Source organism: Sphingopyxis sp. CCNWLW2 (assembly GCF_037095755.1).
GTDB lineage: Bacteria > Pseudomonadota > Alphaproteobacteria > Sphingomonadales > Sphingomonadaceae > Sphingopyxis.
Window position 1 is genome coordinate 1,075,572 of the sequence record NZ_JBAWKJ010000002.1, and the last position, 57,671, is coordinate 1,133,242.

Below are 57,671 nucleotides of genomic sequence, written 5' to 3' on the forward strand. Positions count from 1 at the left end.
CCGATCCACAGGAGGACGACAGCACTCACCAACAGCACCAAGCTCCAGAATTTCGCGAAACGGCCACGTTTGGACGTCCAGACATGCTGGATATTCCAGATCGCGCCGGCGAGCAGGCCGAGGAAAATGACCGGCGTTGCGATCTGGAGCGTGACGAGCGCCCAGTCGAGTTCGCCGCTGAGCGACGAGAAATCGGCGAGCAGGCTGGATGCGAACCACAGCCATCCGGCCATCACCGCGACCGCCAGCGCCGCAAAGCCGCGCGTCAGCCGGTAGCTTTTGAGCGCGGCGGGCGCGAGGTCGGCCTTTACACCATAGCGACGACGCGCCAGCGCCGCGGCGGGCCAGGCGATCGCGGTGAGTAGGAGCGCGCCAAGGCTGACCAGCATCGCGGGCGTGAGCCAGGCGCTCGACAGATACCAGGGCACCCGATCGAACGCGATATAGGGCGACCCCGAATCGACGCTGAAACGCACGACGCGGCCCTTTTCCACCTTGGCGGCGAGGCGCATCTTGCCCCCCTGCTCGCGCCACACGAACGGCGCGATTTCCACCCATTTGCGCGGCTGACCGCCGATACCCGGCACGGCATTGAGCCGGATGCCGCCGTCGCCATCGAGCGAGACCTTCGTCTGCCCGGCGAGTTCCATCGCCTTCAGGAAGCTCGATTCAAGCCGGCGGGTCTTGTTGTATGTGCCGACCATCATGCGCGCATGCTCGCGCGCAGCGGCGGCATCGACGCGGCCGTCGCGCTGCTCGAACGGAAAGTAGCGGTCGGCGAAGGCTTCGAACAAATGGCTGCGGATCGGCCCCGACACATTTTGCGTGCCCGCGGCGTTCATCGACATATAGATGCCGACCTTCTCCTTGGGGAATATCCAGAGCTGGCTGTGGAAATTGAGACTGTCTCCCGCGTGCGACAGTGCTTTGCGGCCATTGATATTTTGTTCGTAGAAGCCGAGCGCCATGCCGTTGAGCGGCGGGATCAGCCGCAGGATCGTGTTGTGCATCTGCGCCGCGGTCGCGGGCTTCATGAGCGCCCCGCCATCGGCGAGGTGCGCGAGCATGAAACGCCCCATGTCGGCGCCCGACGCGGTCATCGCGCCCGATGGCGTGAGACTGCTGAGCTCGAACCGCCCCGGCTTGCCCGACCCCAGCATATAGCCGCTCGCCATCAATGGCCGAAGCGCCGCGGGAAGCGGCTGGCGGAAGCTCGACCGCGTCATGCCGGCGGGCGCAAAGATGCGCCGCTCGACATAATCGTCGTAGGAGAGCCCCGACACGCGTTCGACGATATAGCCCGCCAGCGAGGTGCCATAGTTCGAATAGGCCGGCGTCGTGCCGGGCGCGTAGATGCGGTGCGGCACCTGTCGCTTGAGCGCGTCGCCGAGCGACGGGATTTTCTTCGGATCATAGCTGTTGAGCCCGCGCTGCACTTCGTCGAAGCCGCCGGTGTGCGTCATCAGGTTGCGCATCGTAACCGGCTTGCCGGCGAAGGCCGGAATCTTGAAATCGAGATAGGCGTTGATGTCGCGGTCGAGATCGATCTTGCCCTGCTCGACGAGCTGCATCACCGCGGTCCAGGTGATCAGCTTCGATACCGAGGCCTGACGAAAGAGCGTGGTTTCGGGATCTACCGGCCGGCGCGTTCCGACATCGGCATAGCCGAAGCCGCGCTGCGTCAGGACCTTGCCATCCTTGACCACCACCACGACCGCACCCGCCGCGTCGCCGCGCGCCAGCGCATAGGGCATATAGCCGTCGAGCCACGCATCGACGTCGCTCTTCACCATATCGGGAGCCGGGAGCTGGTCCACACCACGCGCGCCGGCCACCGGCTTGGCCGTCGCTTGCGCCGCGGCCTCCGTCATCGGCAGCGCCATCAACCCGGCCAGCACCGCCGCAGCCAGTGCTGCGCATGAACCTATGAACCGCATTCATCCTCCCCTTCCGATTGGCCGACCGCATGGTCGCGTCACCGAAATTTCACTTTTTGAAATATTTTCAATTCTGGATATAGGCATCCTGAATGGAAATTTGTCAATGGGGGCGCGGCACCGCGCTCACAGCACGGGAGCGTGATTTCGAGATGGAAGGATTTTTTAGATGCGGCCGAGGCGGCCCATTGGTTCGGCGGGTCGATCCGCCGACGCTGGACGCTTATCCGGCGTCGACGGGATGAAGCGCCGACTTCAGGTCGGCATCATTTGCCGAACAGACCGACAGGATACGGCACGGCCCCTCGCCGACCGCCACATATCCATGCCCCATCGACGCGTCGAAATAGGCCGAATCGCCCGTTTTCAGGCGCGACGGCGCGTACATGTCGGTGTGAAATTCGCACTCGCCTTCCAGGACGAGGACATATTCTTCGCCCGAATGGCGCATCAACTCGCCGAAATCGTCGATCGAGCGCACCTTGATGTCGATGATCATCGGATTCAGCGTCTTGTTGAGCAGATCCGCCGACGGATAGGTGTAGTTATACGTCGCCGTCTTGATCGAGGGGCCCTCGCCGGCGGGGGTGATGCTGCGCCGGCCCGTGGCGGTATGCGTGGCGGCGGGAAGCGCCGCGGCGGCGGCGAACAGCTGCGTGATATCGATTTCGAGACCCTGGCTCAGCCGCAGCAGCTTTTCATAGCTGAGCGACATCTTGCCGGTTTCAATCTTTGACAAAGTTGAAACCGGAATGCGCGTGCGTTCGCTCACCTCGGCGAGCGTCCACCCCTTTTCGGTGCGTAGTTCCCGCAGGAATACGCCCGGATTGCCGTCGACGGCGGTCCGCCGGTCGCCGCTGGTCGGAATGGGCTGGCGCGTTGCCGGCATCGGTGTCCTTTCAATCGATTTTCTCATCTAGCACATATTTGCGCATTTATCGCATCGATCAAGCCGAACGGCACAATCCGTCAGAACAATCGGCAAAGAAAATTTGCGTATCGGATAGGACCAAGATGATTGCACATAGGCCATGCCGCCGCCACTGATGCCCCGATTCGCTGGGATGACAGGATGACAAACAAGCTATCCATTCGCATTTCTCCGGAGTTTACGAGCTTCGTCGGCCGTGGCCCCTGTGACGCCGCGTTCCTGCCGCCCGACGCGCTCATCTTCGGCTTTGGCGATATTGGCGAGCCCGCCGTCTCGATGCTCCTCCCCGGCGACATTGCGGGTCTCGCCGACGATCATCTGGTTGTATTCGCGATCAGCCGCGCCGCCTGCGACCGCCTGTTCGGGCACCGCCCCAAGGCGGATGGACGCTGGTATCTCCCTGCCAATCTTCGCGGTCTCGGCCGCGCGGTGGTCGCGGTCGAAGGCGACAGCGAAGTCGACGACATGTTGCGCGGCGCGCGCAGCCAGGAACTGCTCTGCCAGCTTTTCGCCGAACTCGCCGCCGACCGCATGGTCGAAGTCGGCGGCAGCACGTCGCTGAGCGAGCTCGACATCACCCGCGTCGCCGCCGCGCACCAGCTGGTCAACGAGAAGTGGCAGGAAAAGCTGACCGTCGGCAGCGTCGCACGCCGCTGCGGCCTCAGCAAAGCCAAGCTGACGCGGGGCTTTCGCGAGCTTTATCAATGTAGCGTCGCCGAGGCGGTGAGCGAACGGCGGCTGCAACGCGCGCGCCAGCTGCTCGCGCAGAGCGATCTTCCGATATCGAGTATCGGCTATAATTGCGGCTATATGAGCAACGCCAGCTTCACGCGCGCCTTCGCGCGCCGCTTTGGCATGGCGCCGACCAAGATGCGCGGGCGCGAAGCCACGGCCTGAGCGGAACGCCGCAAGGCAGCATCTGGCGCGCCGCTATTCGCCGCCTGCCGTCCGGAGATCGTTCGGGATGTCGGCGAGTGCGGTCCATTTGGCTTCGCCGGCGCTGTTTTCGATTACCGCTTCGACGAAGGCCATCGTCCGCAGGCCATCGACGATTCCCGGGAACCAATCGGCCGTGCCAGGCAGTGGCGGGATTGGGGCGCCCGCACGAAGGGCACGGCCGAAGCCGCGATAGAGGTTAGCAAACGCCTCGATATAGCCCTCGGGATGTCCCGCCGGGGTACGCAGCCGCGCCAGCGTCAACGCATCGAGATCGGGCCCGCCGGCGCGGATCACCTCGACCGGCCGGTCCAGCCAGCGGAGCGTCAGGCTGTTCGGCTCCATCTGCGACCATTCGAGCCCGCCTTCCTCGCCATGGACGCGCAGGCGCAGGCCGTTTTCGTCGCCCGCCGCGATCTGGCTGGCCTTCAGCACGCCGCGCGCGCCGCCTTCGAATCGCAGCAACGCCGCAACATCGTCGTCGAGGCGGCGGCCCGGAACATGCGTCGTCAGCTCCGCGCTGAGCGACCCGACCGCCAGCCCGGAGACATGTTCGGCAAGCTGGAAGGCGTGGGTCCCGATGTCGCCGAGGCAGCCACCCAGCCCCGCGCGGGCAGGATCGGTGCGCCATTCGGCCTGCTTGTTGCCGTCCTGATCGATCGGCCGGCTGAGCCAGCCTTGCGAATATTCGACCTGCACCAGCCGGATCTTGCCGAAATCGCCGCGCGCGACGCGCACGCGCGCCTCTTCGATCAGCGGGTAACCGCTATAGGTGAACGCCAGGCCATAGAGCTTGCCGCTGCGAGCCACGGCCGCGGCGATCGCCTTCGCCTCGGCGAGGTTCAGCGCCATCGGCTTTTCGGACAGGACGTGGAAACCGGCATCGAGCGCGGCGATCGCCATCGGGGCGTGTAGATGATTCGGGGTGACGATCGCCAGCGCCTCCATCCGCTGATCCTCGGGCAGCGCGGCCTCGCCCGCCAGCAGGGCATCGAGCGTCGCGTACGCGCGAGCGGGATCGATTCCGAGCGTGGCGGCGCTCCGACCATTACGCTCGGCGTCGCTGCTGAACGCACCGCACACCAGCGCAAACTCGCCGTCGAGCGCCGCGGCCATCCGGTGTACCGCGCCGATGAAAGCGCCTTCGCCGCCACCGACCATGCCATAGCGCGTTTTTGACGTCGTATTCGTATTCATCGCATTCCCTTGGTCCGAATTTCCAAAATTGTTTGCACAATAGGATTTCGAACGGTTACCTGATCGCGCCGGCTGTTGCCAGACGGGAGAGGATAATGAAATTTCTGTTCGCCCTGCCACCGGCAGGAGCAATTTTGATCGCGCTGATGTTCGCACCTTCACCCGAGGTGATTGCAGCCCCTGCCCAAGGTCCCGGCGCGCAGGCCTTCGCGGCATGCCGCGCCTGCCATACGCTGGAGGCCGGCGGCAAAAGCGTCATGGGCCCCAATCTGCACGGCCTGTTCGGCCGGCAAGCCGGCACCGTTGCCGGCTTCAACTACAGCCCGGCGCTCAAGGCATCGAAAATCCGCTGGAACGACAAGACGCTCGACGAATATCTCGCCGCGCCGACCAAAAAGGTCCCCGGCACGCGCATGGTCGTCAAAGTGGCCGACCCGGCGCGCCGCGCGGCTCTGATCGCCTTTCTCAAGACCGAAACCAAGTGACGCGAAAGGCAGTCGCATGAAGGGGCCGGCGATTTTCCTCGCGCAGTTCATGGGCGACGACGCGCCGTTCGACACTTTGCCCTCGGCGGCGCGCTGGATGGCGGATGCAGGCTATGTCGGCATCCAGATTCCGACGTGGGACAGCCGCTGCATCGACCTCGCCAAAGCCGCCGAAAGCCAGGACTATTGCGACGAACTCGCGGGCACCTGCCGCGAGGCGGGCGTCGAGATCACCGAATTGTCGACACATCTGCAGGGCCAGCTGGTCGCGGTGCATCCCGCCTATGACACCCAGTTCGACGGCTTCGCGCCCGACGCGCTGAAGGGCAAGCCCGCCGAGCGTCAGCAATGGGCGGTCGAGCAGCTCCACCTCGCCGCGAAGGCAAGCCGGCGGCTGGGCCTTAACGCCCATGCGACCTTTTCGGGCGCGCTCGCCTGGCCCTATCTCTATCCGTGGCCGCAGCGCCCCGCGGGACTGGTCGAGGAAGCGTTCGCCGAGCTTGCGAAACGCTGGCGGCCGATCCTCGATGCTTTCGACGAACAGGGCATCGACCTCGCCTATGAGATTCATCCGGGCGAGGATCTGCACGACGGCGTGACCTTCGAACGTTTTCTCGCGGGCGTCGACAATCACCCGCGCGCCAACATCCTCTACGATCCCAGCCATTATGTCCTGCAGGCGCTCGACTATCTGCAGTTCATCGACATTTATCACGAGCGGATCCGCATGTTCCACGTCAAGGACGCGGAACTGAATCCGACCGGCCGATCGGGGGTCTATGGCGGGTTTCAGGACTGGGTCGACCGGCCCGGGCGCTTCCGCTCGCTGGGCGATGGGCAGGTGGACTTCGGCGGTATCTTCTCGAAACTGACGCAATATGGCTACGCCGGCTGGGCGGTGCTCGAATGGGAATGCTGCCTGAAGCATCCCGAAGACGGCGCACGCGAAGGCGCGCCGTTCATCGCCGCGCATATGATCCGCAAGGCCGACAAGGCGTTCGACGATTTCGCCGGGGGCAGCGACCCGGCGCTCAACCGCGCAATGCTGGGGCTGAGCTGACGACGCAGCAGACGAATTAAACGATAATAATCAAAGGGGACGCAGGATGACGACATTGCACAAGGGGCGCTTGTTCTGGCTGGGCGTGCTCGCGCTGTTCACCGCGGCGGCGAGCCTCGCCATCCGCGGTGCGATCGCCAGCGGGCTCAAGGCAGAATGGATCGACCCGATCGCCCCGTTGCAGGCGGGCGAGCTGATCGCCGCCGCACTGGGCGCGGCGTTCCTCAGCTTTTCGATCACCTTGTTCGTCGTCAGCGCGCTGCTCGACCAGATCGGCATGAAGCGGTGCCTCGCCGGAGCGGGGCTGTGCTTCATCGTCGGTCCGTTGATGATCGTCACCGCGGGCCATGTCGCGACCGGCATGACCATCTATTGGCTCGTCTGGACGGGCATGCTGCTCAGCGGCATCGGCTGGGGACTGACCGAAGCGGCAATCAATCCGCTGACCGCGCAGCTCTACCCCGACGACACCACCCACCGGCTAAACGTGCTCCACGCCTGGTTCCCCGGCGGCATCATCGTCGGCGGGCTCCTCGGCTTCTTCCTCTCGGCCGCCTTGCCGTGGCAGGGCATCATGGCGCTGGTGATGATCCCCGCCGCCGCGACCGTCGTGATCGCCCTGACCACGACCTTCCCGCCGCCGCTGCGTGAGCAAAGCGGTGTCAGCTTCGGCGCGATGATGGGCGAAGTGTTTCGCCGGCCGAGCTTCTTCATCTGGTTCGGCGCCATGTTCCTGACCGCGGCGTCCGAACTGGCGCCCGGCCAGTGGATCGACGTCGCGCTATCCAACCGCGTCGGCATGCGCGGCATCCTGCTGCTCGTCTATGTCAACGCGCTCATGTTCGTCTTCCGCCATTTCGCCGGGCGGCTCGCCAACAAAATCTCGAACCCCGGCCTGCTCTGGGTATCGAGCCTGCTCGCCGCGATCGGCCTGTTCATGCTGAGCCAGGCGCAGTCGCCCGTCGCCGCGATCGTCGCCGCCACTGTCTGGGGGCTCGGCGTCTGCGTGATGTGGCCGACGATGCTCGCCTCGGTCGCCGAACGCTATCCGCGCGGCGGATCTTGGGCGATGGGGCTCGTTGGATCGGCGGGCGCGCTCGCCAGCTTCTTCGTGCTGCCGCAGCTCGGCGCGATGTTCGATCGCGCCAAGATCGAGTTCGCCGGCGGCCCCGAAGCGTTCGCGGCGCTGACCGGCGCCGCGAAGCTGGCGGTCGAGGACGCCGCGGCGTCGCTGTCGTTCCAGCGGCTGGCGATCCTGCCGGTGATCCTGCTGGCGGTGTTCGGCTTCATCTGGCTGCGCGAGCGCGGCAAATCGCGCGCGGCGCTCGCGGGTCAGACGGCATGAACGTATCGCGCCGAGTGGTGCTGGCGGGGGGCGCCGTCGCGGCAGCCGCCGCGGCGACGGTGGCGAACGGCGCGGTGGCGCAGAACGCGGCACGCTTTTCGCTGAAATATGCCCCACATGAGGGAAGCTTCAAAAGCCGCGGCGATCGGCTCGAACAGATCGCCTTCGCCGCCGATCAGGGCTTCACCGCGTGGGAGGACAATGAGGCGGCCACGCGTTCGGTCGCCGACCAGACCGCGATGGCGCGCGCCTTGCAGCAGCGCGGCATGACGATGGGCGTGTTCGTCGCGAGCATGCCGCGATGGAGCGAGTTCCGGCCGCTGCTGGGCGGCAACGACGATAGCGATCGCGAGCGCTTCCTGGCCGACATAAGAGCGTCGGTCGACGTCGCCAAGCGGCTGAACTCTAAACATATGACGATCGTCACCGGCTTTATGGACCGCAAGCTGCCGGTCGATATCCAGACCGCGCGCGTGATCGACGTGCTGCGCCGCGCCGCCGAAATCTATGAACCGCACGGGCTGGTCATGGTGATGGAGCCGCTCAACACGCTGGTGAACCATCCCGGCGTTTTCATGTCGACCGTCCCGCAGGGCTATGCGATGGCGCGCGCGGTCGACAGCCCCGCGATCAAGGTGCTGGCGGACCTGTATCACGAGCAGATTCAGGCCGGGAACCTCATCAACACGCTGGACAGCTGCTGGAACGAGATCGCGTACGTCCAGTTCGGCGACAATCCCGGCCGCAAGGAGCCCGGAAGCGGCGAGATCAATTATCGCAACATCGTCCGCTGGCTGCGCGCGAGGAATTTCGCGGGCGTGATCGGAATGGAACATGGCAATTCGGTCGAGGGCCGCGCGGGCGAAGAGCGGCTGATCGCCGCCTATCGCGCGATCGACGCGGCATGAGGGAGACAGGCGTGAAGCATATCATCTGGGCCGCGGTAATCGCAGCGGCCATGGCCGCGGGCAGTCCTGCCGCTGCACAGGAAAAGCCCGGATTCAAGGACACGCCGATGTTGCCCGACGGCAAATGGCAGGTGCATGATTCCGACCGCCCCCATCCGACCGTCGTAACCCCGGGCACTGTTCCCGGCGCCCCGCCCTCCGACGCGGTGGTGCTGTTCGACGGCAAGTCGCTCGATGCGTGGCAGGCGAAGGCAAGGCCATGGATCGTCGAGGACGGCGCGATGACGTCGATCCCACCGCTCGGCGGCCGCGGCGAGAATGCGCTGATCAGCAAGACGAGCTTCGGCGACGTCCAGCTCCATCTCGAATTCCGCTCACCCAACCCGCCGACCCATAGCTCGCAGGATCGCGGCAACAGCGGCATTTGGTTCATGCAGCGTTACGAGATTCAGATCCTCGACGGCTATCAGAACCCGACCTATGCCGACGGCACCGTCGGCGCGATCTATGCCTGGAAGCCGCCGCTCGTGAACCCGTCGCGGGGGCCCGGCGAATGGCAGAGCTACGACATCGTCTTTGAACGCCCGCACTTCGGCCCCGACGGCAAGCTGCTGCGCCCGGCCTATATTACGGCCTTCCTGAACGGCGTGCTCGTCCAGAACCGCCAGCCTTGGCTGGGCAGCACCGTCTGGCGCAAAGTCGCGACGTACGAAGCGCATGGCGATGCGGCGCCGATCCAGCTCCAGGACCATAATTCGCCCGTTTCGTTCCGCAACATCTGGGTGCGCCCGCTGCCCGAAGCGGCGGCGAGCCATGACTTCGAAGGAGCTGTGAAATGATCATCGATCGCAGAGACGCGCTGGCCGGGATGGCCGCGATGTTCGGCGCGAGCCTGTTCGCGCCGATCGCGCGCGCCGCGGCAGCCGAAGCGCCCCCGATCATCAGCAGCGGCCCGCCCTCGTCGCCGGTGTTCACCGCGCAGCAGCGCGCGCTGATGACCGCGCTCAGCGAGCGCGTGATGCCGACCACCGACACCCCCGGCGCGATTACCGCCGGCGTCCCCGAATATATCGAAAAGCTGCTCGCCGATTGGGCCTCGCCCGACGATCGCAAACCGATCATCGCGGGGCTCGACGCGATCGAGGCGCGCAGCCGGACCGATTTCAAAATCGCCGCCGACAAGGCGACGCCCGCGCAGCAGGACGCGCTGCTGACGCTGGCGATGGAAGGCAAGCTGCCCGGCGGCGCGGACTTCTTCGACAAGTTCCGCCAGCTCGTGCTCACCGGATATTTCACGTCGGAAGTCGGCATCACGCAAGAGCGCGAATATCTGCCCGTCCCCGGCCGCTACGACGGCGCCTATCCCTATTCCGAGATCAAAAAGGTGTTTTCGTCATGATGATCAACAGGCGGCAATGGATGGCGGGCGGCGCCGCGCTCGGGGCAACACTCGCTGCGGGACCGCTCATGGCAAAGAGCCTCAAATCAAAGCCCATCGGCATCCAGCTCTATACCGTGCGCGAGCTCTTCTCGAAGGACCCGATGGGAACGCTCGAGAAGGTGGCGGCGATCGGTTATCGCGAAGTCGAATATGGCGGCGGCGGTTATGACAAGATGGACCATGCCGCGCTCCGCAAGACGATGGACCGGCTGGGCTTGACGTCGCCCTCGATCCATGTCGCCTATGAGGCGCTCGCCAGCAATTTCGACGGCGCGGTCGCGATGACCAGGGCGCTGGGCGCCGACACGCTGGTCGTTCCCTATATGGTCGACACGCACCGCAACGCCGAGGGCTGGAAGGCCGCGGTCGCCAATTTCAACCGCTATGCCGAACGGCTCAAAAAGGCCGGGCTGGGCTTTGCCTATCACAATCATGATTTCGAGTTCACGCTGAAGCCGGGCGGCACCAGCCTGTTCGACACGCTGATCGCCGACGCCGACCCGGCGCTGGTCCGACTTGAGCTCGACCTGTTCTGGGCGGTCGCCGCGGGCGAGGATCCCAAGGCGATCATCCGGCGCTTAGCCGGCCGCATCTATGCCTATCATGTCAAGGATCGCACCGCCGACGGCAAGATGACGAGCGTCGGCAAGGGCGTGATCGATTTCGCCGACATCTTCACGCTCAACGCCGTCGCCGGCGTCGAGCATTTCTATGTCGAGAATGATCAGTCGCCCGCGCCCTATCTTCCCGACATCCAGACCAGTTTCACCACGCTCAGCCGCCTTCGCGCGTAACCCGACATTCGAGGATTAGTTCATGGCAGTGACCGACAAGTTCGACGCAATCGTCATCGGCTCCGGAGTGAGCGGCGGATGGGCCGCGAAGGAATTGACCGAAAAGGGCCTCAAGGTCCTGATGCTCGACCGCGGGGTGATGGTCGAGCATGGCGAGGATTATGATTATGACGGCAAGCCGGCCTATGAGATCCCGGCACGCGACCGGATGCCCGCGGGGCTGGTCAAGAGCGACTATTTCATCGCCACGCATGGCTATGTCTCGCCGTCGAACCAGAAATTCTACAACAACGACCGGCTCAACCCCTATGCCTATGACGAGGGCGAGAAATTCTACTGGATCCGGCCCGCCGCGGTCGGCGGCAAGTCGCTGATCTGGGGACGCTGGAGCTTCCGCTGGTCGCCTGAGGATTTCGAGGCGAACAAGCGCGAGAATGTCGGGGGCGACTGGCCGATCCGCTATGACGACCTTGTTCCCTGGTATGATTATGTCGAGAAATATATCGGCGTGTCGGGATCGCGCGAGAATCTGCCGCAGCTGCCCGACAGCGCGTTTCAGCCGCCGATGCAGATGAACGTCGCCGAGAAATGGGTGAAGGAACGGCTCGAGACGACCTCGCCGGGCCGCAAGCTGATCAACACCCGCCTCTCGAACATGACCGAGGACAAGGAGGATCAGGGCCGCAGCAAATGCCAGTTCCGCAACCAGTGCGGGCGCGGCTGCTCGTTCGGATCCTATTTCTCGACGCAGGCGGTCACCCTGCCCGCGGCGCGCGCCACCGGACGGCTGACGCTGCGCTCCGACGCGGTGGTCTCCAATCTCGAATATGATCCGAAGACGAAGAAGGTCACCGGCGTGCGCGTGATCGATACGAAGACGAAGCAGGCGGAGGTGATCCCCGCGCGCCTCGTCTTCCTCTGCGCCTCGGCGATGGCCTCGACCCAGATCTTGATGAACTCGCGCATCCCGGGAACGGCCAAGAGCCATTTCGATTCCAGCGGCACGCTCGGCCGCTATGTGATGGACCATATCTTCCGCGTGAACATCTCGGGCGAGATACCCGGCATGACCGACTTTATCGAATATGGCCGCCGCCCGGGCGGCGTCTATATCCCGCGCTTCCGCAATGTCGGCGGCGAGGAAGGGATCGGCTTCAAGCGCGGCTATGGCTATCAGGGCAGCGCGCGGCGCGATCCGGCGAAGCCCGAGGGTTTCGGCGCGGCGATGAAGCATGGCATGCGCAGCTATGGCCCGTGGAAGTTCGGCATGGGCGCCTTCGGCGAATGCCTGCCTTATGAGGATAATCGCGTCAGCCTGCACGCCGACAAGGTCGACGGGTTCGGCATCCCGCTGATGCGCTTCGATGTCACCTTCCGCGAGAATGAGATTCGCATGATGGACGATGCGCGGACTGAGGGCGAGGCGATGCTGCGCAAGGCGGGGCTGCAGAACGTCACCAGCGAGCGCCGCGAACATGTCCCCGGCGACGCCATCCACGAAATGGGCGGCGCGCGCATGGGGGCCGATCCGCGGCAGTCGGTGCTCAACAAATGGGGACAGGCGCACGAGGCCGCCAATCTGTTCGTCACCGACGGCGCCCAGATGGCCTCGATATCGTGTGTCAATCCGTCGCTCACCTTCATGGCATTGACCGCGCGCGCCGCCGACCACGCGGTAAAGCTGCTCAAGGCCGGCGCCGTCTAGGAGACGCCAAAGGGATTATCCGCCGCTGGCCGCCCGGCCCAAGGTGCTGCGGTATTGCCCATAGGCCGCATAGAGGCCGAGCCCGATCAGGTTCCAGACGAGGCACCACAAGAGCGTTTCGGCGGGCAGGCTGAGGAACAGATAAAGGCATCCGCCGATCGTGCCGAGCCCGACCGGCCACGCCGCGCGCACGCGAAAGGGCCGGGGCGCATCGGGGGCGCGGCGGCGAAGGACGAGCAGGCAGACGCCGACCGCGATGAAGGCGATCAGCGTTCCGGCGTTGGCGAGCGCGGCGACCTTTCCGATCGGGAGCAGCCCGGCAAGGACCGCGACGATCGCCGCGGTCAGCAGCGTGATGCGCGTCGGGGTGCCGCGCCGTGAAATATGCGCGAGGCGCTGCGGCAGGAAACCGTCGCGTGCCATCGCGAGGAAGATCCGGCTTTGCCCATAGAGGAAGGCGAGCAACACGGTCGGCAGCGCGACAACGGCGGTCGTCGCCACGACTTGCGCGACGCCCCCCTGCCCGATCGAACGCAGGATGAGCGCGAGCGGCTCGGGACTGTCGGCGAAGGTCGTGAAAGGCGTCGCACCGACCGCGGTAGCGGCGACCAGCATGTAGATGAGCGTACAGACCGCCATCGAGCCGATGATCGCGATCGGCAGGTCGCGCGCCGGGCGTTTCGTTTCTTCCGCTGCGGTCGAAATCGCATCGAAGCCGTAGAAGGCGAAAAAGATGATCGCGGCGGCAGCCATGACGCCGCGCTGCACGCCGTCGCTGCCGACCTGCGCGGCATAGCCATAGGGCATGAACGGATCGAGGTGCGCGGCGTCGAAATAGGGCAATGTGTAACCGACGAAGAGCAGCAGCGTGACGATCTTCACGACGACGAGCACCGAATTGATCCGCGCACTCTCGCGCGTCCCCAGCAGCAGCAGGCCCGCGACGACCGCGATGATCGCGACCGCGGGCAGATTGATCAGCCCGCCGAGTTCGGGACCGCGCGTCAGTGCCTCGGGAAACCCGATCCCCATCAAAAGCGGCGATGCATAACCCGACCAGCCCACCGCGACGGTCGAGACGACGAGCGAATATTCGAGGATCAGGCTCCAGCCGACGATCCACGCAAACGCCTCGCCGAGCCCCGCGTAGGAATAGCTGTATGCGCTGCCCGCCGCGGGCATCATCGCCGACAGTTCGGCGTAGGCGAGCGCCGCGCAGGCGCAGACCGCGCCCGCGATCGCGAAGGAGATCAGCACCGCTGGGCCCGCGCGGTCGACGCCGACGCCGATCAGCGTCAGGATGCCGGTGCCGATGATCGCGCCGACGCCCATCGCCATCAGCTGCGGCCAGGACAGGCTGGGCGGCAGCGCGCCGGCGCTGCGTTCGCCGGGCGGCGTGATGGGTTTGCGGCGGGTCCAGTTCTTCACGATGCGTCTCCCAAATATCCGGCCCGATGGTTCGGGTCCGCCGCTCACCCCAGATGCGTCAGTTCGATGCGTCCCTTCAGGGCTTTTCGTTCGGGAACAGCAGCAGCCAGTCGGCCTCGGCCTGGATGCGCGCGAAGAAGCTCCAGCTGTTGACGGCGATCGAGCGCTTCAACCAGGGCTTCGCCTTTTCGGGCTCGCCGCGGAGGATATAATAGTTGGCGAGGCTGTAAGCGGTCGACGCGGCCACCCCGTCGGCGGTCGCGAAGGCGCGGCCGCTGTCCTTGTCGCTGAAGAAGCTGTCGGCGGCGCGGTTGCCCTTGAACAGCTGCAGCCCGTCGAAATAGGTGTCCGAGCCGCCCTTCGGGTGAACCTCGAACAAGGTCAGGTCATAATCGTCGAGCAGCTTCTGCGCCTCGCGGAGCTTCCCGGCGCGGGCGAGCGACAGATATTCCCAATAGCCGTTCGCGGTGCGTGCCTCGACGTCGTGCGTGAAGGCCGCGGACTCGGCCGACTTGGCAAACCATTTCGCCGCATTGTCGAAATCATGCTTGCCGAAATAGGCCTGCCCGAGGTGATAATAGAGATAATATTGCACGACATCGGGGTCGCCGGGGAAATAGTCGGGGCCCGGCTTTTCGCGTTCGAGCGGCTGGTTCTCGTAAAGCTTCGCGGCCTTCAGCCCGAGTTCGATCGACTTGTCGAATTCGCGCAGCGAAAAATGGCGATGCGCGCGGTGGCGAAGCAGCTTGCCCGAATTGGGGAAGCGCTTCAGCGCCTGATCGTAAACCGCCGCCGATTCCTTCGTATAGCCCTGATAGAAGAGGATGCGGCCGTACCAGGTCGCGCTGTCGACGGTCATATTGCTCTCGAACGCCGCCTTCGCATCGCGCGCGGCGCGCTCGAGCGTTTCGACCGACGCGACGTTCGCATTGCGCGCCGGAGCAGTGACCATCCGCTCGCCGAGCAGCGACATGCCCTGAAAGCTGCCTTCCTGCGCCATCGCCGTCACCGGCGCGGCGATCAGCAACAGGCCGGCCGACACCAGCAATTTCAAATGCCTGGGCTTCATCATAAATATCCTCTCCGAACTGATCTTGTGTCTTCAATCGATATCGAGATCGAACTTCACGCCCTGCGCGAGCGGGAGCGAGGTCGAGTAATTCACCGTCGCGGTAACGCGGCGCATATAATTCTTCCAGCTGTCGGACCCCGACACGCGCCCGCCGCCGGTCACCTTCTCGCCGCCGAACGCGCCGCCGATCTCGGCGCCGCTGGTCCCGATATTGACGTTGACGATGCCGCAGTCGCTGCCCTGCGCCGACTGGAATTTCTCGGCCTCGCGCACGTCGCCGGTGAAGACGCATGACGACAGCCCCTGCGGCACGCCGTTCTGTAGCGCGATGGCCTCGGCGAAATCGGTGTAGGACAGGACATAGAGGATCGGCGCGAAGGTTTCCTCGCGGACGATTTCGCTCTGCGCGGGCATTTCGACGATCGCCGGGCGGACATACCAGGCGTCCGGCCCCGCGACCTCGATCCGGTCGCCGCCATGGACGATCCCGCCGTCGCGGCGCGCCTGTTCGAGCGCGCGTTGCATCGCGTCGAAGGCGGCCTTGTCGATCAGCGGACCGACATGCGTCGCATCGTCGAGCGGGCTGCCGATGTTGAGGCTGCCGACCGCGGCGATCAGGCGCTTCACGAAATCGGCGCGGATGTCTTCGTGGACGATCAGGCGGCGCAAGGTCGTGCAGCGCTGGCCGCACGTCCCCGTCGCGGCGAAGATCGTCCCGCGCAGCGCAAGCCCGATATCGGCGCTCGGCGCGACGACCGCAGCGTTGTTGCCGCCGAGTTCGAGCACCGGGCGCCCGAAGCGGCGCTGGACGCGCACGCCGACGTCCTGCCCCATGCGAACGCTGCCCGTCGCGCTGACGATCGCGACGTCGGGATGATCGGCAAGCATCGTGCCGCACGCCGCATCGCCGATCGCTACCTGCGCCAGATGGTCAGGCGCGAGGTCATAGTCAGCCGCCGCCTTTTGCAGCAGCCCGGCGAAGGCGAGCGCGGTGAGCGGGGTCTTTTCGGACGGCTTCCAGATCGCGCTGTCGCCGCAGACGAGCGCGACAGTGGTGCCCCACGCCCAGACGGCGGCGGGGAAATTGAACGCCGAGATCAGCCCGAGCACGCCGAGCGGGTGCCAATATTCGGTCAGCCGGTGCTCGGCACGCTCCGACGCGATCGTCAGCCCGAAAAGCTGGCGCGACAGGCCGACGGCATATTCGCAGATGTCGATGACTTCCTGAACCTCGCCGCGCGCTTCGGTCAGGATCTTGCCATTCTCGATCGTCAGGAGCTGCGACAACGCCTCCTTATGCTCGCGCACGAGCAGGCCGTAGCGCCGGACAAGCTCGCCGCGGTGCGGCGCCGGGACGTCCTTCCATGCGGCAAAGGCGCCGCGCGCGTTCGCAACCATCGCGTCCATGTCGCCTGCCCTGTCGGTACGCAGGGCCGCGAGTTCCGACCCGTCGACCGGCGAAAAAACCTTGAGGTCCGAACCCCGGCTGGCATCGAGCGACAGCCCGAGCGCGCCGAATATATCGGTGACCGACTGCGCAAAACCGCCCTGCGCGCTGTAGCTGGCACCGGGAGAAATCATCTTATCAAGAGCGTTCATCAAATTGTCCGTTGAAAGGGGAAATGCAGGTTATTGTCAGGTTTTGGTCACGGGCTCGCGCGGTCATCGTGGACGATGACGCGCCCGTCCTTGATCACGGTGGAGACGCGCTCGGTCACCGTCACGTCGCGATAGGGATCGCCCGCGACCGCGATCATGTCGGCATATTTGCCGACCTCGATCGTGCCGATATTCTCCGACTGGCCCAGTAACGCGGCGGCATCGACGGTCGCCGACCGCAGCGCCGCCATCGGCGTCATCGGACCTTGTTCGACCATATGGCGAAACTGCCGCGCATTTTGCCCGTGCGGCGATACGCCGGCGTCGGTGCCGAACGCGAATTTGACCTTATGCTGGACCGCGAGCCGGATATTCCGCCCCGCGACGCGGCGCGCTTCGGCCATCTTCGCCTGCACGGCGGGGCTGGCGTCGCTTTCTTTCCGCGAGTCGAGCAGGCCGAGCGTAGGCACGAGCCAGGTGCCGCGCTTCGCCATCAGCTTCGCGGTTTCCTCGTCGAGATAGGTGCCATGCTCGATCGAATCGACGCCGGCGCGCACCGAGGCGGCAACGCCCTCCCCGCCATGCGCGTGCGCCGCGACCTTGAGGCCAAGACTGTGCGCAGTGGTGACGATCGAAGTCAGTTCCTCGTCGGTCAGATGCTGGCCCAGCCCGCGCGCCTGCTGCGACATGATGCCGCCGGTCGAGGTGATCTTGATCAGGTCGGCGCCATATTTGGCCGCTTCGCGGACACGCAGCGCACATTCGACCGCTCCGGTGCACGCACCGGTATAATCATAGGGATAGAGCGCCTCGGTCGTCTTGCGATTGAGCCCCGACATGTCGCCATGCCCGCCGACGATCGACAAGGACGTCCCCGACAGGAAGATGCGCGGGCCGACAAGGGTGCCTTCGTTGACCGCGTCGCGCAGCGCGTGGATCGAATAGCCATCGGAGCCGACGTCGCGGACCGTCGTGAACCCCGCCTCCAGCGTCTTTTTCGCATTGGAAAAAGCGAACAGCGCAACATCTTCGGGCGTATCGACCGCCGCCGCCCATAGTTTGGTTTCGGGCGAGAAGCTGAAATGGACATGCGCGTCGATCAGCCCGGGCAGCAGCGTCCGGTCCTTCAAGTCGATCACCTGCACGCCCGCGCGCTCCACATAGCCCGGCTGGATTTCGGCGATGCGCCCGCTGCGCACCACGATCGTGCTCGGCCCGAGCGGCTGTTCGCCCGGAATCGCAACGACCGCGCCCGCATGGATTACCAGCGTATCGGCAAGCTCGGCGCCAGCAGGCGCCGCGACGGCCATGCCCGAAAGCGACACGCCAATCGCAAGCGCCGCCCATTTCCCAATGCCGCTCAAGCGAAATTCTCCCGCCGACCCACGCCGCGAGGCCGCCCCTGCAGCACTCCCCATTTGCATAGGAAGTTTTTGCTAGTTGAGCAAGAATTTTTATGATAGGAAAATTCTGGAAATTACGACACATTGCGGAAATCAACGAATTTCCGGTGGGGAAACGGGTCCAAAAGGAGGGAAAAATGTCGAAGTTCGTGTCACGCCTGTTGTTGTCGTCGGCTCTCGCATTCGCGATCACGCCGATGGCGCATGCCCAGTCGGCTCCGCCCGAAGAAGAGGGTGCCGAAACCAGCGCAGGCGGCAGCGACATCGTCGTCATCGGTACGCGCCGCAAGGATCGCTCGATCACCGACAGCTCGGTCGCGATCGACGTCATCGCGCCCGAACAGATCGCGACGACCGGCTATTCGGACGTGAACGATGCGCTGCGTACGCTGGTGCCGGCATTCAACGCGCAGCGCCTTCAGGGCAACGACGGCTCCTCGTTCGTGCGCCCGGTCACGCTGCGCGGCTCGCCCGCCGATCATGTGCTGCTGCTGATGAACGGCAAGCGCCGCCACCGCGCCTCGATCGTGCAGATCGGCACCGGCCATGCCTCGACCTCGGGTTCGCAGGGTCAGGATTTCAACGTCATTCCGCCGATCGCGCTGTCGAGCGTCGAGGTGCTCCGCGACGGCGCGTCGGCGCAATATGGCTCGGACGCGATCGCCGGCGTGATCAACCTGGAGCTGAAAAAGGCCAGGAGCGGCGGCTCGATCATCGGTCAGGTCGGCGAATATTATACGTCCGGCGGCCGCACCTATGACATCCAGGGTCATCTGGCCGTCCCGGTCGGCGACAATGCCTATTTCAACATCGCCGCCCAATATACCGACCAGGCCAAGGCCTATGCGAAAAAGGCCACCCATTCGGGCGCCGAAGCGATGCGGGCGATGGGCATTCCCGGCATTCCCGAGCATCCCGAAGGCAATCTCGATCCGCGTTACATGGCGTTCAAGTCGGTGTGGAACGCCGGCATCGAACTCAGCGACGAACTCGAACTCTATAGCTTCGGCAACTATATGACGGGCAAGAGCTCGGTCACCTTCGGCCTGCGCCAGCCCATCACGGCGGGCGGCCTGAACCGCCATGGCACCTATGCCAATTCGGCGTTCGACCTGTCGCCCGCACACCCCGAATTGTTCAACTTGACCGCCATCTATCCGGGCGGCTTCACGCCCGAATTCCGCGGCCATCTCGAAGATTTCAGCGCTCTGGTCGGTCTCCGCGACCAGTCGGGCCCGCTGACCTGGGACCTGTCGGCGCGCTATGGCACCAACACCGTCGACTATTCGATCACCGGCACGATCAACGCGTCGATGGGGGTCAAGTCGCCGACCGCGTTCAAGCCCGGCTCGCTCACCCAGCGCGAAATCCAGTTCGACGCCGAAGTCTCCTATGAGCTGAGCAACGACATCCTCGTCTTTGCCGGGGCCAGCCATCGCAAGGAAACCTATGTCATCGGCGAGGGCGACGCTGCAAGCTACACCACGGGTCCGCTGCGGGACCTGCCCGCGGGCTCGAACGGTTTCCAGGGCTTCTCGCCCGAATTCGCCGGCAGCTTTGATTCGAACAGCTATGCCGTGTTCGGCGAAATCGATGCCGACATCACGCCCTGGTGGAACCTGTCGGCCGCCGCTCGCTACGAAGACTATGACCAGTTCGGCGACAATTTCAGCTACAAGGCCTCGACGCGCTTCGAGCTGAGCGATGCCTTTGCGCTGCGCGGTTCGGTCAGCACCGGCTTCCGCGCCCCGGCCGCAGGGCAGGTGTTCGGCACCAGCCTCACCTCGCAGCTCGACGGCGTCGGCGGCTTCATCCTCGATGCCGTGCTCGTTCCGGGGTCGCCCGCAGCGCGAGTCTTCGGCTCGGAGGCGCTGACGCCCGAAACCTCGTTCAACATGTCGGCGGGCGTCGTCTTCACCGGCCTCGACGGTTTCCTGACCACGCTCGATTTCTATCAGATCGACGTCGATGACCGCCTGCTTCTCACGCCGTCGCGGAACACCACCGCCGCCGAGCGCGCCGCGCTGGCCGCGATCAACTTCCCCAATGGCGCCGACATCCAGCAGGTGCGCTATTTCCAGAACGAGATGGACACGCGCGTTCGCGGTTTCGACCTGGTGAGCACCTATCGCCACAGCTGGTCGGACAATGCCTCGACCGATTTCAGCCTTGCCGTAAACTATAACGAACAGCATCTGCGCGGCGCCCCGCCCCCGGGCTTCAGCCCCGCGATCGTGACCGAGTTCGAACGCGGCACGCCGCGCTGGCGCGGCAATTTCTCGGCGACGACCAAGGTTGGCGATTTCGGCTTCATGGCGCGCGCGATCCATTATGGCGCGTGGCGCCGCCTCGACGGCGCGACCTTCCTGCCGCGCAAGGCGGTGACGCTGTTCGATGCCGAAGTGACCTATTCGGGCATCCAGGATGTCGAGCTGAGCGTCGGCGCACGCAACATCTTCAACATCTTCCCGCCGGGCCGCGGCCCCGCCCGCGCCCGCGCCGGCCTGATCTATGACAATCACAGTGTATTCGGGGTCGCCGGCGGCTTCTATTATTTGAATGCTAAGTATAAATTCTGATCTCGCCTGTTCGAGATCGGCCTCTATTTCCGGTGGGCAGATACGATATTGGCATAGCGGATATGCCAATATCGTAGCCTATCGGAAATTTGTGCTTTATAGATGGCGGCGGCTGATTGGCCGGACCTCTTTCCCCAGCCGTCCCCCATTGGCCGATGCCGTACGATCTCGAGCAAGTTAAGGATTGGAGACTTATGCCGCCCAGAAATGGAGACGAGCCGGAAGTTTTGGGTGCCGTTCGTACCGCGAGGCGGCCTCGATCCGAAGGCTTTCACCTGGGCGAGCGATTGCGCCAGTTGCGCAAGGAACGCGGGATGACGCTGGAGGATGCGGGACGGTTGACCGCGCTTGCGGCCTCGACATTGTCGAAGATCGAAAATGACCAGATGTCGCCGACATTCGACGTCGTGCAAAAACTCGCGACCGGCTTTGACATCGACATCACCGAACTCTTCGCGAGCAATTCGGGGCAGGATGCCGCGGGCCGGCGCAGCGTCACGATGGACGGCGCGGGCCGCCTGATGGAGACCGCGGTCTACCGTCACCGGCTGATCGCCGCTGAGCTCAAGAACAAGAAGATCCTGCCGTTCGTCACGACGATCAAGGCGCGCAGCCTCGAGGATTTCAAAAGCTGGTCGCAGCACAGCGGCGAGGAATTCCTCTATGTGCTCGAAGGCGAAATCTGCTTCCAGACCGAACATTATGAACCGGCGTTCCTCGGCGTCGGCGACAGCATCTATATCAACAGCAGCATGCAGCACGCCGCCTACTCGACGAGCGAGGAAGATGCCGTCGTGCTGTGGGTCAACACCGGCTGAGCGCCCGCCCGATCATCGGGCTTGCAATAATTTTCCGATACGCTAATTTCTTTCCAATAGAAAATTGGAGAGGGCAAAGCGATGGACAGACGGAATTTCATCCTGTCGGGGGCGGCCTTGTCGGCCGCGATGGCGTTCGCGCCCGCGGCGGCGGCACGGGCAAAGACGCGCCCCCTCACCTTCGACGCGATGGGCGAGGTGCGCTTCGAATATGACGCGGCGCTGATCGGCCAGATGCGCGCCAGCGGGCTCGACGCGATCACCGTCACGCTCTGCGATCCCAAGGTCTATGAGGGGCAGGCCTATGAAGAGGCCGTGCAGGCGGTGCTCGACCATGATGCGCATATCGCCAAGCATCCCGAACTGTTCCTGAAGGCAACGAAAACCAGCGACATCGATGTCGCGCGGGCGAACGGCCAGCTCGCGCTTTTCTACCTGTTCCAGAACAGCACCCAGTTCGGCCGCGACCTCGACAATGTCGACCTGTTCCACAAGCTCGGCGTGCGGTCGGCGCAGATCACCTATAACGACCAGAATTGGGCGGGTGCGGGGTGCAAGGAACTCGGCGCGAACGGCCTCACCCATTTCGGCCGCGACCTCGTCGGACGCATGAACGAACGCCGCATGCTGATCGACCTGTCGCATTCGAACATGCAGACGATGGCCGACACGATCGCCGCGTCGAAGGCCCCCGTGATCGTCTCGCACACCGCATGCATGGCGGTGCACAGCAATGTCCGCAACACGACCGACGCGAACCTGCGCCTGCTCGCCGACAAGGGCGGGGTCGCCGGCATCTGCCAGATGCGGCCGTTCCTCACGACGAAGCGCGACGACGCGCTGCCCGAATATTTCCGCCATATCGACCATGCGGTCAAAGTGATGGGCGCCGACCATGTCGCGATCGGCAGCGACCGCGACCACCGCGTCGTCGAGATGACCGACGCCTATATCGCCGAGCTGAAGCGCGAGGAGGGCACCAATTTCCACGAGCCCGACTGGCCGCTGTTCATCAACGAACTCAACGGCCCGCGGCGCATGGAAGTGGTGTGGGACGGCGTGCGCAAGCTCGGCTATCCCTCGGCCACGGTCGAAAAGATCATGGGGACCAATGTCCGCCGCATCTATCAGGAGGTGATCGGATGAGCCTCCGCATCTCCACCCTCACCCTTGCCTTGCTGCTGACGGCAGCCCCTGCGTCGGCGAACGTCCCTGGCGCCGACGCGGGGAATTGCGCGACCAGCCTGATCGGCACGCCACTGACGGTGCCGAAATATCCGGCTGCAACGCAAAAGATTCTCGACGAGGATATCGCGATCGCCGCGGCGGCGCTGCGCATCGCGCCGGACCGCGAGGACAGCCATATCTGGTACGGCCGCCGGCTCGACTATGCGGGACGCATCTGCGACGCGGTCGATGCCTTCAGCGCCGGGATCGAACAATTTCCGAACAGCTACAAGCTCTACCGCTTCCGCGCCCGCGACCTCACGCGCGCGCGCCGTTTCAAGGAAGCGCTCGCCGATTATAAGAAAGCACTGGAATTGATGGGCGATACGCCCGACAGTTTCGAACCCGACGGCATGCCCAACCCGATCGGCCTCACGATCAGCACTTATCGCGGCAACATCCTTTATTATCATGCACAGACCAGTTTCGCGACCGGCGACTATCCCGCAGTCGTCGACGGCATGGCCAAATCACTCGCCGTGATGCCCGACTTCACACGCGACGACATGCACATCGGAACCGCTTATTGGACCTATCTCGCGTATCGCAAGATGGGCCAGCACGACAAAGCGCGAGCCGCGATCAACGAGATCGAGCCGGGGCTCAAACTGATCGAGAATTTCACTTACTATCAGGCGGTCCAGATCATGCAGGGTCGCCTCGACCCCGCCGGTTTCAAGGACACGCGCGACAGCACGATCAAATTCGCGATCGCGATGGAACACCGCTTTGCCGGCGACGAGAGGGGCGCAAAGGCGCTGCTGACAGAGATCGTTCGGGAAAATCCGCAGGGCCATTGGCCTTCGGAAGCCGAATTGGCGCACCCGGATCGAAAAGCCCATTGATCCCTTCCTGTCCGGTCCAACGAGCCTGTTCATAAGGCGGAGGGGCTAGCTTTAGTCCGGTTGCGGTCACGCGCTCAACGCGCGATCTTCCCGGCTGGCAGGCTGCACTCTTGCAAATGGGTTGCAGTAGCGATCATTCGCGTCTAGCGGGCCTCCCATAGTGGAGGTTCGCGATGAAATATAAAATGATCAATGCTTTGCTGGTAACGGTGGCCTGGACGGGCGCAGCGCAGGCGCAGGAAAGCCAAACCAGCGCGGAGATCACCGTCACCGCCGACCGAGCCGTCACCGCGACCAAGAGCGACACGCCGCTCGTCGAAACCCCGCAGGCGATCAGCGTCGTCACCGAAGAGCTGTTCCGCGACCGCGGCGCGCTCAATCTGCAGGAAACGCTCCGCTATTCGGCCGGCGTCACCGGCGAGGCCTATGGCCTCGACACGCGCGGCGACGCGAGCGTCGTGCGCGGACTCGCGCCCGTCCAGTTCCTCGACGGGATGCGCAGCCTCTATACCTTCGCGCCCTTCGCGCGCGCCGCGGTCGACACGCTCTCGCGCGTCGAAGTGCTGCGCGGACCGTCCTCGGTCCTCTATGGGCAGGCATCCAACGGCGGCATCATCAACAGCGTCAGCAAGCGTCCCGAATTCGAAGCGGGCGGCAGCGCCCGGATCGAATATGGATCGTGGGACCGCAAGCAGGCGATGGTCGACCTGACCGGCCCGCTTGGCGGCGATACGCTGGCCGGCCGCATCGTCGCGGTCGTGCGCGACGCGGGCCAGCAGACGCGGCGGCTCGACGACAATCGCGTGCTCGTCCAGCCGTCGCTGAACTGGCGGCCGGGTCCCGACACCGAGGTGACGCTGATCGGCCTCTACCAGCGCGACCGCTCGGCATCGAGCCAGCAGTTTCTTCCCGTCGTGTCGGCGATCGGCGCGCCCAATGACGCACGGCGGCTCAGCAACCGCACCTTCCTTGGCGACGAGAATTACGACACGCTCCGCCAGCGCACGCTGTCGGCGACGCTCATCGTCGACCAGCGGGTTTCCGACCTGCTCAGCCTCAGCGCGCGCGCGCGTTACACCGACGCCAAGGCGACCTTCCGCGAGCTTTATCCCGACGTCTATTCGAACCCGGCCAATCCGTTCATCGACGGCACCGCCGAAACGGGCCGGACGCTGCATCGCTACGCCTATCAGACCAAGCCGCACGGCAAGATCTTTACGAGCGACACGAACGCGCGCCTGACCTTCGACACCGGACCGTTCAGCCACCAGCTCCTCGTCGGCCTCGACTACACCAATTATTTCGAGCAAACGCTCAGCGCTTCGGGCGGCAGCGCGTTCACGCCGGGCATCACGCCGGTCGACGCCTATAACCCGAACAACAGCGGCGTCGCGGCGGACGTGCTGCCCTATGCCGCGCTGCCCGACCAGCGCAACACGCAGCTCGGCGTCTATGTCCAGGACCAGATCCGCTATGCCGACCGCGTCACGCTGGTCGCGGGTGTGCGCCATGACCGCGCACGATCCAAGACCGAAGGCGCACCGGCGGTCGTCGATACGGCGTGGACCTTCAAGGTCGGCCTGATCGGCGAGATCGGCCATGGCCTGTCGCCCTACCTCAGCTATTCGGAGGCGTTCCAGCCGGTTTCGGGGATCAATCCGCGCACCGGCGAACCCTATGTTCCGACGCGCGGACGGCAGTATGAAGGCGGCGTCAAGTGGCAGCCGCAGCGCGGCATTCTCGTCACCGCGGCCTATTATGACATCGTCGAGCAGAACCGCCCGACCAACGATCCCGCCGATCCGATCAACGTCTTCCAGACCGGCGAAGTGACCTCGAAAGGGTTCGAAGTCGAGGGCGCGTTCGACCTGCCCGGCAATTTCCAGCTGACCGCCGCGTACAGCCACAACAATGCCCGCGTGTCCGAAAGCCTCTACACCTATGAAGAGGGGGCGCGCGTCAACGACGTGCCGCGCGACCAGGCGTCGCTCTGGGCGGTGAAATCGCTGCCGCTCGGTTCCGATGCGCTGCTGCGCGTCGGCGCGGGCGTGCGCCATATCGGCAACACCCGCTCGACCGGCCCGACGAGCGCGATCACGACGCCATCCTACACGCTCGTCGATGCGCTGGTGTCGGTCGACTGGAACCGCTGGACCGCCGCGGTCAACGCCTCGAATCTGTTCGACAAGAGCTATTTCACCGCCTGCCGCACCTTCGGCGACTGCTTCAGCGGCAATCGCCGCTATGTCGTCGCCTCGCTCGGCTACCGGTTCTGACGCGATGAAACGCAAGACCGTGCAGGCCTGGTATCTGGTCCATAAATGGACCAGCCTTGTCTGCACGGTCTTCCTGCTGCTTCTCTGCATCACCGGGCTGCCGCTGATCTTTGGCGAGGAGATCGCGCATCTCGCGGGCGCCGAGCCCGAATTGTCCGCGCCGCCGCCCGGCGCACAGCCGGCAAATCTCGACCGGCTGATCGAGGATGCCAAGGCGCAATATCCCGGCAACCGGCCGCTGTTCCTCGGCTGGTATCCCGACGAGCCTATCGTCTACGTCAACCTCGGCCCCACCGCCGACACCCCGCCGGCAGAGATGAAGACCGCGCTGTTCGATGCCTACACCGGTACGGCCGTTCCCGCGCCGCAGTTCAACGAAGGCGTCATGTTCTTCATCCTGCGGCTGCACACCGACATGTTCGCGGGGCTTCCCGGCAAGCTCTTCCTCGGCGTGATGGGCCTGCTTTTCGCCATCGCCACCATATCGGGCGTCGTGCTCTACCGCCCCTTCATGCGCAAGCTCGAGTTCGGGACGATACGCAAGGAGCGCAGCAAACGGCTGAAATGGCTCGACATCCACAATCTGCTGGGCATCGCGGCCACCGCCTGGCTGCTGGTCGTTGGGCTCACCGGCGTCATCAACACGCTCGACGAGCCGCTCTATGACCAGTGGCAGAAGGACCAGCTTGCCGAGCTGACCCGCGAATGGGCGGGCCGCCCCGCGCCCGCGCAATTCGGCCTGATCGAAAAGGCGGTCGCCGAGGCGAAAGCGGCGCGGCCGGAGCTCAAGCCCGCCTTCGTCAGCTATCCCGGGACGGGCTATAGCGGCGAGCATCATTATGGCGTGTTTATGATCGGCCAATCGCAGCTCGACCAGCGCAACTATCAACCCGTGCTCGTCGACGCCGCGACGTCGAAGCTGACCGGCGTCCCGACCTGGCCGCTCAGCCTCAGCGCCATGTATCTGTCGCAGCCGCTGCACTTCGGCGACTATGCGGGCCTGCCGCTCAAGATCGTCTGGGCGCTGCTCGACGTCATCGCGATCATCATCCTCGGCAGCGGCATCTATCTCTGGGTCGGGCATCGCGGCCAGTCGCTGCAACGGCGCGTCCACGAAGTCGTCGAAGGCGGAGAAGCAAGATGACCCGGCAGACCGTCCGCCGAACCTATGGCTGGCCGCTGGTGATGGGGATTGTCACGATCGCTTCGCTCGTGACCGGCCTGCTGGCGGTCGGCCTCCCTGACATTTTGGCCGTCATCGCCCTGGCGGCGGTCCCAGGTTATTGCCTGTTACGACTTTTCGCGCGCAAATAGGTCCGCCCCTTGGGGTATGATCATGCCGTCCTCGAACCGGCCGCTCGGTGTGCAAAAGCCCTCATGCCAATATGTTAAGCGCCGGGCAGGTTGCACCCCGGGCAGGCGGTCCATCGCGATAACCACTCCGATGATCAGCTTAATGCTGGCTTAACCATAGTGCAGTGCAGCATGGCGGCTTGGACGAGGTTAACCTCGCCGTAACAGCAAGGGGTCGTTCGCCATGCCAAGCCTGTACATCTCGCCTGCCGGTTCCGGGGACAAAAGTGGCAGCGATATCAACAACGCAGCGTCTATCGGTTCGCTCAATACCATGATCGGAAGGGCGGGACCGGGGGGCGAGGTGCTGCTGCTGGCCGACCAGGGCGACTATAACGTCACCGGCATCCTCGGCATCACCCGTGGCGGGACGGAGGGCCAGTCGGTGGTGGTGCGCGGCATCGATTCGGGCGGCAATGCCATGGCCGCGCATTTCACCGGCTCGCGCCCGGCCGACTGGCAGGCGGGCGATCCCTCGGGCAACGAACTGTTCAAACTCGGAACGGGCGCCGACAATCTCATATTCCGCGACTTGCAGATCGACAATGTCGGCACGGCCTTCCGCGTCACCGCCGATCTCGCCAATCTCCATATCGAGGATGTCGACGCGAACAATGTCCGCCGCTTCTTCGAGGATTATTCCAGTGCGCCTTCGGGCACCGCGACGATCACCGGGCTGACGATCCGCGACGTCGACATACAGGGCTTCTCCAGGGTCGCGATCCGCCTCCAGTACGACACCAACAATGTGGTGATCGACAATGTCACGGCGGACATGGCCGGGCAGACGGGCGACGACCTGCCCGCGGGCGTCCATCTCGACGGCACCGTCCACAATGTCACGCTCAGCCAGGTGGTGATGGAGAATATCCAGAGCACCGCCGGCGCCTATTTCAACGGCGACGGCTTCGCGAGCGAGCGCGGCGTCTATGACATACGCTTCATCGACACCGTCGCGCGCGGCAACAGCGACGGCGGCTATGACCTCAAGTCGAGCGGCACCTTGATCGTCCGCGCACTCAGCGAGGAGAATGGCCGCAACTACCGGCTCTGGGGCGAGGCGACGCTGATCGACTCGGTTGGCCTGAACCCGGTGCTGCGCGGCGGCATCTCCGAGCAGAACCAGCTCTGGCTCGACGACGACGCCGACGTCACTGTGATCGGCGGGCGCTTCGACGATGCCGGATCGCGCACCAAGGTGATCTCCTCGCACGGGCAGCTCACCTTGCGCGGCGTCGCGATCACCCGGTCCGAGCTCTCGACGCTCGCCACGCGCGATTCGCTCCCCGGTCTCGTCGGCATCGACACGATCCGCGAAACGCTGACCGTCGATCAGGGCGAGGCGTCGCCCGGCGCGACCGGCTATATCGCGCTGCTTCCCCTGCCCGCCACCGCCACGGCGGATGCGTTGCTGGGCACCGCGGGCGACGACATCTTCCTTGTCGACGACATCGGCGACCGGATCACCGAGGCCGCGGACGCCGGGTTCGACCGGGTCGAGACGACGCTGGACAGCTACACGCTCGCCGGCAATATCGAGGCACTGATCCGCCGCGGCGCCGCCGATTTTATCGGCAATGGCAACGCGCTCGCCAACGCGCTGATCGGCGGCGCGGGCAGCGACACGCTGGGCGGGCTCGGCGCCAGCGACGACATCGCGGGCAATTCGGGCGACGATATGCTCGTGGGTGGCAATGGCGAGGATCTGCTCCGGGGCCAGTCGGGTGCCGACATGCTGCTCGGTGGCTGGCAGTCGGACACGCTCTTCGGCGGCACGGGCGCGGACCGGCTGGTCGGCGACCAGGAATGGCTGAGCAGCCAGGGCGCCAACGACCGGCTCGACGGCGGCGACGATGCCGACCTGCTGATCGGCGATGCGACCAATGTCTATGGCAGCGGCAAGGGGGGCAGCGACCGGCTGACCGGCGGCGCGGGCGACGACATCCTGATCGGCGACGGGGATGTGATGATGGACAGCGCGAGGGGCGGCGCCGACACGCTGGAGGGCGGGGACGGCAATGACTGGCTTTATGGCGACGGCCGCGAGTCGGCGGCGACGGTGGCCGGCGGCGCCGACAAGCTTTATGGCGGCGACGGCCCCGATCACCTGATCGGCGGCGGCGGCAACGACCTGCTTGCGGGCGGCGCGGGCGCTGACTGGTTCGTTTTCGCGCCGGGCTCGGGTGCCGACGAGATCAGCGACTTCGCCGCGGGCGCGGACCATATCGATCTCAGCGCCTTCGACATCGCGTACGAGCAGCTCGGTTTCACATCGAGCGCCGACGGAACCCGCATCACCATGGGCACGGACAGCATCTTCGTCCGCGGCGCGCAGGCGTTGTCGCCCAATGACTTTGTCTTCGGCTGACGCGAGGTTCAGCCGAAGACAAAGTCCGCCTGATCGAGCGCGGTGACGCCGCGCACGAAGATCGTATCGGTGCCGCCCAGCTGGATCGTCACCCCCGCGCTGCTCGTGGTGAAGCGCAGCGCCTCATAGGCGATGTCGAAGGCGCTGAGGTCGATCCGGTCGGCCTCGGCGCCGCCGCGGGTGAAGTCGGTGATCTCGTCGGCGCCCGCCCCTCGGGCGAAGACGAAGCGGTCACCCCCGCCGCCACCGGTCAACTTGTCCGCGCCGCCGCGCGCGCCGGCCGCCATGTTCACCGCGTCGCCGTAGAGTATGTCGTTGCCGAGCCCGCCGATCAGCGTGTCCGCGCCGCCGACCCCGCTCGCCGTCATGTTCATTCCGTCGCCGATCAGTATGTCGTCGCCGTCGCCGCCATCGAGAGTGTCCCTGGCGGCCAGCGACGAGACCCATTCGGCATCGCCGACCAGAAGATCGTTGCCCGCGCCGCCATATAGCCGGTCGGTCTGCGACCCGCCGTACAACGTGTCGTCGCCGTCCTCGCCGGAGAGCATATCCTCGTTCTTGCCGCCATCGAGCCGGTCGGCGCCCATGCCTCCGCGCAGCGTATCGTTGCCGTCGTCGCCGGAGAGCGCATCGTCGCCTTCGCCGCCGGTGAGCACATTGGCGCCGACGCTGCCGAGCAGCACATCGGCAAAGGCCGAGCCCTGCGCATTCTCGATGCTGACCAGCCGGTCGCCCATGGCATCGCCGCCGGTCGCGGTCTGGGCGCGCAGGTTGACCAGCACGCCGCCGAGCGAACCGGCATATTCCACGGTGTCCGATCCCGCGCCACCGTCGAGTATATCGCCGCCCGCGCCGCCGCGCAGCACGTCCGCGCCGTCGCCGCCGCTCAGCCGATCCTCGCCGCCGCTGCCGACGACGAAATTGTCGAGCGCATTGCCGGTCATCGTCGCGCCGATCGTCCCGGTATAGACGAGCTCCTCGACATTGGCGCCGAGCGTGTAGCTGGTCGCGGCAGTGCGGATGCGATCGCGCCCCTCGCCCGCCGCCTCGATCACCTGATCGCCGGCTTCAAAGACAACATAGAGGTCGTTGCCGGTGCCGCCGCGCAGCAGGTCGTTGCCGCCGCCGCCGTCGAGCTGGTCGTCACCGGCCCCACCGAACAGGAGATCGTCGCCGCCCCGCCCATAGAGGATGTCACCGAGCAGCGGATCGTCGCCGCCAGTGATGCTGTCGGCATAGTTGGAGCCGATTACCGTCTCGATGCCGACCAGCCGGTCGCCCTCGGCCTCACCGCCGCGATTGACGTTGGTGACGAGGTTCACGGTGATCGCGGCGGACTTGGTGTAATCGACCTGGTCGCGGCCCGCCCCGCCGTCGAGCAGATCGGCGCCCGCGCCGCCCACCAGCTTGTCGTCGCCGTCGAGCCCGTAGAGCGCGTCGTTCAGCGCCTTGCCATAGAGGCTGTTGTCGAGCGCATTGCCGGTGCCGGCAAAGCCGCCGGTGCCGGTGTAGCTAAGGTCTTCGACCCCATCGGCGAGCGTCAGCGACGACAGGCCCGTGCGCACGATATCGAGCCCGCCGCCGACCGCCTCGGTCACCTGATCGCCGGCGTCGTCGACCACATAGCTATCGTCGTCCGCGCCGCCGATCATCACATCCGCGCCCGCGCCGCCGTCGAGCGTGTCGTTGCCCGCGCCGCCCTCGATCCGGTTAACGTTCGCGTCGCCCGTCAGCGTGTCGGCAAAGGCGCTGCCCACTACGCCCTCGATCCCGGCAATACTGTCGCCCTGCGCATCGCCGCCCGATACGGCGCCGGTGGCGAGGTTGACCTTCACGCCCACGGCGCTGCCCGAATAGACCATGGTGTCGAACCCGCCCGCACCGTCGATCCGGTCGCCGCCCGCACCGCCGACGAGGATCTGATCGTCGCCATCCCCGATCAGCGTATCAGCGAAGCCCGTACCGATAAAACGCTCGACGCCGTCGAACCGGTCGCCCTCGGCATCGCCGCCGCTGCTCGCACCGGTCTGGAGGTTGATCGAGACGGCACCCGCATTAGCGCTATAGTCGACCGTATCGATGCCGTCCCCGCCGATCAGCACATCGGCGCCCGCGCCGCCCTGGAGCAGATCATCACCGCCGCGCCCTTCGAGCCGGTCCGCGCCCGCGCCGCCGTACAACGTCTCGTCAGCCCCCACCCCGGCCAGCACATCGTCGAACGCCGAGCCGACCAGCGCCTCGATGCTCATCAGCCGGTCGCCCGCCGCATCGCCGGTGCCGCCCTGCACCGACAGGGCAAGATCGACCTGCACCGCCGCCGCCGAGCCCGAATAGTCGGCGGTATCGAGGCCGTCGCGCCCGTTGATCAGGTCCGCGCCCTTGCCCCCGACCAGCCGGTTGTCGCCCGCATCGCCGCTCAGTACATCGTCGAACGCCGTGCCGATCAGGCCCTCGATCGCGACGAGGCTCACTCCGCCCGAAGCGGTGCCCGCCGCAAGGTCCGCCGTCACCATGCTCGCGCTGGTCGAAAAGTCGGCAATATCGATACCCGCACCGCCGTCGAGCCGGTCCGCCCCGCCCTTGCCGGCCAGCCGGTCGTCCCCGGCGCCGCCCGACAGCGCATTGACCGCGCCATCGCCGGTCAGCACATCGCCAAAGCCCGAGCCGACCAGATTTTCGATCCCCGCGAGCGCATCGCCCTGGGCATCGCCGCCAATCCCGGTGCCGCCCAGCACCGCATTCACCGCCGCGGCGCTTGCTGAATAATCGGCAGTGTCGATCCCGGCGCCGCCGGTCAGCCGGTCCGCGCCGGCGCCGCCGATCAGCACGTTGGCGAAGCCGTCGCCGGTCAGCACATCGGCGAAGCCCGAGCCGATCAGCCGCTCGATCCCCTGGAGTCGGTCGCCCTGGGCATCGCCGCCAATCCCGGTGCCGGCGACCAAGTCGATCGTGACCGCACCGCCGCTGCCCGAATAATCCGCGCTGTCGAACCCGGCGGCGCCGATCAGCGTGTCGGCACCTGCGCCGCCGACGAGCAGATCGTCGCCGCCGCGGCCGTCGATCCGGTCGTCGCCCGCGCCGCCGCCGATCCAGTCCGCGCCCGCGGTGCCGGAGAGCGTGTCAGCAAAGGCCGAGCCTTCGATTCCCTCGATCCCGATCAGCCGGTCGCCCGCCGCTTCGCCGCCGCTCGCCGCGCCATCGGCGAGATCGACCACCACGCCCGCGCCGCTGCTGCCATAATCGACCCGATCGATCCCGGCCCCGCCATCGAGCACGTCCGCGCCCGCACCGCCATCCAGCATGTCATCGCCGGCACCGCCCGAAAGCGCGTCGTCGCCCGCACCGCCGAACAACCGGTTCGCGCCTGCGTCGCCCGCCAGCACATCGGCAAAGGCCGAGCCCTCGACATCCTCGAACCCGTCGAACAGATCGCCTTCGGCATCACCGCCGCTGGCGGTAAGCCGTGTCAGGTCGGCCCGCACCGCGGCGCCGCTGCCTGCGTAACTGAGCAGATCGCGCCCGACGCCGCCGACCAATATGTCCGCGCCCGAACCGCCGGTCAGCACATCGTCGCCGCCATTGCCTACAATCATGTCATTGCCCGCACCGCCAGCCAACGCATCGGCGCCCGCCGTGCCGCCGATCAGGTCGTCGCCCGCGGTCCCCGCCGCAACCACCACGCGCTGCCCGTCCAGGGTCAGCACCGATCCCGTGCCCTTCTTCCAGGTCACCGTGCCCGCGCCGGTGGCAAGGCCATAATCGCGCACCGTCAGCGCGCCATTCCGCTCGGCGAGGTTGAACAAGGTCGGCGAGCCGGGGTCGGTGAAGAACGCCCCGTCGATCGTCGCGCTCGCGCCCTCGGCCAGCCAGATATGCTCGCGATTGCCACCCGCCAGCGGCGCACCCGCATCGAGGCTGACGATATTGCTCAGCTGCGCGCCCGTGCCCCACAGCCGGATGTTGCGGCCATTGCCCGACACGATCGCGCCGTCGACCACGATATTATCGCTCTTGAGGTCAAGCCCGCCATCGCTGTTGCCCGTGGCGATCACGTCGCGCAGCGTGATGTTATAGGTGCCGCGCTCGGTCGCGAAGCCGTCGCCGTTGCGATAGTCGTTCACCGTGTCGAGCGCGTTGCGCATGGCGACGCGATCGATCGTCACGTCGTGCGCGGTGCCGGTGATGTGGACACCGATCGCGAAATTGTCGCCGTCCTGAAACTGGCTGTCGCCGCGCACATCCTCGATCAGTATGTTATTGCTGTCATACTGGACGCGGATCGCGCCCTTGGAATAACCATCGACGGCGACGTCACGGATCGTCAGGCCGGTGATCGTCGCGCTAGCGTTGGCCCCCGACACCATATTGTCGAAGAAGCGCGAAACGTTCGCGGCGTCGACATGATCGATCGTGAGGTTGCGCACATCCGCGCCGACGCGAAAGGCCGTGCCGACATTCTCGAAGGCAAGATCGCTGAAGCGCAAATTGTTCGCGCCGCCGAGCAGCCGGAAGACTTCCTCACCCGAAGGGCTGGCCGGATCGAACGGCTCAGTCCGGGTGCCGGCGATCGTCGCCGCCATCGCATTGCCCGCGCTATCGACGCCGCGGATCGTCACGGGTGCGCTCGCCGTCCCGCCCGCGACGATCGCCAGCGCCCCGGTCGGCGCGGTATAGGCGCCTTGGTCGGCGAGCAGCAGCACTTGCCCGCCCGGCCCCGCCGCCGCGATCAGCTGCGGCAGGTCGTCCAGCGTCGCGGCGTTTGCGGCGCTCGATCCGTCGCCCGACCCGCTGCCGGTCGGTGAGATGTAGAGGGTGGGCATGGCAGGGCTCCCGTCATAAGCCTGAAAACATACCCCCCACTTGATCGCGACAGACAGCCCGCGACGGCACCCGGGTCAACCATATGCTGCACCTGCGAAAGCCGAGCCGCCCCTTTGCTCCGACGACCGGAGCCGCGGCGCCTTCGCTCGCCTGACTTTGGCCGCTACCAAGGTTCGTGCCGGACGATTCACGTTGCCGCACCCCGCAAATTTTCAACGCCTCAAGAATCCGATCGGAGACCCACCGTGCAGCAGGACCTGTCCCTCGGGACGTCGGAGCCGCCCGTGGACAGCGGGCTCGCCGCCTTCGCCCAGATCCTCGCAATGCACCGCATTGTCGCGGACCCGGTAGAGCTGCGCCACAGCCTCGGACATTCCGACCCCGTCACGGCGTCCGATCTGCTGCGCCTGGCAAAGCGCATCGAGGGTGTCCGCGCCCGCGCCACGACTGCCGATTTCGAACGGTTGAGACGCCTACCCATGCCGGTGATGGCGAGCGGCGCTGAGGGCTGGTTCGTCATCGGTCGCGTCGGCGAGGATGCCGTGGCGATCCAGCGCCCGGGTGCCGAAATCGAGCGCTGGGACCGCGCCACGCTTGAGGCCCGATGGTCGGGCGCGCTGCTCCTCGTCGCCACCCGTGACGCCGCACAGGTTGCCGCGCCCGCCTTCGACATGACCTGGTTCGTTCCCCAGATCGTCAAATATCGAAAGCTGATCGGCGAGGTGCTGCTGATCACCCTCGCGCTCAACCTGCTCGGCCTCGCCGCGCCGCTCTTTTTCCAGAATGTCGTCGACAAGGTGCTGGCACACAACAGCCTGGCAACGCTGCAGGTGCTCGCCATTGGGCTGGTGGCCGTCTCGCTCTGGGAAGTCGCTTTCGGCTGGCTGCGTACCCGGCTCTATTCGGAAACGAGCCAGAAACTGGATGTCGAACTGGGCAGCCGCCTCTTCCGCCACCTCCTCCGCCTGCCGCTCGCCTATTTCGAGAATCGCCGCGTCGGCGACACGGTGACCCGCGTCCGCGAGCTGGAGACGGTGCGCGAATTTATGACCAGCGCCTCGCTCACCGTACTCGTCGATCCGCTGTTCACGATCGTCTTCCTCGTCGCGATGTACCTCTATTCACCGCTCCTCTTCGCCATCGTCGCGCTCACCCTCCCCGCTTATGTGATCGTCTCGCTCGTCGTCACCGGCCCCTTGCGCCGTCGGCTCGACGAGAAGTTCGCGCGCGGCGCCGCCAACAACGCGCTGCTCGTCGAGAGCGTCTCAGGCATGCAGACGCTCAAAGCCGCGGCGGTCGAGCCGCAATGGCAGGACCGCTGGGAACGCCAGCTCGCCGCGTACAGCGCCGCCAACCAGCGCGTGATCAACCTCGGCAATTCGGGAAGCCAGGCGGTCCAGCTCATCTCGAAACTCAGCCTCGCCGCGATCCTGTTCTTCGGCGCGCAGCAGGTGATCGCCGGCGCGCTGACCATCGGCGGGCTGGTCGCGTTCAACATGTTCGCCCAGCGCGTCTCCGGCCCGGTGATCCGCATGGCGCAGCTGTGGCAGGACTTCCAGCAGGTCCGCCTCTCGGTCCAGCGGATCGGCGACATCCTCAATAGCGGCCCCGAGCCCGGCGCCGGATCGCGCACAACTTTGCCTGCGCTCACCGGCCATGTCCGCTTTGAGGCCGTCCGCTTCCGCTATGCCGCCGAAGGCCCGTGGACGCTCGACGACATCGACCTCGACCTGCCCGCCGGCGCCACGCTCGGCATCGCCGGCGCCTCGGGCTCGGGCAAGTCGACGCTCACCAAATTGCTCCAGCGCCTCTATCTGCCGGCCAGCGGCCGCGTGCTGATCGACGGCGTCGACATCGCCCAGATCGATCCCGCCTGGCTGCGCCGCCAGATCGGCGTGGTGTTGCAGGAGAATATCCTGTTCAACCGCTCGATCCGCGAAAATATCGCGCTCGCCGATCCCGTCACGCCGATCGAGCGGGTGATGACCGCCGCCCGCCTCGCCGGCGCGCACGACTTCATTCTGGAACTGCCGCGCGGCTATGACACGATCGTCGAGGAGCGCGGCGTCAATTTCTCGGGCGGCCAGCGCCAGCGCCTCGCCATCGCCCGCGCGCTGATCACCAATCCGCGCATCCTGATCCTCGACGAGGCGACCTCGGCGCTCGATGCCGAGAGCGAGGAGATCGTCCAGCGCAACCTCAAGGCGATCGCTGCCGGCCGCACCGTGCTGATCATCGCGCACCGCCTCTCGGCGATCCGCCAGTGCGACCGCATCCTGACGCTCGACAAGGGGCGGATCGTCGAAAGCGGCACGCATGACGAACTGCTCCGTCTCGGCGGCCGCTATGCCGCGCTCCATCACCGCCAGATCGGCGTTCAGGCGGGGGCCGCGGCATGAACGCGATCACGCGCCACTGGACCGCCGTTCGCGACGCGCTCGACAATGAGCGCGCGCGGTCGCGCGGGATATTGCGCACCGAGGAGACCGACTTCCTTCCCGCCGCGCTCGAAGTGGTCGAGCGCCCCGTGTCGCCGACCGCGCGGGTCACTTCCTGGCTATTGCTCGGCCTGTTCGCCGTCGCGTTGCTCTGGCTCGTCCTTGGCCGCGTCGACGTCGTCGCCTCGGCAACGGGCAAGCTGGTCCCCGCCGACGACGTCAAGCTGATCCAGCCCGGCGCGGCAGGGATCGTTCACGCCATATTGGTCCGCGACGGCCAGCGCGTCCGCGCCGGCCAGCCGCTGGTCGAGCTCGATCCCACCGTCTCGGATGCCGACACGGCGCAAGCCAGCAAAGCGCTCGAGACCGCCATGCTCGACGCCGCGCGGCTGCGCGCCATATTGTCCGCACTCGACGGCCAGGGTCTGCGCTTCACCCCACCCGCCGGCACCACGGCCGACGTCGCCGCCACCCAGATCGCGCTCGCCCGCGCCCAGCTCGCCGAGATCCGGGCGGGTAGCCAGACGCGTGCCGCCGACACCGAATCCGCGCGCGCCGCCCGCGCCGAAGCGGAAATCCAGGCCGCCAAGCTCAGCGAGACCCTGCCCCTGCTCGACGAACAGATCGCCGCCAACGAGACGCTGCTCGAGAAAGGCTATGTCTCGAAGCTGCGCGTGATCGAGATGCGCCGCCAGCGCCTCGTCGCCGCGCGCGACCGCGATGCCGCGCTCGCCACCGCACGCAAGGCGGAGGCGCAGATCGCGGTGGCCGGCGGCAATTCGAGCCAGTCCACCGCCGAGGCGCGCGCGCGCATCCTCGCCGATCTCGCCAAGGCCGAGAGCGACGCGCGGCTGCGCCAGGAAGAGCTGACCAAGGCGACGAAACGCAGCAGCCTCCAGCGCCTCGTCAGCCCGGTCGACGGCACGGTCACCCAGCTCGCCGTCCACACCGTCGGCGGCGTCGTCGAGGCGGCAAAGCCGATCATGGTGATCGTGCCCGCGCGCGGGAAGCTGGTCGCCGAAGTGGCGATCGCCAACAAGGATGTCGGCTTCGTCCGCGCCGGCCAGCCGGTCGCGCTCAAGGTCGAGGCCTTTTCCTTCACGCGCTACGGCGCGGTGCCGGGCAGGCTCGAGCAGATCAGCTCGGACGCGGTGCAGGACGAGAAGCGCGGGCTGATCTATACCGCGCGGGTGACGCTGGACCGCGCAACGATCGGGCGCGATGGTAGGGCGATCCCCCTCACCCCCGGCATGGCGGTCACCGCCGACATCCGTACCGGCCGCCGCTCGCTCGCCTCCTATCTGTTGAGCCCGATCGACGAGATCCGCACGACGGCGGCGCGGGAACGCTAACGCCTTCTCCCCCTCTGAAGAGAGGGCAACGCCGATGACGCACGGCATCATGGAGCCCGCACGTTAATGCGGGCCGGCCTGTTCCACGGGGGCCGATATTGGCCTGACCAAATACCCCGCATGCGCGATGACGGCCGCATATATGCGCGAAATCTGCGCATAATTCCCGTCATTCCGATAATTGGTAAGGCACTATTGCCAAATTGGACTGACAAGTCTATCCGGCAACAGGACACACGACGTCAAATCGGTCGCCCTGATCACAAAAGGGCGTCGGATCTTGGTGCAGGCCGAAGGGAGAGAAGAATGAGTCGCGAGAGCTGCAGCAGGCGCCACCTGCTTATTTCAACGAGTCTGATGAGCTTGCTGATCATGTCGCCGGCCCATGGCCAGACGGCTACGCAGACACCGGCCGAACAAACCAGCCCGACAGGCGAGAACACCGGATCCCCCCCAGCCGATACGCAAGAGATCATCGTCACCGGTTTCCGTGGCTCGCTAAATAGCGCGCTGAACCTGAAGCGGCAGGAAACCGCGGCGGTCGATAGCATCGTCGCCGAAGACATCGGCAAATTTCCCGATTCCAACCTCGCCGAATCGATGCAGCGCATTCCTGGCGTCGCCTTGTCGCGCGGCGATGGCGGCGAGGGGCGCAATATCTCGGTTCGCGGTCTCGGCGCACAATTCACCCGCGTGCGGATCAACTGGATGGAGGGCACATCGCAGGTCAGCGGCAGCGACATCCGCGGCGGCGTCGCCACGGGCCGCTCGTTCGACTTCGTGACCTTCCCGACCGAAATCTTCTCCGCGCTTTCGGTCCGCAAGACGACCTCCGCCGACGTTGAGGAAGGCTCGCTCGGCGCGACGGTCGACCTGCGCGCACCCAGGCCGTTCGACCAGAAGGAGGATTTCGTCTTCTCGGGCACGGCGCGCGGAATCTATAACGATATCAGCAAGAAGGCCGATCCGCGGCTGTCCGCGCTCGTGTCCAAGCAGTTCGGCGACACGTTCGGCGTGCTCGCCAGCCTCGCCTATTCGAAGCGCCACATCGACGAATATGCCTATTCGGCGGTCGACATCCTGCCGTCCTACGTCGCCGGGCAGCAGCAGCCGGGCGGCACCATCTTCCCCTTTTGCACGCCTGTCGGCTACACCTATGGCGGCGTACCGGTGAACAGCCCGGCGCCGGGCTATGCCAATAGCGGCACCCCGGTCGGCGCCGACGCCAACAACTGCAGCGCGGGCAATCCCCGCACCAGCACTAAGGCGGCCTACGACTATATTATGAGCCGCACGGGCGTGTCGGGCCGCCCCGGTGGCGGGGTGTTCCTGCCGCGCCTTCCCCGTCCGGTGAAGGGCAGCCAGAATCAGGAGCGTCTCGCGGGGTCGCTGACGCTGCAATGGAAACCCACCGACGACACCGATATCTCGTTCGACGGCCTGTATTCCCGCTTCAAGGTCAATCGCCTCGACACGATGCTCGATGCGCGCTCGATGGGCCGCACCGCCTCGAACAACGGCCAGCCTATGATGTCGATCCGCGACATCGAAGTCGACGATAACGGGTCGCTGATCCACGGCCTGTGGGACGGCGTCGACCTGCGATCGGAAATGCAGGACGAGCGTTTCACCTCGACCTTCCGCCAGGTGAACCTCAACTTCGACCATCGCTTCTCCGACACGTTCCGCGTCTTCGGCCTGGCCGGCATCAACGATTCCAAATTGAACGTCGACCGCCTCCAGGTCGCGATCGATTCGAACGATACCGATAATTTCTCGATCGACTTCCGCGACAATCCGGACGTCCCGAAGATCGGTTACGGCATCGACCTCACCAATCCGGCCAATTTCCTCTTTGGCCCGCCGCTGGCCGACGGCACCCAGCGGGGACAGATTTCGAACTTCGTCCGTAAAAACACGATCGTCAGCAAGACCTTCGAACTCAACGCGGAGTGGGAGGCGGCGCCGAACTTCACCGTTCAGGTGGGCGGCCAGTATCGCACCAACAAATACACCGCGCGCGAGCGGCAGCTGATCCCCGCTCAGTCGTTGCCGCAGGTACTTCCCGCAGGCGTGTCGCTCGCCGACATCACCTTCGTGACGAAAGGGATCGGCAAGAATCTGGACGGCCAGATGCAGGATTTCGTCGCGATCGATCCGGACAAGTTCCGCGAAGCGGTGAACTTCAGCAGCTATCAATATTGCAATCTGGAGTGCGCCAAGGGCACCTATGGCGGGGTCGAAGAGAAATATACCTCGGGCTATGCCATGGTGAAGTTCGACACCGAAGACGTCTTGCCGTTCGCGCTGCGCGGCGATGCCGGCGTCCGTTATGTCCGCACCAGCCTCGACACTTACGGGCCGATCCCCACCGCCGCGCCGGCCGGATCACCCTTTCCCACGCGATATGTGATCTCGACGGTGGAGCGTAGCTATGATGACTGGCTGCCGTCGATCAACCTCGCGCTCGACGTCACGCCCGACCTTATCGCGCGTTTCTCCGCGGCGCGCGTGATGTCGCGTCCGTCCTATGGGCAGCTCATCCCCAGCGGCAGCGCCAACATCGTGATCCGCACCGCCTCGATCACCAACCCCTATCTCGATCCGATCCGGGCCAACACGATCGACGCCGCGCTCGAATGGTATTTCGCGCCCGGTTCGCTGATATCGGTCGCCTATTTCTACAAGAATATCGAGACCTATATCCAGAATACCAGTCAGCTGGTGCCGTTCCGTGAGCTCGGGCTCCCGCTGTCGCTGCTCGAGGGCACGGGCACGGGTGTCACACCCGACGAACTCTTCAATGTAACGCGCAGCAACAACACCAACGGCGGGCCGCTGCGCGGGTTCGAGGCGAACCTTCAGCTGCCGTTCCGTTTCCTGCCGGGGGCGCTCAGCAATTTCGGCTTGCTCGCCAATTTCACGCGGGTGCGCTCGAACATCAATTACATCATCTCGCCGACGATTACGCGCAGGGCGCCGCTCGTCGGTCTCTCGCCGGAAACCGCCAGCGCCACGCTCTATTATGAGGACGACAAGTTCAGCGTCCGGTCGACGGTCAACTATCGCGCGGCGTTCCTCACCGGCATCCCGGGCCCGGTCGACAGCGACGCGAACGTCAATGCGAGCTCGATCTTCGTCGACGCCTCGGCCTCGTACAACATCAACGACAATATCAAGCTCATCGCCGAGGTGTCGAACATCACCAACGAGACCAACCGCCTCTACACCGACACCACGCGGAAAGATCCGCTCTACACCTCCTATTTCGGCCGCACGTTCAGCCTGGCAGTCAATTTCCAGTTCTGAGCTTGTCCCTATCGCCGCGAGCATCGGTCGGTTTTCCGACGATGCTCACGGCGATATGTTGCGGGCGGCGACCACTCTCGGTGCGTGCCGGAAACCAGGTTGAAACCGGTCCATTAATTGTCATAATTGGTATTACCAATTTTATTGAAAATGGTAAGGCAGATGCTATGAACAATGGGAGGAGCCGATTGGCACCCCGTAATGAGAACAGGAAAATAGCATGAAGATCCAGTCTGCCCGCGTCATCGTGACATGTCCGGGGCGCAATTTCGTGACCTTGAAAATCGAGACCGATCAGGGGGTTTTCGGAATCGGCGATGCGACGCTGAACGGGCGCGAACTCTCGGTCGTTTCCTATCTCGAAGACCATGTCATCCCTTGCCTGATCGGGATGGACCCGCGCCGGATCGAGGATATCTGGCAATATCTCTATCGCGGCGCCTACTGGCGGCGCGGCCCTGTCACCATGTCGGCGATCGCGGCGGTCGACACCGCGCTTTGGGATATCAAGGGCAAGATGGCGGGCATGCCGCTCTACGACCTGCTCGGCGGCAAGAGCCGCGACGGCGTGATGGTCTATGGCCATGCCAATGGCGCCGACATCGCCGAAACCGTCGACGCCGTCGGCCAATATATCGACCTCGGATATAAGGCCATTCGCGCGCAATCGGGGGTCCCGGGGATCAAGGACGCCTATGGTGTCGGCCGCGGCAAGCTCTTCTATGAACCCGCCGACGCCGCGCTGCCGTCGCTGACGATCTGGGATACGAAGAAATATCTCGATCACATCCCCAAATTGTTCGAAAAAATCCGCGATACCTATGGCTTCGAGCATCATCTTCTCCACGATGGCCATCATCGGATGACACCCATCGAGGCCGCCCAGCTCGGGAAAGCGCTGGAGCCCGCAAAGCTATTCTGGCTCGAAGATGCGACCCCGGCGGAGAACCAGGAAGCATTCAAGCTCATTCGCCAACATACGACGACCCCGCTGGCCGTCGGAGAGATTTTCAACACGATCTGGGACTGCAAGGAGCTGATCCAGAACCAGCTGATCGACTATATCCGCGCGACCGTGGTCCACGCCGGCGGGATCACGCATTTGCGGCGGATCGCCGACCTCGCCGCGATCTATCAGATCAAGACGGGCAGCCATGGCGCAACCGACCTGTCGCCCGTGTGCATGGGCGCGGCGCTCCACTTCGATAGCTGGGTCCCCAATTTCGGGATCCAGGAATATATGCGCCACACACCCGAGACCGACGAAGTCTTCCCCCACAGCTACCGTTTCGAGCAGGGATATATGTATGCGGGTGACGCACCGGGCCACGGTGTCGATATCGACGAGAAGCTGGCGGCAAAATATCCCTATCAGCCCGCCTATCTGCCCGTCGCCCGGCTCGAGGACGGAACGATGTTCAACTGGTGAGGTGCCGAAATGCGGGAGAGCCCGGGGGGCTGCTGGTTCCGGGTTCAACTCAACCCGTCATCCCGGCGAAGGCCGGGATCTCGACGGTGCGTCAGGTTGCGACGATGAGATCCCGGCCTTCGCCGGGATGACGGAGAGGGTTAGGTAGCAGAGGCCTCCGGCCGCCATTCGGACGCGATCAGGCCGCCCTTGTCGAACAGCCGCTCCATCGCATCAGGACCGGCCGCCGCTTCGCGCAGCTGGTCCGCAAGCGGGTCGTCGATCGAGTGATCGCTGCGTAGGAAGGCGATCCATGCAGCAATCGCCGTTTCCAGCGAGGAGCAACGTTGCCCACGGGCCTGATGCCAGGCGAGCGTTTCGAGCCAGCGTTGCGGGATCTTCTGGCTGCCATCCATCGCGATCTGGATCAGCCGGTGGTTCAACGCCGGATTGGCGAAACGGTCGAGCAAGGCATCGGCGTAGGCGGCGAGGTCCTGTCCCGGCGCGGCGTCGATCGTTGGCGCGGCTTCCTCGCGCATCAGCCGCTCGATCACTGGCCGGATCGCCGGGTCGACGATAGCCTGATGGACAAACGCGTGCCCTGTCCCAAGTCCGATATAGGCGAGCGCCGAATGCGCGCCGTTGAGCATGCGCAGCTTTGCGGTCTCATAGGGTGCGACATCGGCGACAAGCTCGGCGCCCACCTTTTCCCAGCGCGGGCGCGGGCCGGCAAAATCATCCTCGATGACCCATTGGCTGAACGCCTCGGTGACGACGGCGCCCTCATCGCGCACGCCGAGCGCAGCTTCGACCTCTGCGCGGTCGGCCTCGGTCGTCGCGGGGACGATGCGGTCGATCATCGTTGCGGGGCACGTGCATTCGCCGTCGAACCACGCTGAAAGGTCGGGGTGATACGCGGCGAGATAGGCGCGCATCAGGCCGTGCAGCACCGCGCCATTGTTCGCCAGATTGTCGCAGCTGAGCAGCGTCAGCCCCGGCAAGCCCGCGGCCTTGCGCGCCGCGAGCCCCGCCGCGACGAAGCGATAGAGACTGCGACTGCCGGCAGCCTCAGCAAGGTCCAGCGATCCGTCGGGACGCCGCAGATAGCCCTTCTCGGTGACGGTGAAGCTGACGATATGCGTCGTCGGTGCTGCGATCGCATCGACCACGGCCTGCGGATCGTCGGAGGCGACGAGCACGTGCCGGACCGCGCCAACCACACGCAATTCGCTTCCCGCGACGCTGCGCGCACTCACCGTGTAGACCCCATCCTGGGGATTCAGTTGCGCCGCGACGTCGCCCGAACGGAGCGACACGCCGATGATGCCCCAATCGCGGTCGCCTGCTCGCATCGCATCGTCGGTGTAGACCGCCTGATGCGCGCGGTGGAACGCGCCGATGCCGATATGGACGATGCCGGCCGCCTGCGCGGCGCGGTCATAGGCCGGCGCCTGTATCGACGCCGGAAGCGGCGTTTGCGCGGACAGCCTCACAGCTTATACGCCGCCTTGGCGAGATTGTAGCTCAGGTCGACGGCGAGTTCGGCGGCTTCCCACTCTTCCATGCGATGCTCGGCGACGAGCTGCGCGAGGAAGCCGCAGTCGATGCGCCGCGCCACGTCGTGGCGCGCGGGGATCGACAGGAACGCGCGCGTGTCGTCGTTGAAACCGACGGTGTTGTAGAAGCCCGCGGTCTCGGTCGTGTGGCTGCGAAAGCGGCGCATCCCCTCGGGACTGTCGTGGAACCACCAGGCGGGACCAAGCTTCAGCGCAGGGTAATGGCCCGCAAGCGGCGCGAGTTCGCGCGCGTAAGAGGTCTCGTCGAGCGTGAAGAGGATGATCGTCAGCCCTGCCTCATTGCCATAGCGTCCAAGCAGCGGGCGCAGCGCATGGACATAGTCGGTGCTCGTGGGAATATCGGCGCCCTTATCGCGGCCATAATGCTCGAACAACCAAGGATTGTGGTTGCGGAAACTGCCCGGATGGATCTGCATGACAAGCCCGTCGTCGAGGCTCATCCCCGCCATCACCGTCAGCATATGCGCGCGGAACAGCTCGGCGTCGGCGGCGCTCGCGCTGTCCCCGGTGACGCGTGCGAACAGCGCTTCGGCTTGCGTCTCCGACAGGTCGGCGGTCGCCGCGGTCGGATGGCCGTGGTCGGTCGAGGTCGCGCCCATCTCTGCGAAAAAGGCGCGGCGATTGCGGTGCGCAGCGAGATAGCCAGCGTAGCTATAGGCGTCTTCGCCCGAGAGGTCGGAGAAGCGCGCCAGATTGTCGTGGAAACCCTCAAATTCGGGATCGACCACCGGGTCGGGCCGATAGGCGGTAACCACCCGCCCCGACCACTCGCCGCTTGCGTTGGCGCTGCGAATGGCCGCGTGGTGCTCGAGCGTATCGAGCGGGCTTTCGGTCGTCGCGATCACCTCGATCCCGTACCGGTCGTACAGCGCGCGGGGGCGGAAGGCATCGGTCGCGAGTTTCTCGGTGATCAGGTCGTAATAGAGGTCCGACGTCTCGCCCGCGAATTGCACATCGAAGCCGAAGGCCTCGGCGAATACCCAGTCCATCCACATCCGCGTCGGCGTGCCGCGGAAGAGATGGTAATTTTGGGCGAAGATCCGCCAGCTTTCGCGCGGGTCGGCGCCCTTGTTACGGCCCCCCAGCGCATCGAGCGAAATGCCCTGCGAATAGAGCATCCGGAACGCATAATGGTCGGGATGCAGCAGGAACTCGGCGGCATTGCCGAACGATGCGTTACCCGCAAACCACGCCGGATCGGTGTGCCCGTGCGGGCTGACGATCGGCAGGTTCGCGACCTCGGCATAAAGGCGCCGGCAAATATCGCGCTGCGCCGGGTCGGACGGAAACAGGCGGTCGGGATGAAGCTGAAACGGGCGGGTCATGCGGGGGTGCCTTCGCTTTCGACAGTGATAGGCGCGAGGCGCGGGCTGAGGAGATGGAGTGCCAGCACGGCGAGGAAATAAACCGTCGTGCACACGGCGAAGATAATCGTGTAATTGCCGTTTGTCGCGTCGAGCACCAGCCCGGTCGACTTGGCCATGATCATGCCGCCGATGCCGCCCATGAAGCCGCCGAGTCCGATCACCGACCCGACCGCGCGTTTGGGAAACATGTCGGGCGGGATCGACAGGATCGTCGACGAAAAGGCCTGATGCCCGGCGAGCGCGAGACCGATCAGGACGATGGCCAGCCACATATTGTCGAGGCCCGTGACGAACAACAGGGGCAGGACGAAACAACCGGCGATCACCATCGTCAGCTTGCGCGCGAAATTGGGGGTGCGTCCACGCTGGATCAGCTTCGAGGAGAGCCAGCCGCCCGCGATACTGCCGACGTCGGAAAGCAGGTACATGATGATCATCGGCAGCAGCACGACCTTGAGGTCGACATCATAGGTGCTGGCGAAATATTTGGGCAGCCAGAACAGCATCAGATACCAGACGGGGTCGATAAGGAATTTCGCGACCGCGAACGCCCATGCCTCGCGCTTGGTGACGATTTTCGACCAGCCGAGGCGCGAGACCTGCTCGGGCGGATCATGCTCGATCCACGCGAGTTCGGCATCGCTGACCTTCCCGCTCTCGCGCGGATTGCTGTAGAGCCACAGCCACAATATCAACAGGATGGCGCCAAATGCGCCGGTGTAGATGAAGGTCTGACGCCAGTCGAAACCCGCCCAGACCATGAACAGCCAGATCGTCGGCGCGGTCAGAATGACGCCGATCGTCGTCGCGCTGTTGACCCAGCCGATCGCGTAGGCGCGTTCCTTCTGCGGAAACCATTCGCTCGACGCGCGAACGACCGCGGGGAAATGCCCCGCCTCGCCGACGCCGAGGATGACGCGCGCGGCCATGAAGGAGGCAATCGACCCCGCGAAACCATGGGCGACATGGCCGATCGTCCAGATGGCGATCGCAATGCTGTAGCCGATCTTGGGACCGAAACGGTCGATCAGCCAGCCCATCAACAGGAAGCCGAGCGCATAGGCGGCCTGAAACGCCATGACGATGTTGCCATAGTCATTCTCGCTCCACCGCATCTCGTCGCCAAGGACGGGCGCCAGCAGGCCGAGCATCGTGCGGTCGATATAGTTGACCGTCGTTGCGGCGAACAGCAGCGCGACGATCAGCCAGCGATAGCGCCCCGTCCTGGGCACCGGCGGCGCCGATCCCGCTGTTATGGCCTGCGTCATATGTCTCTCCCGTGGCACCAGAAAAATGCCGGGATCCGTCCGAACGAACCCCGGCAAGGCTGGGGATGGCTAGAAGGTCTGTTCGCGTTTCTGCGCAGTACGGATGATCTCGCCCGCCGTCGCGTCGGGCGCGCCCTGGGCCGGAGCGAGCGCGCCGGAGGCTACCGCAAGCAGCAAGGCCCCGCCAAATGGCCGCGCCAATGCGCTATCGAAAATGAAGGCCCGCATCACATTCTCCGCAACAGTCCGGACGCTTTCCGCGCCCCTCTCTGCAGCCTCCATAGATATTGGTCAGACCGATTGCAACAGGTGGTTTGTCATACATTTGCCGGGGATGCCAAACGGGCCTTATGGATCGTCCCTACAGTCGAAACTTACCAATCATGGCGAAATTTGCTGGCAAAGGAGAGAATTTTTCGATGGCCGAGTTGGCCATTCTGAATGGGAAACGAGCATTTCGGGATTTCGCGTAGCCCTGACCACAAAGCGATAAAAAAGCGATTGTCAAAATTGGCCATACCAAATAGGCTTGCACATGCTCCGAACCGACTGGCCGGAAGAAGCAGGTCGAACTTGGAGAGGATGATAGAGCGGACCGGCACCCGCCGGGACGATGCCCGGCGCGGCCGGGATTCCGACCGAAAGGAACTGACCAACATGGGACGCTTTGTCGCCTTTGGCGAAATCCTGCTGCGCATGTCGCCCCCGGGGCGCAAACTCCTGCTCCAGACGCCGCGGCTCGACGTCTGGATCGGCGGCGCCGAGGCCAATGTCGCGGTCGCGCTCGCGCGGCTCGGCCACGACACGGCGATCGTCAGCGCCGTCCCCGACGATCCGCTCGGCGACGCGGCCGTCTCAGCGCTGCGCGGGCACGGCGTCGATTGTTCGGCCGTCGCGCGGCGGCCCGGGCGGATGGGGGTCTATTATGCCGTGAGCGGCGCCGGTTTGCGCGCCACCAACATAATCTACGATCGCGCCCATTCCGCGTTCGCCGACGCCTCCGCGGCGGACTGGGACTGGGACCGGCTCCTCGCCGGCGCCGGCCGTCTGCACCTGTCGGGGATCACCCCGGCGCTGGGCCCCGGCGGAACGGCAGCGGCCTTCGCGGCGGCGGACGCCGCGACGCGGCTTGCTATTCCGATCTCGTTCGACGGCAATTATCGTGCGCGCCTGTGGGAAAGCTGGGACGGCGATGCCAGGGCCATCCTGTCCCGGCTGGTCGGCCTGGCGGATATCCTGTTCGGCAATCATCGCGACATCGCGCTCCTGCTCGGCCGCGATTTCGGCGATGACGGGCCGGCGCGACGACGGACTGCGGCGGACGCGGCATTTGATGCCTTTCCCAGGCTGGCGCTGATCGCCTCGACCGCGCGCCATGTCGAGGATGTGGACCATCATCGCCTCGCCGCGCGGATCGATACGCGCGACGGCTTTGCCCAGACCGAGGAGATCAGGGTTGCCGGTATCGTCGACCGCATCGGCACCGGCGACGCATTCGCTGCGGGCGTGTTCGATGCGCTGCTGCGCGATCAATCCATCGCTGTCGCGGCGCAGACCGGGCTGGCCCTCGCCGTGCTGAAGCATTCGCTTCCCGGCGATGCGAGCCTGTTCGGGCGATCCGATATCGAAGCCTTCCTGAGCGAGGGTTTCGATGTCAGGCGATAGGGATATGCAAAGGGTATGGCCCGATTACTGGGCGTAGCGGCTCCGTTCGTCAGCGACCCGCTTTCGGGCCAGTTCGACCTCGTGCACCTCGGTTGCCTCCAGCAGCGCCTCGAGCGCGCGGCCCAGATGCTTTTGCATCGCTGCGCGCGCCGCCGCCGGGTCGCGCGCTTCCAGCGCGAGGACAATGTCCTCATGCTCGGCAACGCTCGGGGTCACCCCCGCGATATGCGCCTTGCTGCTGAGCAGGCGATAGAGCGAAGAGCGGGCGCGCATGTCCCACAGCGATTCCACGACCGCGACGAAGGCGCTGTTCAGGCTCGCGCTGGCGATCAGTTCGTGGAACTGGCGGTCGGCCACCTCGGCGCGCGCGCTGTCGCCGCCGGCATCGCCCATCGCTTTTACGAGCGTACGGAGCTCCGCAAGCTGGTCGTCGGTGATCCGTCCGGCCGCGAGCGCGGCAACCTCCCCCTCGATCTGACGGCGCGCTTCGAGCAGCTCGAAGGGACCGACGTCGGCGGAGGGGCCGTCAACATCGGCATGCGATATCGCCGTCACATAGACGCCCGATCCTTTGCGTACTTCGACCATCCCGTCGACCTCGAGCGCGATGATCGCCTCGCGAACCGTCGGCCGCGATACGTCATAGGACTGGGCGAGTTGCCGCTCCGACGGCAACCGCGCACCGATCGGATATTCCCCCGCCTCGATCTTGGCCGCGATATCGGTGGATACGCGTTCGTAGAGCCGTTTTGATTCCATGCCATTCCCCATCAGGAAACCGCTATCTTGTTGGCCTATGCGTTACAAGGTCGCTTGTTGCCGCGCGGGCTTGGCATGCGCCTGCGCCGTCAACACCAGTTCAGCGGCGAGCAACGCCCCCTCCTGGTCTTGCGCCACCGATGTCCCTTCGACGATGTCGGTGACGAACTGCGGGCCAAATGGCAGAGGCACTTTGGAACAGTCCAGATAACGAACACCCTTCCGGTCGGCGATCAGCAGGTGATTTCCGCCGGGCCGGCCGGCGATATCGACATATTTCCGGAGCTCGATAGTGCCCTCGGTGCCGAGAATGAAGAGACGGCCATCGCCCCAGGTCGGCAAACCGTCCGGCGTGAACCAATCGACGCGGACATAGCCCGTGCCGCCGTCGCCGGTCAGCACCATATCGCCGAAGTCCTCGAACGCCGGATGTTCGGGATGCGCGAAATTGCCGGTCTGCGATGCGACGACATGCGCCCGCTTGCTGCCCGTCAGATAGACGAACTGATCGGCCTGATGGCTGCCGATATCGGTCAGGATCCCGCCATTGCGCGCCGTGTCCCAGAACCAGCCGGGCCGGGATGTCGCGGCCAGTCGATGCGGGGCGAGGTTGACGGTCTGAATGACGCGCCCGATTGCGCCGTCATGGACAAGCTGCCCCGCCATGACCGCCGCGGGCACTTCGAGCCGTTCGGAATACATGATCGCAAATTTGCGGCCGGTCTCCTTGATCGCGCGGCGAACGTCGGCAAGCTGCTTCAGCGAGGTAATCGCCGCCTTGTCGCTGAGATAATCCTTGCCCGCGCGCATGACGCGGATGCCCAGCGGCGCTCGCAGCCCGGGGATGGCTGCGCTGCAGACCAGCTTGATCGCGGGATTGCCCAGAATCTCGTCTTCCGAACGCGCCAGCGCGATATCGCCGTATCGCGCGCGGAACATCGCAATCTGCTTGGGATCGGTCGCATGAAAGGTCGTGAGAACGCCGCCACCCCGGATCACGGCGTCGGTGATGCCATAGATGTGATTATGATCGAGCCCGATCACCGCGAATGGCACGCGATATTTCGCCTCGGGCGCCGGGCGTGCGAGTGCGCCCTCGGTCGGCGCATCGCCGCGCGCCGCGGACTGCGCCAGCGCGTCGGCCGCGAAGCCCGCGGCCAGCCCTGCGGTGAGGCCAAGCCCCAGAAGATCGCGCCGGTTGGTATCGGTCATGGCCTGTTCCTTTTCAGATAGCGACCAGCGACGTCGGCCAGGCCATCACCTGACCGCTATCCATCGCCTGTTCGCCAAGCAGCGAGGCGACGCTCGCGTGATAGGCCTGCGACAGCAGGCCGGGCAGCGGCTTGCCGGTCCGCACCGCCTCGCCAAAGCCCTCGAACTGCAGCATCGTCTCGTCATATTCGCCCCAGCCAAGCGGCTCCCCGGGGGTCGTGACGGGAAGCTCGGCGAACCAGGTTGCGCCGCCGATCGGGACCGCTCGTTTTTTCCCGCTCGCGACGTCGGCCTGCATCCGCAGCAGCGCCAGTTCCTTCGGCGGCAGTTCCTTATAGATGCGACCGAGTTCGGGTTCGATCGTCCCCTTGCTGCCCTGAATCTGCTCTTCGCAGCCATAACGCGCGTTGTTCAGCAGCGAGGTGTAGATCAGTTTGCGGCCCCCCGCATATTCATAGATCAGCGCGACATGGTCATAGACCTCGCGCCCGTCCTTCCAGAAACAGATGCTGCCCGATCCCATCACGCGGGTCGGTACGGCGTCGAAGAACAGGTTGCTGACCTGAATCTGGTGCGTCGCCAGTTCGGTCATCAACCCCGCCGAACTGTCGCGATACAGGCGCCAGTTGATCTGGCGGTCGGTGGCCCCGGCGGGAACGGGCCGGCGCCAGCTGCTTTGACGATGCCAGCTGGCGCGGATCTGCGTCAGCGATCCGATTTCACCCTCCTTCGCGCGGCGGACCGCGTTCAGATAGGTGGGTTTGAACATGCGCTGATGGCCGATCTGCAGCACCTTGCCGCTGTCCTGCGACCGTTTCACCATCGCGCTGCAATCGTCGATCGTGCGCGCCATCGCCTTTTCGCACCACACATGGAGCCCGGCGTCGAACGCATCGAAGCTCTGCTGCTTGTGAAGGTCGAGCGGGGTCGCGATCACCACCGCATCGAGACCGCCCGCATCGAGCATCGCGCGGTGATCGGTGAAGGCACGCGTCGACGCATCGACCAGCGCGCGCCCCTTTGCCAGATGCAGCTCGAAATTGTCGCAGATCGCCGCCACGGTGCAGTTGCGGGTCTTGGCGATATTCTGGATCAATCCCCGGCCGCGATCGCCCGTGCCGATCACCCCCAGCCGTACGCGATCGCTCTTTGCCACCGGTGCTGCGCCGACCGCCGCACTTGCCCAGGGCGTCGCTGCGGCCATCCCCGCGCCAGCCGTCGCCATCAGCACGCGGTCGATGAACGATCGCCGTGACAGGTCAAAATCTTTGTCAGTCATTAAAACTCATCCTGGCAGATTGATCGGGGATCGCCGCTCCCCGGGGGAAATCGAATAGAAAACGGCGCGTCCGGTCGCCGTTCAGCAAACGCTCCGCCCGATTTTCATCGGCGACGAGCAAAGCGGTACTCATCGCCTCGGCATGCGCGCCAAGCCGGTCAACCGCAACCGTGCAGCGCGGCGCAGACACGATCGTCGCATCGGTCGGGCGGATCATCGCGGCGCGTTCCGGCGCGTTCGTCCCCGCACCGACGGTCGACGAGATCGATACCGATTCGTCGGTGAGTTCGAGTTCGACCAGAATCTCGTTGGGGCGCAGCGGGTGGGAAATCGCGAACGGCCAGCCGCCGCCAAGCGGGTGTTCGCCGACGACGGCAATCGAACTCTCCCCGGCCGACAGGCACGCCGATACGACACCCTTTTCACGCAAGACGGCGCAGGCGCGATCGAGCGCGAAGCCCTTGCCGAACCCGCCGAAATCGAGCGCGACGGGATGCGATATCTCGATCCGCGCGGCGGCGCGATCGAATGCGATGGCGCCCCATCCCGCCGACACGAACCGGCGATCGGCCGCGGGATCGAACAGCCCGAGCGTCGAGGCGTGCAATTCCTCGATCGTGACCAGCGCATCGAACAGGAGCGCATCGTCGATGGCAGCCCCCTGCCCCGCCATCAGGCGTTCGTTGAGCGCGGTCGTTGCCGACGGGCGGTGGATCGTGAGCGCATCGTCGACCGCCTCGATCGCGCGCTGCGCCGCCGTCAACGCGTCGTCGTCACCCGCACCGAACCGATGCAGTTCGACGCGCGTCCCCATCGAAGCAAAGCGCACAACGTCGGCCATGATCGTCCCAGGGGTCAGCCCTTGACCTCCCAGCCCGGCTCATAATCGACCGACCACAGCTTCATGGCATCGGCATTGGCCGGTTTGCCGGTCGCCGGATCGATCGTCAGCGCGCCGCTCGTGCGATAGGCGATATTGCCGAGGTGGCAGAGCGCGGTGCTGATATGCCCTTCGGCAATCGGCGATGCGAGCGCGCTGGCGCGGCCGCGGATGACATCGACCAAATTGCCGGCATGAAGGATGTCGAGCGCGCCCTCGCCGACCGTTCCGGTGGTTTCCGAACTGGCCGGGGCCTTCACCTCCCGAGTCAATTTGCCTTCCAGATCGTACAGCTCGAACCCGTTGCGATCGACGATGGCCGACCCCTTGGTGCCGAGCAGCAACACGCCGCGGCCACGCCCATAGGTCTTGATGCCATTGCAGCTCTGCCCGTTCCAGCGGATCGCGCGGCCATCGTCGTAAATCAGGTCGAGCGCGAGCGAATCATACATTTCCCAATCGTCGCCGCGGTGGAAATGCCGTCCGCCCTGCGTCGACACGCTGGTCGGATAGGTAAGGCCCATCGCCCAGCGGGCAATGTCGAGCTCGTGCATCGCATTGTTGCAAATCTCACCCGTCCCATATTTCCAGAACCAGTGCCAATTATAGTGCACGAGGTTCGACCGGTACGGCCCGCGCGGGCGCGGTCCCTGCCACAAATCCCAGTTCAGATTGGCCGGCGGCGCGATTTCCTGCCCCTTGCCGATCGACCCGCGATTATTCGCATACCAGGTCTGCGCCTCATAAACTTCGCCGAGTTCGCCTGCGCGGACCATGTCGACAAGCTGCCGTGTCTCCACGCTCGAGCGTTGCTGGTTGCCGACCTGCAACTGACGCCCGGTGCGGCGCTGTGCCGCGATCAGCGCTTCGCCCTCGGCGGGCGCGATGCCGATCGGCTTTTCCAGATAGACGTGGCGTCCCGCATTCATCGAATCGATCGCGAGCTTTGCGTGCCAATGATCGGGCGTTGCGACGCTGACGATGTCGACGTCCTTGCTGTCGAGCAGGCGGCGATAGTCACCCACGATCTTGGGGGCCGGGTGGCCCTTGGCGGCAAATTCGCCCGCGCGCTTTGCGAGGATGGCCGAATCCACATCGACGAAATGGGTGACGGTAACGTTCGGCAGCTTCGCGAAAGCGCTCATATGCGCCTGCCCGCGGCCGTTCACGCCGACCACCGCCACCCGCAGGCGATCGTTCGCACCCTTGATCTGCGCATAGCTGCGCGCGCTCATCGTGGCGCCCAGCGTCGCTGCTGCGCCCTTCAACATCGTACGGCGGTCAATCATGTCCTGTCCCCTTAGAATTCGCGCAGCTTGATCGACCGAAAGTCGACCCGGTCGCCATGATCCTGGAGCAGGATCGGTCCCTGCTCCCACTCGCCGAAGTTCGGCCATTTCGCATATTTGCTGCGCGCGACAAGTTCCCGGAAGGCGGGCGATCCACGTTCATATTCGACGACCTTGAACCCGTTCAGCCAATGTTCGACATGCTTGCCGCGCACGACGATGACCGCCCGATTCCACTCGCCCGGCGCGTTGACGCGCTTGCCCGGGCTGTCGGGGTCGGAGAGGTTGCGCGCGGTGATCAGATCGTAAAGCGAGCCGATCGTCCGATTGCCATCGCGGCCCATCTTCGCATCGGGATGGCGCTCATCGTCGAGCAATTGAAATTCCAGGCCGATCGCCGATCCGTCGCCCTTGAGCAGGTTCGGATCGACGAAATATTTGATCCCGCTGTTGGCGCCCGGCGTCAGCCGGAAATCGACCGACAGCTCGAAGCTCTTGTAATCGCGGGTGGTGATGATATCGCCGCCATTGGTCGCTTCGGCGCCGCCCGATTTTTCGACCGACAAGATGCCGTCGGTGATCGACCAGCCCTTCTTCGGAAAAGCCGGGCCCTTGGCGCTCCGCCAGCCCTGCGTCGTCTTGCCGTCCCACAGCAGCTTCCAGCCAGCGCCGCGCTCGGCCTCGGTCAGGCGATTGGCCAGCCATCCCTGCTGCTCGACCTTGGTCGCGGCCGAGGCAAAGCGGGCGGGCGCGTCGGTGATGATCCGCACGTTGCGGAAACGCGCCTCGGGCTTCTTCGCCGCGACCGCATCGGCAACCGAGTGCACCTGGAAAGCGATGAAGCCGCGCGCGTCCACATCGTCGACAACGTCGGCGGCCGGCACGCCATTGATCCAGGTGCGCAGGCGCGTACCGATCGCTTCGACACGATAGTGATTCCAGTCGCCCGAGCGGAAGGCCTGCCGCGCCGCATCGTTGCGGCCGAGTGTATAGAGCCATTGACGGCGTTGCTCGTCATAGATGCCGGCGCTCCAGCGCCGCGACGAGGGATCGATCTCCATCTGATAGCCGTGAACCACGCCCTTTCGATAATCGGGCCGGCTCTGGCCACGGATCATCACGCCCGAATTCAGCGTCGGATCGGTCTTGGAATCGAACTCGAGGATGAAATCGCCGTAAAGCGTGTCGGATACCAGCCAGCTGTTCGCCGAATTCGGCACGGCGCTGCCAATGACCTCGCCGCCCACAACGCTATAGGGCGCCTGTCCCCCGGCGCTGTGCCAGCCGACGAGTCCGGCGCGTGGCGTTATATCCTGCCACGGAGCCTGCTGCTGATCCTGCGCGGCCGAAACGGGCGCCAGCGCCGTCAGCGGCGCCGTCGTCAAGGCGAGAAATGCGATCCTTCGAAACATCATGGCTCCTCTCAATTTTTTATTGCGAGGGCATCCCGAACACGCTTCATTCCCCGACGCGCCAGGCTCTCGCATTATATCGCCGCTAGCGTGAACACGCGAACACAGCCTATGCCTGCCGACCACTAATATGTGGTCAGGCCACTTGCAATAGATATGTCAGACCGATTGAAGTTTGCGGAACGATGAGCGGCCTGGAGCGGCCAAGATCGACGGTTGGAAGCAAATCAGGGTCTCGCAGATATGCCGCCGCAAACTCGGGCGCTATATCGCCGATGATGTCGTCCTGCCGCTGGCGCAGTGCGTCGCGGCGCGGCTCGGCGATCTCGGCCGTTCGCCCTTTGAATATCCCGTCGGGCCGATCGCCCCGCTGCGCGAATTTGCAGCAAAGGGCCCGATCGAGCTCGGCTATGGCCGGTTCACCGTCGTCGACCCCGCCGCGCTAGACCACTTCGCCGGCCTCGCGCTGCCCGACGATTGAGAGTGCGTGATCGCTCCATATACTCCGCACCCGTCCCTACCAGCTCCGCGCGATGACGAGGTTTCCTTCGGCGGCGCCGACAACCACCACGCCCTCGCCGTCGACCGGAAGCGTACCGACGGAACCAATGCCCTGCCCGCCTGTTCCAACACCCAATGGGACCGATTTTCGATCGACCGCAATCATTTATGGGGCAACACTCACTTCGCGTCATCCATCGCCTTGGCTGGCTGGCCTGCATCCTGATGACGGTGCAGCCTGCGTCCCTGCAGGCGCAAATAGCATCCGCGGCGAGGCCGGGCGACACAGCTACTCAATCGCTCATCGATGCCGAAGCGAAGATGTCGGCCGATCGCGAACGCACCGCGAGACAACGTCGCAAGGTCGATGCGGTCGCCGACGCGACAGGCCGCGACAGTGTCGAAACCGCGCGCGAACGTTATTTGCTGTCGCTCTATCTGGCGCTGCAGGGCGAAATCGCAGAGGCCGAAACGACCGCGGAACAGGCCTATGCGATCCAGGCTCGCATGCTCGGGCGCGATCACGCCGACACCCGCGCGTCGCTCTACCAGCTTGCCACGCTCCTCCGCCGCGGTACGCAGGCGCGCGCTCCCGCCAATGAACAGCAAGGCGATTCAGCGCCGCCAGACCCGGCGAGCATCGCCATGGCAGGCGATACCGAAAAAGAGATCCGCGAACTCATCGATGGCGGCAAGTTCGTCGAGGCCGAAGCCGCGGTTCGGGCACGGATGGCCCGTCGATCAGCCGGGGACCGATCGCCGGGCGCGGCAACCGACATGGAGACGCTCGCGAACATTCTCTATCTGACCGGCCGTGCCGGCACCGCCGAAACGCTGATGCGGAATGCCGTCGGCATTCGCGAGCGGCTCGGCGACCGCGCCGCGCACGCCGCGGCGTTGCGGCGGATCGCGCTCGTCCAGAGTGTACGCGGCCGCTATGCGGAGGCCGAAGCCAGCGCGCGCCGCGCGATCGAACTGCTCACGCCACCGGATGGGGAAACGCGATCATTGTCGGCGGCGTGGGGCACCCTGGGCGAAGTGCTCGCCGGGCAGCGCCGCCGGCCGGAAGCCTCGACGGCGATCCAGAAGGCGATCGAATATGGCAGGCTGGCGCTGGGCGCCGAGGATCCTTTCGTCCTCGAGGAATATAATGATTTTGCGTTGAACGTCGAGGAAATGGGCGACCTGCCGGGCGCCGAGGCGATCTATCGCCGTAATCTCGACATCCTCGTCCGCACGAAGGGGCGCGAAAGCCTTGCGTCCGCGCGAACGCTCGCCTTGCTGTCGACCAACCTCGACCGTCAAGGGCAGGAGCTGGAAGCCGAAGTGCGGCTGCGCCAGGCGATCGCGATCCGCGAGCGGCACCTGGGAACGGGCAATCCCGACACGCTCCGCTCGCTCGGCAATCTCGTCGGCCTGCTGATCAA

42 protein-coding genes (2 of these 42 cut by a window edge) are annotated in these 57,671 nt (G+C 65.2%); 24 read left to right on the plus strand and 18 right to left on the minus strand.

Translation table 11 applies throughout. The annotated features are described in order from the left end of the window. Nucleotides 1-1,937 carry the 5' portion of a serine hydrolase domain-containing protein gene (locus V8J55_RS16300; protein WP_336446641.1) on the minus strand. 40 nt of this gene lie to the left of the window's left edge, so only the first 1,937 of its 1,977 coding nucleotides appear in the window; it begins with the start codon at nucleotides 1,935-1,937; its stop codon lies off the left edge, out of view. Nucleotides 1,938-2,160: 223 nt separating this feature from the next. Then, entirely contained in the window at nucleotides 2,161-2,826 is a 666-nt protein-coding gene (locus V8J55_RS16305) for a helix-turn-helix domain-containing protein (RefSeq protein ID WP_336446642.1), read from the minus strand. 183 nt (nucleotides 2,827-3,009) lie between these two features. Between V8J55_RS16305 and V8J55_RS16310 the strand changes: the two genes are divergently transcribed. Then, a complete protein-coding gene (locus tag V8J55_RS16310; RefSeq protein WP_336446643.1) occupies nucleotides 3,010-3,765 on the plus strand; it encodes a helix-turn-helix transcriptional regulator in 756 nt (251 codons plus the stop codon). A gap of 33 nt (nucleotides 3,766-3,798) precedes the next feature. On the opposite strand, the gene V8J55_RS16315 is transcribed toward V8J55_RS16310, so the two are convergent. Further along, entirely contained in the window at nucleotides 3,799-5,001 is a 1,203-nt protein-coding gene (locus V8J55_RS16315) for a Gfo/Idh/MocA family protein (protein WP_336446644.1), read from the minus strand. 95 nt (nucleotides 5,002-5,096) lie between these two features. On the opposite strand from V8J55_RS16315, the gene V8J55_RS16320 reads away from it, so the two are divergent. The 8 genes from V8J55_RS16320 to V8J55_RS16355 are packed head-to-tail and all read left to right on the plus strand — an operon-like array spanning nucleotide 5,097 to nucleotide 12,739. Next, entirely contained in the window at nucleotides 5,097-5,486 is a 390-nt protein-coding gene (locus V8J55_RS16320; RefSeq protein ID WP_336446645.1) for a c-type cytochrome, read from the plus strand. Nucleotides 5,487-5,502: 16 nt separating this feature from the next. Continuing rightward, the gene (locus V8J55_RS16325; protein WP_336446646.1) at nucleotides 5,503-6,546 is read left to right on the plus strand and encodes a sugar phosphate isomerase/epimerase family protein; all 1,044 of its coding nucleotides are present in this window, start codon (nucleotides 5,503-5,505) and stop codon (nucleotides 6,544-6,546) included. 46 nt (nucleotides 6,547-6,592) lie between these two features. Beyond that, complete coding sequence (locus V8J55_RS16330) at nucleotides 6,593-7,891, plus strand: MFS transporter (RefSeq protein ID WP_336446647.1); 1,299 nt, start codon at nucleotides 6,593-6,595, stop codon at nucleotides 7,889-7,891. After that, nucleotides 7,888-8,799, plus strand: a complete 912-nt coding sequence (locus tag V8J55_RS16335; RefSeq protein WP_336446648.1) for a hydroxypyruvate isomerase family protein — start codon at nucleotides 7,888-7,890, stop codon at nucleotides 8,797-8,799. The genes V8J55_RS16330 and V8J55_RS16335 overlap by 4 nt, the downstream gene beginning before the upstream one ends. 11 nt (nucleotides 8,800-8,810) lie before the next feature. Then, nucleotides 8,811-9,638, plus strand: coding sequence for a 3-keto-disaccharide hydrolase (locus tag V8J55_RS16340; protein ID WP_336446649.1), 828 nt, complete (start codon nucleotides 8,811-8,813; stop codon nucleotides 9,636-9,638). Beyond that, complete coding sequence (locus tag V8J55_RS16345) at nucleotides 9,635-10,198, plus strand: gluconate 2-dehydrogenase subunit 3 family protein (protein WP_336446650.1); 564 nt, start codon at nucleotides 9,635-9,637, stop codon at nucleotides 10,196-10,198. Before V8J55_RS16340 ends, V8J55_RS16345 begins: the two co-directional genes overlap by 4 nt. Continuing rightward, entirely contained in the window at nucleotides 10,195-11,034 is an 840-nt protein-coding gene (locus V8J55_RS16350) for a sugar phosphate isomerase/epimerase family protein (protein ID WP_336446651.1), read from the plus strand. Before V8J55_RS16345 ends, V8J55_RS16350 begins: the two co-directional genes overlap by 4 nt. Nucleotides 11,035-11,056: 22 nt before the next feature. Next, nucleotides 11,057-12,739: a GMC family oxidoreductase gene (locus tag V8J55_RS16355; RefSeq protein WP_336446652.1), complete on the plus strand. Its 1,683-nt coding sequence runs from the start codon at nucleotides 11,057-11,059 to the stop codon at nucleotides 12,737-12,739. A 15-nt stretch (nucleotides 12,740-12,754) separates the two neighbouring features. On the opposite strand, the gene V8J55_RS16360 is transcribed toward V8J55_RS16355, so the two are convergent. From V8J55_RS16360 to V8J55_RS16375, 4 genes are all read right to left on the minus strand, one after another. Further along, complete coding sequence (locus V8J55_RS16360; protein WP_443030829.1) at nucleotides 12,755-14,167, minus strand: amino acid permease; 1,413 nt, start codon at nucleotides 14,165-14,167, stop codon at nucleotides 12,755-12,757. Between the two features lie 76 nt (nucleotides 14,168-14,243). Beyond that, the gene (locus V8J55_RS16365; RefSeq protein ID WP_336446653.1) at nucleotides 14,244-15,236 is read right to left on the minus strand and encodes a tetratricopeptide repeat protein; all 993 of its coding nucleotides are present in this window, start codon (nucleotides 15,234-15,236) and stop codon (nucleotides 14,244-14,246) included. 33 nt (nucleotides 15,237-15,269) lie between these two features. After that, nucleotides 15,270-16,838 (minus strand): L-piperidine-6-carboxylate dehydrogenase, encoded by a 1,569-nt coding sequence (gene amaB / locus V8J55_RS16370; RefSeq protein WP_336446654.1) that lies wholly within the window; start codon nucleotides 16,836-16,838, stop codon nucleotides 15,270-15,272. 47 nt (nucleotides 16,839-16,885) lie between these two features. Next, nucleotides 16,886-18,202 (minus strand): metal-dependent hydrolase family protein, encoded by a 1,317-nt coding sequence (locus V8J55_RS16375; protein WP_336446655.1) that lies wholly within the window; start codon nucleotides 18,200-18,202, stop codon nucleotides 16,886-16,888. Nucleotides 18,203-18,378: 176 nt separating this feature from the next. On the opposite strand from V8J55_RS16375, the gene V8J55_RS16380 reads away from it, so the two are divergent. The 8 genes from V8J55_RS16380 to V8J55_RS16415 all read left to right on the plus strand — a co-directional run bounded on the left by V8J55_RS16380 (nucleotide 18,379) and on the right by V8J55_RS16415 (nucleotide 29,707). Beyond that, nucleotides 18,379-20,820: a TonB-dependent receptor plug domain-containing protein gene (locus V8J55_RS16380; protein WP_336446656.1), complete on the plus strand. Its 2,442-nt coding sequence runs from the start codon at nucleotides 18,379-18,381 to the stop codon at nucleotides 20,818-20,820. Nucleotides 20,821-21,014: 194 nt separating this feature from the next. After that, nucleotides 21,015-21,638, plus strand: coding sequence for a helix-turn-helix domain-containing protein (locus V8J55_RS16385; RefSeq protein WP_336446657.1), 624 nt, complete (start codon nucleotides 21,015-21,017; stop codon nucleotides 21,636-21,638). A gap of 81 nt (nucleotides 21,639-21,719) precedes the next feature. After that, nucleotides 21,720-22,784 (plus strand): dipeptidase, encoded by a 1,065-nt coding sequence (locus V8J55_RS16390; RefSeq protein WP_336446658.1) that lies wholly within the window; start codon nucleotides 21,720-21,722, stop codon nucleotides 22,782-22,784. Further along, the gene (locus V8J55_RS16395) at nucleotides 22,781-23,710 is read left to right on the plus strand and encodes a hypothetical protein (RefSeq protein WP_336446659.1); all 930 of its coding nucleotides are present in this window, start codon (nucleotides 22,781-22,783) and stop codon (nucleotides 23,708-23,710) included. Before V8J55_RS16390 ends, V8J55_RS16395 begins: the two co-directional genes overlap by 4 nt. A 173-nt stretch (nucleotides 23,711-23,883) precedes the next feature. Further along, nucleotides 23,884-25,986, plus strand: a complete 2,103-nt coding sequence (locus V8J55_RS16400; RefSeq protein ID WP_336446660.1) for a TonB-dependent siderophore receptor — start codon at nucleotides 23,884-23,886, stop codon at nucleotides 25,984-25,986. 4 nt (nucleotides 25,987-25,990) lie between these two features. After that, nucleotides 25,991-27,130 carry a PepSY-associated TM helix domain-containing protein gene (locus tag V8J55_RS16405; protein WP_336446661.1) on the plus strand — a complete coding sequence of 380 codons (1,140 nt, stop codon included), beginning with the start codon at nucleotides 25,991-25,993 and terminating at the stop codon, nucleotides 27,128-27,130. Next, nucleotides 27,127-27,300 (plus strand): hypothetical protein, encoded by a 174-nt coding sequence (locus V8J55_RS16410; protein WP_336446662.1) that lies wholly within the window; start codon nucleotides 27,127-27,129, stop codon nucleotides 27,298-27,300. Before V8J55_RS16405 ends, V8J55_RS16410 begins: the two co-directional genes overlap by 4 nt. 313 nt (nucleotides 27,301-27,613) lie before the next feature. Further along, nucleotides 27,614-29,707 (plus strand): M10 family metallopeptidase C-terminal domain-containing protein, encoded by a 2,094-nt coding sequence (locus tag V8J55_RS16415; RefSeq protein WP_336446663.1) that lies wholly within the window; start codon nucleotides 27,614-27,616, stop codon nucleotides 29,705-29,707. 8 nt (nucleotides 29,708-29,715) lie between these two features. Here V8J55_RS16415 and V8J55_RS16420 read toward each other — a convergent pair whose 3' ends face one another. Beyond that, a complete protein-coding gene (locus tag V8J55_RS16420; RefSeq protein WP_336446664.1) occupies nucleotides 29,716-34,527 on the minus strand; it encodes a beta strand repeat-containing protein in 4,812 nt (1,603 codons plus the stop codon). Nucleotides 34,528-34,812: 285 nt separating this feature from the next. Between V8J55_RS16420 and V8J55_RS16425 the strand changes: the two genes are divergently transcribed. The 4 genes from V8J55_RS16425 to manD all read left to right on the plus strand — a co-directional run bounded on the left by V8J55_RS16425 (nucleotide 34,813) and on the right by manD (nucleotide 43,056). Further along, nucleotides 34,813-36,927 carry a type I secretion system permease/ATPase gene (locus tag V8J55_RS16425; protein WP_336446665.1) on the plus strand — a complete coding sequence of 705 codons (2,115 nt, stop codon included), beginning with the start codon at nucleotides 34,813-34,815 and terminating at the stop codon, nucleotides 36,925-36,927. Further along, nucleotides 36,924-38,318 carry an HlyD family type I secretion periplasmic adaptor subunit gene (locus V8J55_RS16430; RefSeq protein ID WP_336446666.1) on the plus strand — a complete coding sequence of 465 codons (1,395 nt, stop codon included), beginning with the start codon at nucleotides 36,924-36,926 and terminating at the stop codon, nucleotides 38,316-38,318. The genes V8J55_RS16425 and V8J55_RS16430 overlap by 4 nt, the downstream gene beginning before the upstream one ends. Nucleotides 38,319-38,675: 357 nt before the next feature. Beyond that, the gene (locus V8J55_RS16435; protein WP_336446667.1) at nucleotides 38,676-41,627 is read left to right on the plus strand and encodes a TonB-dependent receptor; all 2,952 of its coding nucleotides are present in this window, start codon (nucleotides 38,676-38,678) and stop codon (nucleotides 41,625-41,627) included. A 220-nt stretch (nucleotides 41,628-41,847) separates the two neighbouring features. Then, nucleotides 41,848-43,056: a D-mannonate dehydratase ManD gene (gene manD / locus V8J55_RS16440; RefSeq protein ID WP_336446668.1), complete on the plus strand. Its 1,209-nt coding sequence runs from the start codon at nucleotides 41,848-41,850 to the stop codon at nucleotides 43,054-43,056. Between the two features lie 140 nt (nucleotides 43,057-43,196). On the opposite strand, the gene V8J55_RS16445 is transcribed toward manD, so the two are convergent. From V8J55_RS16445 to V8J55_RS16460, 4 genes are all read right to left on the minus strand, one after another. Then, nucleotides 43,197-44,528 carry a mannitol dehydrogenase family protein gene (locus tag V8J55_RS16445; RefSeq protein ID WP_336446669.1) on the minus strand — a complete coding sequence of 444 codons (1,332 nt, stop codon included), beginning with the start codon at nucleotides 44,526-44,528 and terminating at the stop codon, nucleotides 43,197-43,199. Then, nucleotides 44,525-45,937, minus strand: a complete 1,413-nt coding sequence (uxaC, locus tag V8J55_RS16450) for a glucuronate isomerase (RefSeq protein ID WP_336446670.1) — start codon at nucleotides 45,935-45,937, stop codon at nucleotides 44,525-44,527. The genes V8J55_RS16445 and uxaC overlap by 4 nt, the downstream gene beginning before the upstream one ends. Next, a complete protein-coding gene (locus V8J55_RS16455; RefSeq protein ID WP_336446671.1) occupies nucleotides 45,934-47,247 on the minus strand; it encodes an MFS transporter in 1,314 nt (437 codons plus the stop codon). The genes uxaC and V8J55_RS16455 overlap by 4 nt, the downstream gene beginning before the upstream one ends. Nucleotides 47,248-47,316: 69 nt before the next feature. Further along, nucleotides 47,317-47,475 (minus strand): hypothetical protein, encoded by a 159-nt coding sequence (locus tag V8J55_RS16460; protein WP_336446672.1) that lies wholly within the window; start codon nucleotides 47,473-47,475, stop codon nucleotides 47,317-47,319. A gap of 429 nt (nucleotides 47,476-47,904) precedes the next feature. On the opposite strand from V8J55_RS16460, the gene V8J55_RS16465 reads away from it, so the two are divergent. Next, nucleotides 47,905-48,912, plus strand: coding sequence for a sugar kinase (locus tag V8J55_RS16465; RefSeq protein ID WP_336446673.1), 1,008 nt, complete (start codon nucleotides 47,905-47,907; stop codon nucleotides 48,910-48,912). Nucleotides 48,913-48,936: 24 nt separating this feature from the next. Here the strand turns inward: V8J55_RS16465 and V8J55_RS16470 are convergent, their stop codons facing one another. From V8J55_RS16470 to V8J55_RS16495, 6 genes are read right to left on the minus strand one after another with little or no spacing between them, the layout of a single operon-like run. Further along, nucleotides 48,937-49,671 carry a FadR/GntR family transcriptional regulator gene (locus V8J55_RS16470; protein ID WP_037511593.1) on the minus strand — a complete coding sequence of 245 codons (735 nt, stop codon included), beginning with the start codon at nucleotides 49,669-49,671 and terminating at the stop codon, nucleotides 48,937-48,939. 42 nt (nucleotides 49,672-49,713) lie between these two features. Next, nucleotides 49,714-50,883 carry a Gfo/Idh/MocA family protein gene (locus V8J55_RS16475; protein ID WP_336446675.1) on the minus strand — a complete coding sequence of 390 codons (1,170 nt, stop codon included), beginning with the start codon at nucleotides 50,881-50,883 and terminating at the stop codon, nucleotides 49,714-49,716. Nucleotides 50,884-50,896: 13 nt separating this feature from the next. Continuing rightward, on the minus strand, nucleotides 50,897-52,162 hold the full coding sequence (locus V8J55_RS16480) for a Gfo/Idh/MocA family protein (protein ID WP_336446676.1): 1,266 nt from the start codon (nucleotides 52,160-52,162) through the stop codon (nucleotides 50,897-50,899). Next, nucleotides 52,155-53,003, minus strand: a complete 849-nt coding sequence (locus V8J55_RS16485) for an FAD:protein FMN transferase (RefSeq protein WP_336446677.1) — start codon at nucleotides 53,001-53,003, stop codon at nucleotides 52,155-52,157. Before V8J55_RS16485 ends, V8J55_RS16480 begins: the two co-directional genes overlap by 8 nt. A gap of 14 nt (nucleotides 53,004-53,017) precedes the next feature. Continuing rightward, nucleotides 53,018-54,331: a Gfo/Idh/MocA family protein gene (locus V8J55_RS16490; protein ID WP_336446678.1), complete on the minus strand. Its 1,314-nt coding sequence runs from the start codon at nucleotides 54,329-54,331 to the stop codon at nucleotides 53,018-53,020. Nucleotides 54,332-54,342: 11 nt separating this feature from the next. After that, entirely contained in the window at nucleotides 54,343-55,746 is a 1,404-nt protein-coding gene (locus V8J55_RS16495; RefSeq protein ID WP_336446679.1) for a 3-keto-disaccharide hydrolase, read from the minus strand. Nucleotides 55,747-55,918: 172 nt separating this feature from the next. On the opposite strand from V8J55_RS16495, the gene V8J55_RS16500 reads away from it, so the two are divergent. After that, nucleotides 55,919-56,224: a hypothetical protein gene (locus V8J55_RS16500; protein WP_336446680.1), complete on the plus strand. Its 306-nt coding sequence runs from the start codon at nucleotides 55,919-55,921 to the stop codon at nucleotides 56,222-56,224. A gap of 341 nt (nucleotides 56,225-56,565) precedes the next feature. After that, nucleotides 56,566-57,671, plus strand: partial view of a CHAT domain-containing protein gene (locus tag V8J55_RS16505; RefSeq protein WP_336446681.1) — the 5' portion only. The gene runs 2,050 nt beyond the window's last position; only the first 1,106 of its 3,156 coding nucleotides appear in the window; its start codon is at nucleotides 56,566-56,568; its stop codon lies off the right edge, out of view.

Bases quoted from the DNA above. Each gene is read 5' to 3' on its own strand.
- V8J55_RS16305 (WP_336446642.1), bottom strand. From the start codon at position 2,826: ATGCCGGCAACGCGCCAGCCCATTCCGACCAGCGGCGACCGGCGGACC.
- V8J55_RS16310 (WP_336446643.1), top strand. From the start codon at position 3,010: ATGACAAACAAGCTATCCATTCGCATTTCTCCGGAGTTTACGAGCTTC.
- V8J55_RS16315 (WP_336446644.1), bottom strand. From the start codon at position 5,001: ATGAATACGAATACGACGTCAAAAACGCGCTATGGCATGGTCGGTGGC.
- V8J55_RS16320 (WP_336446645.1), top strand. From the start codon at position 5,097: ATGAAATTTCTGTTCGCCCTGCCACCGGCAGGAGCAATTTTGATCGCG.
- V8J55_RS16325 (WP_336446646.1), top strand. From the start codon at position 5,503: ATGAAGGGGCCGGCGATTTTCCTCGCGCAGTTCATGGGCGACGACGCG.
- V8J55_RS16330 (WP_336446647.1), top strand. From the start codon at position 6,593: ATGACGACATTGCACAAGGGGCGCTTGTTCTGGCTGGGCGTGCTCGCG.
- V8J55_RS16335 (WP_336446648.1), top strand. From the start codon at position 7,888: ATGAACGTATCGCGCCGAGTGGTGCTGGCGGGGGGCGCCGTCGCGGCA.
- V8J55_RS16345 (WP_336446650.1), top strand. From the start codon at position 9,635: ATGATCATCGATCGCAGAGACGCGCTGGCCGGGATGGCCGCGATGTTC.
- V8J55_RS16350 (WP_336446651.1), top strand. From the start codon at position 10,195: ATGATGATCAACAGGCGGCAATGGATGGCGGGCGGCGCCGCGCTCGGG.
- V8J55_RS16355 (WP_336446652.1), top strand. From the start codon at position 11,057: ATGGCAGTGACCGACAAGTTCGACGCAATCGTCATCGGCTCCGGAGTG.
- V8J55_RS16365 (WP_336446653.1), bottom strand. From the start codon at position 15,236: ATGAAGCCCAGGCATTTGAAATTGCTGGTGTCGGCCGGCCTGTTGCTG.
- amaB (WP_336446654.1), bottom strand. From the start codon at position 16,838: ATGAACGCTCTTGATAAGATGATTTCTCCCGGTGCCAGCTACAGCGCG.
- V8J55_RS16380 (WP_336446656.1), top strand. From the start codon at position 18,379: ATGTCGAAGTTCGTGTCACGCCTGTTGTTGTCGTCGGCTCTCGCATTC.
- V8J55_RS16385 (WP_336446657.1), top strand. From the start codon at position 21,015: ATGCCGCCCAGAAATGGAGACGAGCCGGAAGTTTTGGGTGCCGTTCGT.
- V8J55_RS16390 (WP_336446658.1), top strand. From the start codon at position 21,720: ATGGACAGACGGAATTTCATCCTGTCGGGGGCGGCCTTGTCGGCCGCG.
- V8J55_RS16395 (WP_336446659.1), top strand. From the start codon at position 22,781: ATGAGCCTCCGCATCTCCACCCTCACCCTTGCCTTGCTGCTGACGGCA.
- V8J55_RS16400 (WP_336446660.1), top strand. From the start codon at position 23,884: ATGAAATATAAAATGATCAATGCTTTGCTGGTAACGGTGGCCTGGACG.
- V8J55_RS16405 (WP_336446661.1), top strand. From the start codon at position 25,991: ATGAAACGCAAGACCGTGCAGGCCTGGTATCTGGTCCATAAATGGACC.
- V8J55_RS16410 (WP_336446662.1), top strand. From the start codon at position 27,127: ATGACCCGGCAGACCGTCCGCCGAACCTATGGCTGGCCGCTGGTGATG.
- V8J55_RS16415 (WP_336446663.1), top strand. From the start codon at position 27,614: ATGATCGGAAGGGCGGGACCGGGGGGCGAGGTGCTGCTGCTGGCCGAC.
- V8J55_RS16420 (WP_336446664.1), bottom strand. From the start codon at position 34,527: ATGCCCACCCTCTACATCTCACCGACCGGCAGCGGGTCGGGCGACGGA.
- V8J55_RS16430 (WP_336446666.1), top strand. From the start codon at position 36,924: ATGAACGCGATCACGCGCCACTGGACCGCCGTTCGCGACGCGCTCGAC.
- V8J55_RS16435 (WP_336446667.1), top strand. From the start codon at position 38,676: ATGAGCTTGCTGATCATGTCGCCGGCCCATGGCCAGACGGCTACGCAG.
- manD (WP_336446668.1), top strand. From the start codon at position 41,848: ATGAAGATCCAGTCTGCCCGCGTCATCGTGACATGTCCGGGGCGCAAT.
- uxaC (WP_336446670.1), bottom strand. From the start codon at position 45,937: ATGACCCGCCCGTTTCAGCTTCATCCCGACCGCCTGTTTCCGTCCGAC.
- V8J55_RS16455 (WP_336446671.1), bottom strand. From the start codon at position 47,247: ATGACGCAGGCCATAACAGCGGGATCGGCGCCGCCGGTGCCCAGGACG.
- V8J55_RS16460 (WP_336446672.1), bottom strand. From the start codon at position 47,475: ATGCGGGCCTTCATTTTCGATAGCGCATTGGCGCGGCCATTTGGCGGG.
- V8J55_RS16465 (WP_336446673.1), top strand. From the start codon at position 47,905: ATGGGACGCTTTGTCGCCTTTGGCGAAATCCTGCTGCGCATGTCGCCC.
- V8J55_RS16470 (WP_037511593.1), bottom strand. From the start codon at position 49,671: ATGGAATCAAAACGGCTCTACGAACGCGTATCCACCGATATCGCGGCC.
- V8J55_RS16475 (WP_336446675.1), bottom strand. From the start codon at position 50,883: ATGACCGATACCAACCGGCGCGATCTTCTGGGGCTTGGCCTCACCGCA.
- V8J55_RS16480 (WP_336446676.1), bottom strand. From the start codon at position 52,162: ATGACTGACAAAGATTTTGACCTGTCACGGCGATCGTTCATCGACCGC.
- V8J55_RS16485 (WP_336446677.1), bottom strand. From the start codon at position 53,003: ATGGCCGACGTTGTGCGCTTTGCTTCGATGGGGACGCGCGTCGAACTG.
- V8J55_RS16490 (WP_336446678.1), bottom strand. From the start codon at position 54,331: ATGATTGACCGCCGTACGATGTTGAAGGGCGCAGCAGCGACGCTGGGC.
- V8J55_RS16495 (WP_336446679.1), bottom strand. From the start codon at position 55,746: ATGATGTTTCGAAGGATCGCATTTCTCGCCTTGACGACGGCGCCGCTG.